The sequence below is a fragment of the Streptomyces sp. NPDC000229 genome, from assembly GCF_040300825.1.
GTDB lineage: Bacteria > Actinomycetota > Actinomycetes > Streptomycetales > Streptomycetaceae > Streptomyces.
The window spans coordinates 1-53,380 of record NZ_JBEPEL010000010.1 but is presented as its reverse complement, the minus strand read 5'-3'; the positions used below and the strand labels follow the sequence as shown (position 1 = coordinate 53,380).

At 73.1% G+C, this 53,380-nt stretch carries 57 protein-coding genes and 2 pseudogenes (1 of these 59 cut by a window edge); 26 read left to right on the top strand and 33 right to left on the bottom strand.

Annotated features, from left to right (window positions below; genetic code table 11):
* Positions 1 to 174, top strand: the end of a protein-coding gene (locus ABT360_RS08455) for an aldo/keto reductase (RefSeq protein ID WP_351812700.1). The gene continues 669 nt to the left of window position 1, outside the view; 174 of the gene's 843 nt are visible here — the last part of the coding sequence; its start codon lies beyond the left edge, outside the window; it ends in the stop codon at positions 172 to 174.
* Positions 175 to 595: 421 nt separating this feature from the next.
* On the opposite strand, the gene ABT360_RS08450 is transcribed toward ABT360_RS08455, so the two are convergent.
* Entirely contained in the window at positions 596 to 1,090 is a 495-nt protein-coding gene (locus tag ABT360_RS08450) for a hypothetical protein (protein WP_351812697.1), read from the bottom strand.
* A gap of 41 nt (positions 1,091 to 1,131) precedes the next feature.
* Positions 1,132 to 1,689, bottom strand: a complete 558-nt coding sequence (locus ABT360_RS08445) for a hypothetical protein (protein ID WP_351812695.1) — start codon at positions 1,687 to 1,689, stop codon at positions 1,132 to 1,134.
* Between the two features lie 154 nt (positions 1,690 to 1,843).
* Here ABT360_RS08445 and ABT360_RS08440 point away from each other — a divergent pair, with 154 nt between their 5' ends.
* Together ABT360_RS08440 and ABT360_RS08435 are read left to right on the top strand one after the other, a co-directional pair.
* Entirely contained in the window at positions 1,844 to 2,830 is a 987-nt protein-coding gene (locus tag ABT360_RS08440) for a permease (protein ID WP_351812692.1), read from the top strand.
* Complete coding sequence (locus tag ABT360_RS08435; protein ID WP_351812689.1) at positions 2,827 to 3,582, top strand: TIGR03943 family putative permease subunit; 756 nt, start codon at positions 2,827 to 2,829, stop codon at positions 3,580 to 3,582. Before ABT360_RS08440 ends, ABT360_RS08435 begins: the two co-directional genes overlap by 4 nt.
* A 12-nt stretch (positions 3,583 to 3,594) precedes the next feature.
* Here ABT360_RS08435 and ABT360_RS08430 read toward each other — a convergent pair whose 3' ends face one another.
* Positions 3,595 to 4,470: a class I SAM-dependent methyltransferase gene (locus ABT360_RS08430; RefSeq protein ID WP_351812686.1), complete on the bottom strand. Its 876-nt coding sequence runs from the start codon at positions 4,468 to 4,470 to the stop codon at positions 3,595 to 3,597.
* Positions 4,471 to 4,497: 27 nt separating this feature from the next.
* Positions 4,498 to 5,304, bottom strand: a pseudogene (locus ABT360_RS08425) (cupin domain-containing protein); the annotation flags it as partial.
* On the opposite strand from ABT360_RS08425, the gene ABT360_RS35360 reads away from it, so the two are divergent.
* Positions 5,211 to 5,621, top strand: coding sequence for a hypothetical protein (locus ABT360_RS35360; protein WP_444852196.1), 411 nt, complete (start codon positions 5,211 to 5,213; stop codon positions 5,619 to 5,621). The pseudogene ABT360_RS08425 and the gene ABT360_RS35360 sit on opposite strands and share 94 nt — an antisense overlap.
* Positions 5,622 to 5,645: 24 nt before the next feature.
* On the opposite strand, the gene ABT360_RS08415 is transcribed toward ABT360_RS35360, so the two are convergent.
* Complete coding sequence (locus tag ABT360_RS08415) at positions 5,646 to 5,951, bottom strand: 4a-hydroxytetrahydrobiopterin dehydratase (RefSeq protein ID WP_351812684.1); 306 nt, start codon at positions 5,949 to 5,951, stop codon at positions 5,646 to 5,648.
* 105 nt (positions 5,952 to 6,056) lie between these two features.
* Here ABT360_RS08415 and ABT360_RS08410 point away from each other — a divergent pair, with 105 nt between their 5' ends.
* On the top strand, positions 6,057 to 6,863 hold the full coding sequence (locus ABT360_RS08410; RefSeq protein WP_351812681.1) for a helix-turn-helix domain-containing protein: 807 nt from the start codon (positions 6,057 to 6,059) through the stop codon (positions 6,861 to 6,863).
* Positions 6,864 to 7,058: 195 nt separating this feature from the next.
* On the opposite strand, the gene ABT360_RS08405 is transcribed toward ABT360_RS08410, so the two are convergent.
* Positions 7,059 to 8,798, bottom strand: coding sequence for a hypothetical protein (locus ABT360_RS08405; RefSeq protein ID WP_351812678.1), 1,740 nt, complete (start codon positions 8,796 to 8,798; stop codon positions 7,059 to 7,061).
* A 347-nt stretch (positions 8,799 to 9,145) separates the two neighbouring features.
* Here ABT360_RS08405 and ABT360_RS08400 point away from each other — a divergent pair, with 347 nt between their 5' ends.
* Positions 9,146 to 9,601, top strand: coding sequence for a hypothetical protein (locus ABT360_RS08400; protein WP_351812675.1), 456 nt, complete (start codon positions 9,146 to 9,148; stop codon positions 9,599 to 9,601).
* Between the two features lie 73 nt (positions 9,602 to 9,674).
* A complete protein-coding gene (locus ABT360_RS08395) occupies positions 9,675 to 10,136 on the top strand; it encodes a hypothetical protein (RefSeq protein ID WP_351812672.1) in 462 nt (153 codons plus the stop codon).
* Here the strand turns inward: ABT360_RS08395 and ABT360_RS08390 are convergent, their stop codons facing one another.
* Positions 10,137 to 11,054 carry an aminoglycoside phosphotransferase family protein gene (locus ABT360_RS08390; RefSeq protein ID WP_351812669.1) on the bottom strand — a complete coding sequence of 306 codons (918 nt, stop codon included), beginning with the start codon at positions 11,052 to 11,054 and terminating at the stop codon, positions 10,137 to 10,139.
* Between the two features lie 166 nt (positions 11,055 to 11,220).
* On the opposite strand from ABT360_RS08390, the gene ABT360_RS08385 reads away from it, so the two are divergent.
* Complete coding sequence (locus ABT360_RS08385; protein WP_351812666.1) at positions 11,221 to 12,435, top strand: glycosyltransferase; 1,215 nt, start codon at positions 11,221 to 11,223, stop codon at positions 12,433 to 12,435.
* Positions 12,436 to 12,838: 403 nt separating this feature from the next.
* Positions 12,839 to 14,014 carry an amidase gene (locus ABT360_RS08380; protein ID WP_351812663.1) on the top strand — a complete coding sequence of 392 codons (1,176 nt, stop codon included), beginning with the start codon at positions 12,839 to 12,841 and terminating at the stop codon, positions 14,012 to 14,014.
* Positions 14,015 to 14,530: 516 nt separating this feature from the next.
* Here ABT360_RS08380 and ABT360_RS08375 read toward each other — a convergent pair.
* The gene (locus tag ABT360_RS08375) at positions 14,531 to 14,947 is read right to left on the bottom strand and encodes a hypothetical protein (RefSeq protein WP_351812660.1); all 417 of its coding nucleotides are present in this window, start codon (positions 14,945 to 14,947) and stop codon (positions 14,531 to 14,533) included.
* Between the two features lie 142 nt (positions 14,948 to 15,089).
* Positions 15,090 to 15,713 carry a histone deacetylase gene (locus ABT360_RS08370; RefSeq protein ID WP_351812657.1) on the bottom strand — a complete coding sequence of 208 codons (624 nt, stop codon included), beginning with the start codon at positions 15,711 to 15,713 and terminating at the stop codon, positions 15,090 to 15,092.
* A 142-nt stretch (positions 15,714 to 15,855) separates the two neighbouring features.
* Between ABT360_RS08370 and tdh the strand changes: the two genes are divergently transcribed.
* From tdh to ABT360_RS08355, 3 genes are read left to right on the top strand one after another with little or no spacing between them, the layout of a single operon-like run.
* The gene (gene tdh, locus ABT360_RS08365) at positions 15,856 to 16,884 is read left to right on the top strand and encodes an L-threonine 3-dehydrogenase (protein ID WP_351812654.1); all 1,029 of its coding nucleotides are present in this window, start codon (positions 15,856 to 15,858) and stop codon (positions 16,882 to 16,884) included.
* Between the two features lie 26 nt (positions 16,885 to 16,910).
* Positions 16,911 to 18,092, top strand: coding sequence for a glycine C-acetyltransferase (locus ABT360_RS08360; RefSeq protein ID WP_351812651.1), 1,182 nt, complete (start codon positions 16,911 to 16,913; stop codon positions 18,090 to 18,092).
* Positions 18,093 to 18,113: 21 nt separating this feature from the next.
* Entirely contained in the window at positions 18,114 to 19,034 is a 921-nt protein-coding gene (locus ABT360_RS08355; protein ID WP_351812647.1) for a LysR family transcriptional regulator, read from the top strand.
* Positions 19,035 to 19,218: 184 nt separating this feature from the next.
* Here ABT360_RS08355 and ABT360_RS08350 read toward each other — a convergent pair whose 3' ends face one another.
* The 7 genes from ABT360_RS08350 to ABT360_RS08320 all read right to left on the bottom strand — a co-directional run bounded on the left by ABT360_RS08350 (position 19,219) and on the right by ABT360_RS08320 (position 27,128).
* Complete coding sequence (locus ABT360_RS08350; protein ID WP_351812644.1) at positions 19,219 to 19,380, bottom strand: hypothetical protein; 162 nt, start codon at positions 19,378 to 19,380, stop codon at positions 19,219 to 19,221.
* A gap of 56 nt (positions 19,381 to 19,436) precedes the next feature.
* Positions 19,437 to 19,766: a hypothetical protein gene (locus ABT360_RS08345; RefSeq protein ID WP_351812641.1), complete on the bottom strand. Its 330-nt coding sequence runs from the start codon at positions 19,764 to 19,766 to the stop codon at positions 19,437 to 19,439.
* A gap of 59 nt (positions 19,767 to 19,825) precedes the next feature.
* Positions 19,826 to 21,625: a vWA domain-containing protein gene (locus tag ABT360_RS08340; protein ID WP_351812638.1), complete on the bottom strand. Its 1,800-nt coding sequence runs from the start codon at positions 21,623 to 21,625 to the stop codon at positions 19,826 to 19,828.
* Positions 21,622 to 22,683, bottom strand: coding sequence for an ATP-binding protein (locus tag ABT360_RS08335; RefSeq protein WP_351812852.1), 1,062 nt, complete (start codon positions 22,681 to 22,683; stop codon positions 21,622 to 21,624). The genes ABT360_RS08340 and ABT360_RS08335 overlap by 4 nt, the downstream gene beginning before the upstream one ends.
* Before the next feature lie 495 nt (positions 22,684 to 23,178).
* Positions 23,179 to 24,534 (bottom strand): amino acid permease, encoded by a 1,356-nt coding sequence (locus tag ABT360_RS08330; RefSeq protein ID WP_351812635.1) that lies wholly within the window; start codon positions 24,532 to 24,534, stop codon positions 23,179 to 23,181.
* A 66-nt stretch (positions 24,535 to 24,600) separates the two neighbouring features.
* Positions 24,601 to 26,703 (bottom strand): phage holin family protein, encoded by a 2,103-nt coding sequence (locus tag ABT360_RS08325; RefSeq protein WP_351812632.1) that lies wholly within the window; start codon positions 26,701 to 26,703, stop codon positions 24,601 to 24,603.
* A 20-nt stretch (positions 26,704 to 26,723) separates the two neighbouring features.
* Positions 26,724 to 27,128 (bottom strand): hypothetical protein, encoded by a 405-nt coding sequence (locus ABT360_RS08320; RefSeq protein WP_351812628.1) that lies wholly within the window; start codon positions 27,126 to 27,128, stop codon positions 26,724 to 26,726.
* Positions 27,129 to 27,224: 96 nt separating this feature from the next.
* Between ABT360_RS08320 and ABT360_RS08315 the strand changes: the two genes are divergently transcribed.
* Both ABT360_RS08315 and ABT360_RS08310 read left to right on the top strand, forming a co-directional pair.
* Positions 27,225 to 28,007, top strand: a complete 783-nt coding sequence (locus ABT360_RS08315; RefSeq protein WP_351812625.1) for an MBL fold metallo-hydrolase — start codon at positions 27,225 to 27,227, stop codon at positions 28,005 to 28,007.
* 8 nt (positions 28,008 to 28,015) lie between these two features.
* Positions 28,016 to 28,612, top strand: a complete 597-nt coding sequence (locus ABT360_RS08310; RefSeq protein ID WP_351812623.1) for a DedA family protein — start codon at positions 28,016 to 28,018, stop codon at positions 28,610 to 28,612.
* A gap of 49 nt (positions 28,613 to 28,661) precedes the next feature.
* Here ABT360_RS08310 and ABT360_RS08305 read toward each other — a convergent pair whose 3' ends face one another.
* The 3 genes from ABT360_RS08305 to ABT360_RS08295 all read right to left on the bottom strand — a co-directional run bounded on the left by ABT360_RS08305 (position 28,662) and on the right by ABT360_RS08295 (position 31,895).
* The gene (locus tag ABT360_RS08305; RefSeq protein WP_351812620.1) at positions 28,662 to 29,759 is read right to left on the bottom strand and encodes an MBL fold metallo-hydrolase; all 1,098 of its coding nucleotides are present in this window, start codon (positions 29,757 to 29,759) and stop codon (positions 28,662 to 28,664) included.
* A 13-nt stretch (positions 29,760 to 29,772) separates the two neighbouring features.
* Positions 29,773 to 31,053, bottom strand: a complete 1,281-nt coding sequence (locus ABT360_RS08300; RefSeq protein ID WP_351812617.1) for an aminotransferase class I/II-fold pyridoxal phosphate-dependent enzyme — start codon at positions 31,051 to 31,053, stop codon at positions 29,773 to 29,775.
* A 119-nt stretch (positions 31,054 to 31,172) separates the two neighbouring features.
* Positions 31,173 to 31,895, bottom strand: coding sequence for an ANTAR domain-containing response regulator (locus tag ABT360_RS08295; RefSeq protein WP_351812614.1), 723 nt, complete (start codon positions 31,893 to 31,895; stop codon positions 31,173 to 31,175).
* 92 nt (positions 31,896 to 31,987) lie between these two features.
* Between ABT360_RS08295 and ABT360_RS08290 the strand changes: the two genes are divergently transcribed.
* Positions 31,988 to 33,133, top strand: a complete 1,146-nt coding sequence (locus ABT360_RS08290; protein WP_351812611.1) for a PAS domain-containing protein — start codon at positions 31,988 to 31,990, stop codon at positions 33,131 to 33,133.
* Here ABT360_RS08290 and ABT360_RS08285 read toward each other — a convergent pair.
* A complete protein-coding gene (locus ABT360_RS08285; protein ID WP_351812607.1) occupies positions 33,111 to 33,905 on the bottom strand; it encodes an RNA polymerase sigma factor SigF in 795 nt (264 codons plus the stop codon). The two genes, ABT360_RS08290 and ABT360_RS08285, sit on opposite strands and share 23 nt — an antisense overlap.
* A 293-nt stretch (positions 33,906 to 34,198) precedes the next feature.
* Between ABT360_RS08285 and ABT360_RS08280 the strand changes: the two genes are divergently transcribed.
* The 4 genes from ABT360_RS08280 (at position 34,199) to ABT360_RS08265 (ending at position 37,863) form a co-directional block, all read left to right on the top strand.
* Positions 34,199 to 35,989 carry a thiamine pyrophosphate-requiring protein gene (locus tag ABT360_RS08280; RefSeq protein ID WP_351812604.1) on the top strand — a complete coding sequence of 597 codons (1,791 nt, stop codon included), beginning with the start codon at positions 34,199 to 34,201 and terminating at the stop codon, positions 35,987 to 35,989.
* A gap of 413 nt (positions 35,990 to 36,402) precedes the next feature.
* A complete protein-coding gene (locus ABT360_RS08275; protein WP_351812601.1) occupies positions 36,403 to 36,777 on the top strand; it encodes a DUF2795 domain-containing protein in 375 nt (124 codons plus the stop codon).
* Positions 36,778 to 36,866: 89 nt separating this feature from the next.
* Positions 36,867 to 37,301, top strand: coding sequence for a CBS domain-containing protein (locus ABT360_RS08270; RefSeq protein WP_351812598.1), 435 nt, complete (start codon positions 36,867 to 36,869; stop codon positions 37,299 to 37,301).
* Positions 37,302 to 37,320: 19 nt separating this feature from the next.
* Positions 37,321 to 37,863 carry a type 1 glutamine amidotransferase domain-containing protein gene (locus ABT360_RS08265; RefSeq protein WP_351812595.1) on the top strand — a complete coding sequence of 181 codons (543 nt, stop codon included), beginning with the start codon at positions 37,321 to 37,323 and terminating at the stop codon, positions 37,861 to 37,863.
* A gap of 121 nt (positions 37,864 to 37,984) precedes the next feature.
* On the opposite strand, the gene ABT360_RS08260 is transcribed toward ABT360_RS08265, so the two are convergent.
* Complete coding sequence (locus ABT360_RS08260) at positions 37,985 to 38,572, bottom strand: TIGR03086 family metal-binding protein (RefSeq protein ID WP_351812592.1); 588 nt, start codon at positions 38,570 to 38,572, stop codon at positions 37,985 to 37,987.
* 144 nt (positions 38,573 to 38,716) lie between these two features.
* On the opposite strand from ABT360_RS08260, the gene ABT360_RS08255 reads away from it, so the two are divergent.
* Positions 38,717 to 39,877 carry a baeRF2 domain-containing protein gene (locus ABT360_RS08255; protein ID WP_351812589.1) on the top strand — a complete coding sequence of 387 codons (1,161 nt, stop codon included), beginning with the start codon at positions 38,717 to 38,719 and terminating at the stop codon, positions 39,875 to 39,877.
* A 144-nt stretch (positions 39,878 to 40,021) separates the two neighbouring features.
* Positions 40,022 to 41,530: a bifunctional phosphatase PAP2/diacylglycerol kinase family protein gene (locus tag ABT360_RS08250; protein WP_351812586.1), complete on the top strand. Its 1,509-nt coding sequence runs from the start codon at positions 40,022 to 40,024 to the stop codon at positions 41,528 to 41,530.
* A 10-nt stretch (positions 41,531 to 41,540) separates the two neighbouring features.
* Here ABT360_RS08250 and ABT360_RS08245 read toward each other — a convergent pair whose 3' ends face one another.
* From ABT360_RS08245 to ligD, 10 genes are all read right to left on the bottom strand, one after another.
* Positions 41,541 to 42,299, bottom strand: coding sequence for a hypothetical protein (locus tag ABT360_RS08245; RefSeq protein ID WP_351812583.1), 759 nt, complete (start codon positions 42,297 to 42,299; stop codon positions 41,541 to 41,543).
* A 143-nt stretch (positions 42,300 to 42,442) separates the two neighbouring features.
* Positions 42,443 to 42,718: a gas vesicle protein K gene (locus ABT360_RS08240; RefSeq protein WP_344365240.1), complete on the bottom strand. Its 276-nt coding sequence runs from the start codon at positions 42,716 to 42,718 to the stop codon at positions 42,443 to 42,445.
* Positions 42,715 to 42,942 (bottom strand): gas vesicle protein, encoded by a 228-nt coding sequence (locus ABT360_RS08235; protein ID WP_351812580.1) that lies wholly within the window; start codon positions 42,940 to 42,942, stop codon positions 42,715 to 42,717. The genes ABT360_RS08240 and ABT360_RS08235 overlap by 4 nt, the downstream gene beginning before the upstream one ends.
* Entirely contained in the window at positions 42,939 to 43,736 is a 798-nt protein-coding gene (locus tag ABT360_RS08230; RefSeq protein ID WP_351812577.1) for a GvpL/GvpF family gas vesicle protein, read from the bottom strand. Before ABT360_RS08230 ends, ABT360_RS08235 begins: the two co-directional genes overlap by 4 nt.
* Entirely contained in the window at positions 43,733 to 44,053 is a 321-nt protein-coding gene (locus ABT360_RS08225; protein WP_344365233.1) for a gas vesicle protein, read from the bottom strand. Before ABT360_RS08225 ends, ABT360_RS08230 begins: the two co-directional genes overlap by 4 nt.
* On the bottom strand, positions 44,050 to 44,286 hold the full coding sequence (locus tag ABT360_RS08220) for a gas vesicle protein GvpG (RefSeq protein ID WP_344365230.1): 237 nt from the start codon (positions 44,284 to 44,286) through the stop codon (positions 44,050 to 44,052). Before ABT360_RS08220 ends, ABT360_RS08225 begins: the two co-directional genes overlap by 4 nt.
* Before the next feature lie 16 nt (positions 44,287 to 44,302).
* Complete coding sequence (locus ABT360_RS08215; RefSeq protein ID WP_351812574.1) at positions 44,303 to 45,019, bottom strand: GvpL/GvpF family gas vesicle protein; 717 nt, start codon at positions 45,017 to 45,019, stop codon at positions 44,303 to 44,305.
* Positions 45,016 to 45,432 carry a gas vesicle structural protein GvpA gene (locus ABT360_RS08210; protein WP_351812571.1) on the bottom strand — a complete coding sequence of 139 codons (417 nt, stop codon included), beginning with the start codon at positions 45,430 to 45,432 and terminating at the stop codon, positions 45,016 to 45,018. The genes ABT360_RS08215 and ABT360_RS08210 overlap by 4 nt, the downstream gene beginning before the upstream one ends.
* Positions 45,433 to 45,450: 18 nt before the next feature.
* Positions 45,451 to 45,792: a gas vesicle protein GvpO gene (locus ABT360_RS08205; RefSeq protein WP_351812568.1), complete on the bottom strand. Its 342-nt coding sequence runs from the start codon at positions 45,790 to 45,792 to the stop codon at positions 45,451 to 45,453.
* A 67-nt stretch (positions 45,793 to 45,859) separates the two neighbouring features.
* Positions 45,860 to 46,771: a non-homologous end-joining DNA ligase gene (gene ligD, locus ABT360_RS08200; protein ID WP_351812566.1), complete on the bottom strand. Its 912-nt coding sequence runs from the start codon at positions 46,769 to 46,771 to the stop codon at positions 45,860 to 45,862.
* A gap of 86 nt (positions 46,772 to 46,857) precedes the next feature.
* Between ligD and ABT360_RS08195 the strand changes: the two genes are divergently transcribed.
* The gene (locus ABT360_RS08195) at positions 46,858 to 47,409 is read left to right on the top strand and encodes a GNAT family N-acetyltransferase (RefSeq protein WP_351812563.1); all 552 of its coding nucleotides are present in this window, start codon (positions 46,858 to 46,860) and stop codon (positions 47,407 to 47,409) included.
* Between the two features lie 81 nt (positions 47,410 to 47,490).
* Positions 47,491 to 47,640: pseudogene (locus tag ABT360_RS35355) on the top strand (ATP-binding protein); the annotation flags it as partial.
* Positions 47,641 to 47,891: 251 nt separating this feature from the next.
* Here ABT360_RS35355 and ABT360_RS08185 read toward each other — a convergent pair.
* Both ABT360_RS08185 and ABT360_RS08180 read right to left on the bottom strand, forming a co-directional pair.
* Positions 47,892 to 49,769 carry a transketolase gene (locus tag ABT360_RS08185; RefSeq protein ID WP_351812557.1) on the bottom strand — a complete coding sequence of 626 codons (1,878 nt, stop codon included), beginning with the start codon at positions 49,767 to 49,769 and terminating at the stop codon, positions 47,892 to 47,894.
* Between the two features lies 1 nt (position 49,770).
* Positions 49,771 to 51,093, bottom strand: coding sequence for an NAD(P)/FAD-dependent oxidoreductase (locus tag ABT360_RS08180; protein ID WP_351812850.1), 1,323 nt, complete (start codon positions 51,091 to 51,093; stop codon positions 49,771 to 49,773).
* Positions 51,094 to 51,441: 348 nt separating this feature from the next.
* On the opposite strand from ABT360_RS08180, the gene ABT360_RS08175 reads away from it, so the two are divergent.
* The 3 genes from ABT360_RS08175 (at position 51,442) to ABT360_RS08165 (ending at position 53,276) form a co-directional block, all read left to right on the top strand.
* Positions 51,442 to 52,248, top strand: a complete 807-nt coding sequence (locus tag ABT360_RS08175) for a methyltransferase domain-containing protein (protein ID WP_351812554.1) — start codon at positions 51,442 to 51,444, stop codon at positions 52,246 to 52,248.
* Between the two features lie 100 nt (positions 52,249 to 52,348).
* On the top strand, positions 52,349 to 52,696 hold the full coding sequence (locus tag ABT360_RS08170; RefSeq protein WP_351812551.1) for a VOC family protein: 348 nt from the start codon (positions 52,349 to 52,351) through the stop codon (positions 52,694 to 52,696).
* Positions 52,697 to 53,102: 406 nt separating this feature from the next.
* Positions 53,103 to 53,276 (top strand): CsbD family protein, encoded by a 174-nt coding sequence (locus ABT360_RS08165; protein ID WP_351812548.1) that lies wholly within the window; start codon positions 53,103 to 53,105, stop codon positions 53,274 to 53,276.
* Positions 53,277 to 53,380: the final 104 nt, after the last annotated feature.

Sequence of the window (53,380 nt, the reverse complement as noted above, 5' to 3'; positions counted from 1 at the left end):
TGGCACCTCCAGCTCGGCAACGTGGTGATTCCCAAGTCCGTGACCCCGTCGCGGATCCGGGAGAACATCGACGTCTTCGACTTCGAGCTGGACGCCGACGACATGGCCGCCTTCGCGGCCCTCGACGAGAGCGAGCGCCTGGGTCCGGACCCGGCGACCTTCGACGACAACTGACTTCCGGCGTCAGCCGCGAGGACGGCGCGGCCGCGCGCGTGCGGCTGCGCCGTTCGGCGTGGAAACGGCCCGTCCGTGTGAACCGTGATCATGTTTGCGGCGTCACGGTTCGTGAGCGCCCGGGTGCGCCTCCACCGTGAGTGCGACCGCCGCCGAAGGCCTCTCCTCATGCCCGGATCCGCGCCCGGATCCGCTGCCGGGCGACCTTCGTGATCGCTGCCGGCGCCCACGGGAAGTCCGGCTCGCCCCGCTCGGAGCTGCGCCCCTCCCGACGCGCTGACCCGCTCGGCCCACCACGTGCTCCTCCGGCGCCACCCGGCACCCCGCACCCGCACGGCCTGCGTCCCCCAGTCCCCGGCCGCCGTCACGCGCCGGCAGCGGTACGAGCCGTCCGGCCCGTACCGCTGCCGGCGATCCGGGGTCAGGTGGTGAGCAGGCGGTTGAAGAAGGACCGGTACTGGCGGAGCGCCTTGCGGAGGTCCTCGGTGTCCACCTCCTCACCACGGTTCCACTGACCCTCCAGGTCCTTCTTGTGGTCGGCGAACGTCGAGGCCAGCTGCCGCATGACGTCCGCGACGAGGGCGTCGGCCTTGTGCACGGCCTCGCGGGGGTCGTCGACGAACTGGTTCTGGATGTCCTGCCAGCGGTTCCGGAAGCCTTCCTCGTCCTCTTCGGCCAGAAGCCGGGGTGTCTCGTCCTCGGCCGGGACGGCCACTTCCGGGCTCGGTTCAGGAGCCGGTTCGGCCGGTGCCGACTCCGGCGTGCTTTCGACCGTGCCGTCGAATGTGCTCTCGACGGGGAAGACGGGGGCGTCGGGCCGCCGCTCGTCGGTCACTCCGCCCGCGCTGCCCGGCTGGGCGATGTCCTCGGTGGACAGACCGCTCTCGCCGGGTCCTGGTATGTCCTCGCGTTGCATGTCTCCTCCTCCACCGTGGTCCGGGGACCGGGCTGTACGGGTCAGGCCGGGGCGCGGTGGGACTGTCCGCCGTCGGACAGCAGCTCGTCGAAGAGGGCGCGGTAGTGCACCATCGCTCCCCGCAGCTGCTCGGTCGTGGCCTGGTGCTTCATGCTCAGCCTGTTGACCTCGTGGGCGGCGCGGTAGTGCTCGATGGTGCGGCCGTGCTCGACCGAGAGGTCCTTCAGCCGCTGGTCGAGATCCTCGGTCGGGTAGCCGCGCTCCCGCATCAGGGAGGTCACCAGGAGGTCCGCGTCCTGGACGGCGTCCTCCGGGCGGTCCACGAACTCTCCCTGCACATCGGTCCAGTCCCGGGTGTAGCGGTCCCGGACGTCGCCCGGCAGCGGCCTGATGTCCAGCTCGTCGTGGCGTTTCTCGCGGGCGCTCAGATCGCGCTCGGCCTCGCGCCGGCTCCCGCTCTCCTCGACCGTCCTGTCGTACTCCGGTCCGAACCGCTCACGCAGGCGCCGGCTGCGGAGGCCCAGGAAGGCGACCACGGCCAGGATTGCCAGGATCACCGCGACAGGGATGACGATCGCCAGGAGGGTTCCCGTCGACATGGGACCCGACCCCCTCACTTGTGTCCGATATGCCCCATTCAGGGTATCGCTCGCCCCCTGCCCTGGGAACGGCGGGAGGCGGCCCTGGGAGCGGCGGGAGGCGACGCCAGGCTGAAATGATTGTCATTCGCCGCTGCGGCTAAGGTGTGGCTCCATGAACCGAGCCGCACCCGCGCGGGAGCGTCCCCCCGGGGCGATACCGCCGTCCGTCGCCGTCACCGGAGCGGTATCGCTGCTGCTGATCACCGTGCTCGCGCTGCCGCTGCTGAACCACCCCGGATTCCGGGCGTGGCAGACCGTCTGCGTGGCGCTCACCGTGCAGGCACTGCCCTTCCTGCTCTTCGGAACCGTCGTGTCCGGCGCGGTCAACGCCTTCGTACCGGCACGGGTGTTCAGCAAGGCGCTCCCGCGCAATCCCGCGCTCGCCGTGCCCGTCGCCGGTGCCGCCGGCGTGGTGCTGCCCGGCTGCGAGTGCGCCTCCGTGCCGGTCGCGGGCAGCCTGATCCGGCGCGGGGTCACCCCGGCAGCGGCGTTCGCGTTCCTGCTCTCCGCGCCGGCGGTCAACCCCGTCGTGCTGGTCTCGACCGCCGTGGCCTTCCCCGGGCAGCCCGGCATGGTCGCCGCCCGGCTCGTCGCCTCGCTCGCCACGGCGGCCACCATGGGCTGGCTGTGGCTGAAGTGGGGGCGGGCGGAATGGCTGAAGATGCCCGCACGGCACACCGGCCACCGGGCGGGGCACAACCGCTGGGAGGAGTTCCGGGTCGGCTTCCAGCACGACTTCCTGCACGCGGGCGGCTTCCTCGTCGTCGGCGCGATGGCGGCGGCCACCTTCAACGTGCTCGTCCCGCGCTCCGTACTGGACCTCTTCGCCAACTCCCCCTGGCTGTCCGTGCTGTTCCTCGCCACGCTCGCCGTCGTGCTCGCCGTCTGCTCCGAGGCCGACGCCTTCGTCGCCGCGTCGCTCACCGGCTTCTCCCCCACCGCGCGACTGACGTTCATGGTGGTGGGACCGATGGTCGACGTGAAGCTGATCGCCCTTCAGGCCGGGACCTTCGGGCGGGCGTTCGCGGTGCGCTTCTCGGCGGCGACCGCGGTGGTGGCCGTGACGTGCGCCTGCCTGACCGGATGGTGGCTGCTGTGAGACGACACATCCAGGCGGCTCTGCTGCTGCTCACCGGCTCCGCCGTCCTGTACATCTCCCTGCTGAGCCAGGTCTATCTGCGGTACGTGAAGGAGGGATTGCGGCCCTTCCTCGTCGCGTCCGCCGTGCTGCTGCTGGTGCTGGGTGTCGTCGGCGCGGTGCGGGACGGCCTGCCGTTCGCGCCCCGCCGCGACGCCGGCGAGGAGGTGGACGACGCGCACGGACACGGGCACGAGGGCGGCCCGCGCGTCGCCTGGGTGCTGTTCCTGCCCGTCCTGGCCCTGCTGCTGTACGCCCCTCCCGCGCTCGGCTCGTACACCGCGGCGCGCGAGACCGACAACGCGGTCGCCCAGGTGTCGGAGTTCGACCGGCTGCCGGACGCCGACCCGGCCCCGTTGGCCCTGTCCGGATTCATCGCACGGGTCCAGCAGGACCGCGACCGGAGCCTCGCCGGACGCACCGTCCTGATGACCGGGTTCGTCACGCCCGCGAAGGACCGCCCCGGCACCTGGTACCTCACCCGGCTCGTCGTCAGCTGCTGCGCGGCCGACTCCAGGTCGCTGCGCGTCCGTGTGTACGGCGAGCCCGCGCCCCCGGCCGACACCTGGGTGACCGTGACGGGCACCTGGCGCCCCGGCGGCGGCGGCGCGCTGGGGACGGCGACGGCCGCGGTGGCGCTCGACGCCCGGACGGTGGAGCGGGTGCCCGAGCCGGTCGACCCGTACCAGGACACCACGCCCCTGTTGCCCTGAGGGCCCGGCGGCTCAGCCTCGGCGGGCCGTGTACACCGTACGGGCGGTCAGCATGAACAGGTCGGGCCGGTGGTGCAGGCCCTGCGGCTCGGCCGGGTCCAGCAGCCGGTCCAGGGTGGCGCGGTCCTCGGCGGCGAGGCGGTCGCCGAGTGCCTCACGGTGCCGGGCGAACCCGGCCACGATCTGGTCGCGCACGGCATCGGTGACGGGCGCGGGCACGTCGTGGAGGAACGAGCGGGTCCCGCTCGGCACCAGGCCGGCATCGGCCAGCAGGGCCCGCCAGTCGTCGGTGTCCTCCTTGGCACCGGGCAGCCCCGCCCGCATCTCGGCGAACCACTCGGCGTGCACGGTGTCCATCCGGGCCTCCAGCCCCGGGCGCCCGATGCCGAAGTTCTGGGGCAGGCGCCGCGTCGGCAGCCCGCCCTCCACCACGGCCAGCAGGCCACCCGGGCGCAGCAGGCGCGCCAGGCCTGCGACGGCCGCACGCTGATCGCCCAGGTGATGGAGGAAGTCGGCCGCCCAGATGAGGTCGGCGCCGCCGAGTGCGGCGATGCCGTCCGGGAGTTCCGCGTGACGCGTGGTGACCCGGTCGCCGAGGTGCGCGGCACGGGCGCGCTCGCGGGTGCGTTCCAGCAGCTCGGGCGTGGCGTCGACGGCGACGACCTCCGCGTACGGGAAGGCCTCGGCGAGCAGGCACGACAGCACGCCCGGTCCGCTGCCGACGTCGAGGATCCGGCGCACTCCGGCCGTCGGCACCAGCTCGCCGAGCCAGGCCGCGGCCTGCCGGTACAGCGGGCTCTGGAGCTCCGCGCCGTGCTCCAGCAGCGGCAGCATCTCGGTCCAGTCCATGCGGGTGTGGTCGTGGTGACCGTGGTGGTGTTGGCTCATGCCGACAGAGTGGCGGCGGAGGTGCGGTCATGGCGAACTTTGTTGCTGCTGCGGCAAAGTCCGCGGTTCCCGCTCCCGCGCGCGGTGCTCCCGGGGCCTGATGCCCCGTACCCGCTTGAAGGCGGCGCTCAGGGCGAACGAGCCGCTGTAGCCCACCTGCCGGGCCACCGACTCGACCGTGGCGTCCGTTCCGCGCAGCAGGTCGGCGGCGAGCGCGAGCCGCCAGCCCGTCAGGTACGTCATCGGCGGCTCCCCCACCAGTTCGGTGAAGCGGCGCGCCGGCCCGGCCCGGGACACCCCCGCCCCGGTGGCGAGCGAGGCGACCGTCCAGGGGCGGGCCGGGTCGTCCTGCATCAGCCGCAGCGCGGCGCCGACCACCGGGTCGCCCATCGCCCGGTACCAGCCCGGTGCGGCCGCCTCGGGGCGGGAGAACCAGGACCGCAGGACGGAGATCAGCAGCAGGTCGAGGATCCGGTCGAGGACGACGCTCCGGCCCGGCTCGTCCCGGCCGATCTCCTCCTCCATCACCGGCATGACGGGGCAGCTCCACTGGTCGGCGGTCAGGTGCAGCAGTGGCGGCAGGGCGTCCAGGAGGCGGCGGCTGACCTCGCCGTCCATCCGGTACGTACCGATCAGCAGGGTGTGGCGGCCGTCGGGCGCGTTGCCCCAGGTCCGTACACCCAGGCGCATGGCCGGGTGGCACGGCGGAGCCGTTCGTCGACGCCGACGACCTCGCGGACGTGATCGTCGCGACGCTGACGGAGGAGGGGCACACCGGGCTGGTGCACGAGGTGACGGGACCCGCGCCGCTGACCTTCGCGGAGGTCGCGGCCGAGATCTCGCGGGCGGCGGGGCGCGAGGTGCGCCACGTGCCGGTGACGGCGGAGGAGTACGCGGGGATGCTGCGGGAGTACGGGCTGCCGGCGCCGGCGGGTGGGAGGAGTTCGCCGGCCACCCCTCGGGCCGCGTCGAACCGCCCGTACGCGGCCGCTTCGGGGCGGACGGTACGGGACGGTTCCCCGTACTACGGCCATGACGCCGGGCGGGCCGTCCGGGTCCGGTCGTGTGGTCGGGCACCACGGCGACCACCGCTCGGCGGGAACGGTCCCTCCCGGCGGACGGAAGGAAGGCGTGGGTGCAGAACCGGGTGATGGACTTCAGGCGCGCATGGCCCGTCAGTCCGCGCCGTGGGAGGGCGCGATCTCCTCGACACGGGCGGCGAGGGAGAAGTCCTTCTCCGTGATCGCGCCGCCCGCGTCGTGGGTGTTCACGGTGAGGTTGACCGTGTTGTAGCCGAGGGTGAGATCGGAATGGTGGTTCAGCTCCTCCTGGATCCGGGCGACGTGGACGACCATCGCGGTCGCGGCGAAGTGCGTGTCGAGGCGGTAGGTGCGGGCGATGCGGTCGCCCTCCTGGGACCAGCCGGGCAGTTCGCGCAGCCGGTCCTCGATCTCCTTCTGCGACAGCGGCTCAGTGGGCATGTCCCGGGCTCCGTTTCGGGTCGGTGCGGACGATGACGGCGTGACCGTGACGATACGGTCCGACGACACCGGCCCGTGGTCAACACGTGGGTTACCGTCTGCGGTATGACAACTGTCGGGTCCGGTACCGGAGTAGGGCCGCTGCTGCGCGGCTGGCGTGAGCGGCGGCGGCTGAGCCAGCTGGAGCTGGCACTGCGCGCCGACTCGTCGGCCCGTCACATCTCGTTCATCGAGACGGGCCGGTCCCGCCCGAGCGAGGAGATGATCCTGCGCCTGGCCGAGCACCTGGAGGTGCCGGTACGGGAGCGCAACGCCCTGCTGCTCGCGGCGGGTTACGCCCCGCGGTACTCCGAGACGTCCCTGGACGACCCTTCGCTGGACACGCTGCGGGCGGGCATCGAGCAGTTGCTGACCGGGTACGACCCGTATCCGGCGATCGTCGTCGACGGCTCGTACACGGTGGTGGCCGCGAACCGGGGCATCAGGACGCTGCTGGACGGGCTGCCCGAGCACCTGCTGACGCCGCCGCTGAACGTCATGCGGATCACCCTGCACCCGGAGGGCCTCGCACCGAGGATCCGCAACCTGCGGGAGTGGCGGGGCCACCTGCTGGCCCAGATGGAGCGCCAGATCGCACTGGCGCGCTCGGAGCCGCTGCGGCGGTTGTACGAGGAGGTCGCGGCGTACCCGCTGCCGGAGCCGGCGGACACCCACCCTGAGGAGGCCGGGGAGTCCGGTCCGTACGCGTACTTCGCGTTGCCGCTGCGGATCGAGCACGACGGACACGTGCTGTCCTTCGTGTCGTCGATCTCGACGTTCAACACGCCGATGGACGTGACGGTCGCCGAGCTGGCCATCGAGACGCTGCTCCCGGCCGACCCGGCGACGGTCAAGTACCTCCAGTCCCTCTAGGAACGGGCCCCGGAAGACAACGACAACGGCCGGCCCATGCTCGTCGAGGCGGCCCTCGGCACTCTCACCCTGCACACCGGCCCCGACCCGATGTGCTCCGCGTCTCGCGCGGTCAGTCCCCTCGGACGACCGGGCCCGTGACCGGCACAGGCCGGTGGCGGCCGGCACTCGGTCGTCGACGGTCCGGGTCCGCCGTCACAGACCCAGCGGCGGCAGTTTGCGGGAGGATTCCGAAGGGTCGTCGCGCACCGACTCGCGCAAAGCGGCGCGCAGGGAGCGTTTGGCCACGACCCGGGCCTTCGGCATGTCGGTCAGGATCTCGTACCCCTCGCCGTACGCCCCGGGAAGCGCAGGCAGTCGCAGTGCCGCGAGGGCGGCGTCGAGGGGGGCGCGGTCCGTGCCGGGGTCGCGCAGTGCGGCAGTGACGAGACGCTCGTCAGCCTTGGGGAAGGCCGACGTGAGCGCGGCGGCGGTCTCGGCGGCCTCCTGCTGTGCCGGGATTCCGTCGGGTCCCTCCCAGAAGTGCATCGCCAAGACCTTGCGGTCGCGCACCAGGCTCAGTCCGTACCGGTCGGCGAACCGGGACACGACGAGTACGGGCCAGGGCTCGCCGGTGGTGAACGACCGGGCGAGCCGTACGAGGTCGCCCTCACCGAGGAGGGCGCGCCGCAGGCCGCGCCGCCCGCCGCGCCCGCCGGTGTCGGGTTCCTGCGAGGGGGCGGTTTCGACGAGGGTGATGCCGTTGCCGAGCGGTGCCGTGCGGTAGGCAACGCCGGTGAGCAGCACGGCCTTGGCGACCTGGGTGGCCGTCGCAGGAACCACGGCGAGTTCCCGGCGGGCGCCGCCGGCGTCCGGGGCGGCCGTCGCCGTCTCGGGCGAGGGCACCGCGACGCCGCCGAAGAACGGGGTGTCCTTGGCCACTTGGGCGCGCACTCCGTCACGGAACTGCAGGAACGCCGGCAGCCCGCCGAGGTAGGCCCACGGGAAGACGGTGACGTGCCGCCCGATGACCCGGAAGACGTCAAGGATCTCGGTGGCCGGCCGGCCGTCACGGATCATGGCCCAGGCCAGGTGGTTGCGGATGCCGGTCAGGTGCGGATCGCCGACGGGGCGGGCCGCCGAGAGGGCGCGAGCGGCGGCGATCGCGGCGTCCACGCGGTCCTGGCCGATCGGCCCGTACTTGGTCGCCGCGTCGCCGTCCAGCCGTTCGTCCAGGACGAGTTCGGACAGTGCCACGACCGGCAGCCCGCGCAGCTGGTGGCCGTCCGGGCTCGCGGCCGCGACGCGCTCGGCATACGCGAACATCTCCTCGTGGGAGCCGTGCCACTTGGCGGCCAGGAACTGCACGGCACGCGCGTGGGCGGCCCAGTTGTGGGGGTCGATCGCCAGGGCGTTGGCGAGGTGGTCCTCGAAGTCCTCCCGGGAGGCAGCGGCGCCGGTGTCGTGTGCGAGGACGGTGACCCACGGCGTGGGGTCCCCCTGGTTCAGAGCGACCGCCTCCTCCAGCACCGGCACGCCGTCGGCGAGGAGCGCGTGGAAGCCGGCGAACTGCTCGGCCGAAACCTCGGAGGCCCGCGCACCGGTCCGTACCGACCAGGCCCGGGCGACGGCCGCCTCGGCGCGGACGAAAGCCAGGTCGCGGTCGCCGGGTTTCCGTGCGCACCATTCTTCCAGTTGGCCCGGGGTGTCGAGCAGGACCTCCGCGAGCGCCCTGGCGGCCTCGGCCCGAGTGGCCCAGTCGGTCTCCGCGCGGGTGACCGCGAGCAGTTCCTCCGCGGTGGCGTACCGCCCCTGCCGCACGGCATCGCAGGCCGCTCGCACACGCGGGTCGGGGGCGTCGAACGCCACCTCGTCGTCGGCCGGAAGACCAACCGCGGTGGCACCGTAGTGCCGCAGCAGCCGAGGGATTCCCAGCAGACCGGGCAGACGTCCCATGGCGGCTCCTCACAAGATCGGGCACGACGATCCGGCCAGGGTACGGGGCCTCCGACGCAGTACACAGGGCGCCCCGGCCGGGTGACGCCCGGCGGTCGGCTCCCGCCCGATGCCGCTGGCCACGGGTTTCCGGTGGGGCCACGAGTCCTCGGCCTGCCGGTGTGCATCAGGTCGCCGCGCACGATGGACGACCACGCCGAGCCGCGGGTGCGGACGCCCCGGCCTTCTCCCGGCAGCCGTCGGCGGCTCCGACATCGAGCAGGGTGGTCGAGTCGGCCTCAGTTCGGTTCGCTCGCCGTGACCAGGGGCGTCGGGGCCGGGCAAAACTGTCTCGCTAGTCTCCGGCCATGACCGATCCGCATTCCGCCGTCTACGAGGCGCACTTCACGCGCACCCCCTTCCAGTTCCTGTCCGGATCGGGCTGGAAGCGTCTGGTTGCCTTCCGTGTTGACAGCACGGGCGTGCTCCTCGGAGGTGCACCGGCCCGCCATGCGGCACAGACGGCGTTCGTGCCGTGGGAGGACATCACCTCCATGGTGCTGTGGCAGCAGCACACGGCCGGGCAATCAATCAACTGCATCGGCGTCCACCGGCGGGAGGGAGCCCCAGAGCTGCCAGGCCCCAACCGCGACATGACTCCCGCACAGGCACAGCGCACTGCGCCCCACATCGAGTACGAGCTCCTCCGGGCGAGCCGGCCCATCAGCCTCTGGCGTCTCGACCCCGAGCGTCTGCAGACCGCAGTGGACGCCTTTGCGCCCAATGTGTCGATCTTGGTGTACGACCCATCACATCTTCGTTGAGGCCCGAGGTCGATGCTCGTTGGCGACCACTTTCGCGGTGTAGTTGCGGGAAGCACTACGCCATACTCGCTCTATGGAGTGGTACGAACAGGCCCGGGCAGCGGAACGGGTCCGGGATTGGGATACAGCCATCGCGCTGGTCAGCGCTCGTGCCGAGTGCTACTCCGCCGATTCCCACGCGCACGACAGTCATCTGTGGCACATGCGTTTGCTCGTCAGCGCGGAGCGGTTCACGCAACTCACGGAACTCGCACTTACGGATGTCCACGCACGTCGGAGACTCAACAGGTCGCTTCACGAGCGGGGGATGGACGCGGCTCTGCGCCATCGTGCCGAGGGCGGCGACAGTGGCGCCCTGTATCACCTGGTGAACTTGCTGTGCGAGACGGGTCGGCTCCAGGAGGCACGTGCAGCGGTTCAAGACCTCGGTCCGGAGAATGATTACGCGCAGCAGCTCGTGGCCGACTTCCGTACCCCCACGCGCGGTGCGCGGCAGCCCTTGGCTTGCTTTTCAGCCTCCCGCCGGGATGCTTGATCACTGGTGGATCGTTGCGGTGAGGCGTCGCAGTGCGGCGTGGGCCGGCGGTCCCCAGGTGGGCTTGCCTCCGGGGCGACCGTGGACGCCGGCGTCTCCGATGTGGATTCCGGCGAGGGCGCGCAGCACCGCCCAGCCGCGGGCGCGGCGCAGGGTCGCGGCGTCCGGGCTCGGCTGATAGGTCTCGTGGAAGAGGTCGGCGGCGCCGTCGGGCAGCAGGATCCAGGCGGCGGCGAGGTCGCAGGCCGGGTCGCCGGCGAAGAGGTCGCCGAAATCGATCACGCCGGAGAAAATACCGTTCGTGGTCAGGATGTTGGCCGGATGCAGGTCGCCGTGGAGCCAGAGACGTGGGCCTGGCCAGTCGGGCGCGGCGGCGGCGTCTTCCCAGACCGCGCGGACGGCGTCCGGGTCGCGAATCAGCCCCAGTGCGGTTGCCGAGGCGAGCCCTTGGGTGAAGTGTTCGGCGGTGTCGGCCAGCGGGCCACCGCGGTCCCGGCCTGTTGGTGCCCCGTCGGGGGCGGGGCGGTGGAGGGCGGTCAGGAAGTCGGCCAGGGTGACGGCCGCCTCCGCGGGGCGCGTCGCGGGGGCGCGATCGGCGGGCTCGCCCGGGACCCAGGTGGTGACGAGCCAGGGCCGCGGGAACCGTTGGGAGGGCTCGCCGAGGCGTTGTGGGACGGGAATCTGGAGAGGAAGGTGCGGGGCGAGGAGGGGCAGCCAGGCGTGTTCCTTGCGCAGAAGCGCGTCCGCGGACTGCGTCGCCCAGGGCAGCCGGACGGCGAGGTCGTCGCCGAGCCGCCACACTTGATTGTCCCAGCCGAGCGCTCCGAGCTTCAGGGGGCGGTCCGCCAGGTCGGGGTGCTGCTCGCGCAGCAGATCTCGGATCAAGTCCTCGGTGATGTCCGTCTGGGTGGCCGTCATGTGAGGCAACAGTAGTGGGGTAGCACCTGCCTGCTCCGGACGAATCCGTGTCAGGTCCACGCGTCGAACACACTGTGCACGTCTCGCTTCCAGTCGGAGCCGTTTCGCAGGGCCGGCGTCGTGAAGGACTTCGAGAACGGCGGCATTCGCCGAGGAGAATCGCCTCATGCGCATTCTGATCATCACCGCAGGTTCCCGAGGAGATGTCGCGCCCTTCACCGGGCTGGGGCGGCGCCTGCTGGACGCGGGCCATCAGGTGGCCGTGGCCGCTCACCCGTCCTTCGCGGCACTCGTCGGCGGGTGCGGGCTCGACTACCGGCCTGTGCCGGGAGACCCGCAGGGGCTGATTCGGGATTGGGCCCGGGCGGCGTCGCGGGAGGAAGCCCGGGCGCTGACAAGGGCGTACGCTGACGGGCTCGCCGAAGGGGTGGCGGAGGCCGTGGCGGGCGGAGCCGACCTGCTGCTCACCGCCTTCGGCCCGGCACCGCTCAGCCGGACGGCCGGTGAAGCGTTCGGCGTCCCCGTCATCGGCACCTACCTCGCACCGGCGTTCGCCACCGGGCGGTTCCCGCTGCCCAGCGCACGGAACTCCGACGGTCTGGGGCCGGAGGGCAACCTCGCCGCGGGCCAGGAAGTGCTGAGGCGCGCGAACGGTGTGTTCGAGGGCGCCGTGACCCGGCTGCGCGCCCGTCTCGGGCTGCCCGCCGACGCGCCCTCGGCACCGGGGGACATCCGGCCGGTCTTCCACGGCTTCAGCCCGCTGGTGGTGCCGCGCCCCGAGGACTGGCCGTCCGGGGTCGAAGTGGCGGGCTACTGGTGGCCCGCGCGGCCGGACGGCTGGCAGCCTCCGGCCGAACTGGTCGACTTCCTCCAGGCCGGTCCGCCCCCGGTTTTCCTCGGGTTCGGCAGCATGGCGGCGGGGCAGGGCGAACGGCTCAGTGCCCTGGTGGCCGCGGCGGTGGAGCGGGCAGGCGTGCGCGCGGTGGTGCAGGCGGGGTGGGCTGGTCTGAGCGGCTGCGGCGACGATCTCCTCACCGTCGGCGACGTCCCGCACGACTGGCTGTTCCCTCGTACCGCCGCCGTCGTCCACCACGCCGGGGCCGGTACCACCGCAGCCGGACTGAGGGCCGGAGTACCCGCCCTGCCGGTTCCCGTCATGGCCGACCAGCCGTTCTGGGCGTCTCGGCTGTACCGGCTGGGAGTTGCCCCCCGGCCTCTGCCGTTCCAGGACCTCACCGCCGAAGCCCTCGGCGACGCGATCACGGCCTGCCTGTCCGAGCCGGCCCACCGCCGCCGCGCGGCCGGACTCGCCCGCGGGATCGCCGCCGAGGACGGCGCCGCTTCCTTGCTCACCCACATCGGCTCACAGGACGCCGGGTGAACCGGGGAAGGTTCACCGCCGTGCTGCTGTGCCAGGCTTACCGAGGCGCTCTGCGGCATCCCGCGCTGCCGAAACACGTGGACGATTCGTACGCCGCCGCGCCCGGCGCCTCCCGAAATCCCAGATGCTCCGGCCGGGAGCCCCGAGGGCTGGGCATCGGTCGACCCCGACCGGCGGCCGGCCCCGGCTCATGCACCTGGCGGCGAGCTCGTGCCGCCGGTGCAGGCCGCGGTCGCCCCCTCATTGACCCCGGTCGAGCTGGGCCACCCCGACCCGTTCGGCGTCACCGTCGTCTTGAGGGAACAGGATGGCCACAGCGTGCACCTCGGAGGAGGAGCGCGTGCCCCCGCAGCGTTGACGACGACGCGTCCAGCCGTATGAGCGAGCGCGAAGGAGGACGCTTGTGATCACCACCCGCGAGTATGCGGACCTCTCCGCCCTGGACATCGCCCGGCTGGTGAGGTGTGGCGCCCTGACGGCCGTCGAGGCCGTCACCGCGGCGCTGGCCTGTATCGGTGAGCGCGACACGGAACTACGCGCGTTCACCGAGGTCTGGGCCGAGTCGGCCCTGGCCCGAGCCGCACAGGTGGACACCCTGATCTCCGACGGTGTGCGGCTGCCCCTCGCGGGTGTGCCGCTCGGCGTCAAGGCCGGCGAGGGCCCCGGCTCCTACCAGAACACCCGCTTGGTGGCGGCCGGCTGCGTGCCGGTCGGCGCCACGTCGGTGCCACGCACGGGCAAGGGCTGGCAGACGTACGGGCACACCGACCGGGGTCCCACCGTGAACCCGCTCAACCCGGCGTGGTCACCCGGAGGGTCGTCCGCGGGTTCGGCGGCTGCGGTTGCCGCCGGCCTTGTCCCCCTCGCCACTGGTTCCGACGGCGCAGGATCGGTACGCATCCCCGCCGCATGGTGCGGCATCGTCGGCTTCAAGCCCGCCAACGGCCTCCTGCCCGCCCGTGACCGGGCGGGCCTGAACTCGCCCGGCGTCCTCGCGCGCACCCCTGGAGACGCCCTGGCCTACCTCGACGCGGTAGGTGATAAGACGCCCACCACGGTCGTCCCGCGCTCTGCATCTCCGCTCACCGCGACCTGGTCGGCCACTTTGGGCTATGCGGACACCGACCCAGCAGTCGCTGCCGTTGCCCGGCGCGCCGTCGGCAGACTGGCCGACGCCAGGCTGATCACCCTGGACGAAGACGTCGACCTCACACTCATCGACCCCGCTCCGGCATGGACAGCCCTCCGCATGGGTTCACCGTCACCTGATGACGTCGGAATCGTCACCACCAACGAAGAACGGCTGACCAACTGCTTCGAGCGAGCCGACCTCGTTCTCACGCCCACCACACCGCACCCACCGCACGGCCATGACGGCCCTGGGTTCCGGATGAGTGTGGCGCTGACGTGGGCTTTCAACGTGAGCGGGCACCCGGCCATCAGCCTGCCGGCCGGAACCACCCCTCAGGGGCAGCCCGTCGGCCTCCAGCTCGTGGGCCGGCCGCACAAGGAACGACAACTCCTTGACCTCGCCGGCCGCGCCACCCGGGCAGGAGCCATTCTGCTGACGACGGCCTGAGCAACCCGCAGCATGACCGCCCTGGGACGATGGCGCCGACGCAACCCGGCTGTTGCAGAAGACGCCGTCCTGGCACCACCGGACCGGCATCAACGCACCGTCCTCGGGGCCCCGGCCCACCTGTCCGCCAGGACCACTCGGTCACCCCTCGCTGAACGCGCTGGATCCCCGGCGCGACACCGCAGTCGACCAGCCGGGGCCGGTCCTGTCGCAAGCGCCGTACGGGCAAGGGCACTTCAGCCAGACTGATCACGGCGGGACTTCACCGGCCAAGGGCCTCGCCCGCACACCACCGGGACATGGCATGCCGTACGACGCCGTCGTTCGTGCCGCCGGACACGTCCTTCTCCCCCTCGGGGAGCGATTCCGGGCAGCCGCCGCACCTGCGCGGTTGCGGCCCCGAGCGCGGCCCGGGCCGGGGCCGACCACCTGACCGGTCCGGCCGCGCTCGTACCGGGCCGTGAACCAGGGCATGACGGCGGCCCGTGCGTGCTGTGCGAAGGGGGGACACACGCTCTAGCGGCCCACCCCCCGGAGGGCGGACCACTGGAGGGCGGCGAAGCCGGCGACGGTCGCGGCCTGCATCGGGATCCATACGGTTCCGGCGGTGCTGGGCGACAGCCAGGCGGCGAGCGCGACGACGCTGAGCACCGCCCACACGACGTTGGCGTCGACGACCAGCTTGACGGCCGTGGTCGGCGGCTGCGCCCGGGAGGCGAGGTAGCCCACACCGGCGGCGAACGCCGTGAGGAGCAGGCCCAGTTCGAGCAGGAGGGTCGCGTCGACCCCCAGGAGCCGCCCGAGGGGTGCGGAGGCGAGGGCGTACGCCAGTCCGTTGGCCCCGGTGACGACGGCGTCGAGGGCGAGGAAGCGGCGCAGCATGGTCTGCGGCTCGGTGGTGCGGGAGATACCGGCGAGCAGGGCCTGGGACATGGCGGATCAGCCTCCATCGAGGTCCTTGGTGGTGGGGCCCGGAGCCCGGCCGGAGTGCGAGACCGCCCGGGTTCCGGTGACCGCAACGATGCCGCGCGCCGCACGGGAGGTCGATTACCGCTCAGGTAACGGGGCAGGCAGGTCAGGGTCCGATGAGGGCGCGGATCCGCTGCTCGGTCCAGTGGCCCGCCGCGCCCGGGCAGGAGGCGAGGTACGCGGCGATGGTGGCGGCGTCCCAGGCACCTGCGGCGAGGAGGCCGGCGGCGAGGTGGCGGAGGTAGTCGGCGGAGGGGGTGTTCCACTCGATGTCGTGCATGCCCCAGGGGGCCGTGAAGGTGAGCATGGGCAGGCCGTCGAGCGTGCCGGGGCGGACGAGGGTTTCGTAGCGGCCGTCGCCCAGCACCGCCCTGCCGTCGCGGAGGACCTCGGTCAGGTCCAGGTCGGTGTCCGGGCCGGGTTCGCGGTACATCTCCTGGGCGGCGATGTCGGAGAACTGCTCGGCGGTGATCCGATGTGCCCGGGCCAGGACGCGGCCCTCGGCGTGCGGGTCGTAGAACGCCCGGCCGCCGGTCCACACCGGGGACTCGGTGGCGAAGTACAGGGCCCCCTTCAGCTCCACGGGGACGGACGCGGTGGGCAGGCGTCGGTTGCGGCAGCCGGGGTAGGTGCGGGCCCCGCCCGGGGGCGTACCGCCGACGATGTAGTGGGCCAGGCGGTCGACGTGCGTGTTGGAGCCGTAGGACGTGTACCAGACCTCCGTCGTCATGCGTCGAACGTAACGGGCGTGGCGCGTGAAGCTGCGCTGTTGACCCGCTTAAGAAAACCTCGATGGACGCGGCGGGCGCGGGTCGGCAGATTGGTGCGCGTTCACGATCTCCGTCCGAACCTTCCCGCCTGGAGCCGCACCCATGAAGGCACTCGTCAAGCACAAGGCCGAGCCCGGTCTCTGGCTCATGGACGTGCCGGAGCCCGAGACCGGGCCCGGTGACGTGCTGATCCGGGTGCTGCGCACCGGTATCTGCGGTACGGATCTGCACATCCGCTCGTGGGACGGCTGGGCGCGGCAGACGGTGTCGACGCCGCTGGTGCTGGGGCACGAGTTCGTCGGCGAGGTGGCGCACGTCGGCGCCGACGTCACGGACATCGCGGTCGGCGATCTGGTCAGCGGCGAGGGCCACCTGGTGTGCGGCAAGTGCCGCAACTGCCTGGCGGGGCGCAGGCACCTGTGCCGGGCCACGGTCGGCCTGGGCGTCGGGCGGGACGGGGCGTTCGCCGAGTACGTCGCGCTGCCCGCGTCCAATGTGTGGGTGCACCGCACGAAGGTGGACCTGGACGTCGCCGCGATCTTCGACCCGTTCGGGAACGCCGTCCACACCGCGCTGTCCTTCCCGCTCGTGGGCGAGGACGTCCTGATCACGGGAGCCGGCCCGATCGGGATCATGGCCGCGGCGGTCGCCCGGCACGCGGGTGCCCGCAACGTGGTGATCACCGATGTCAGTGAGTCGCGGCTGGAGCTGGCCCGCAAGGTGGGCGCGACGCTCGCCGTGAACGTCGCGGAGAGCAGCATCGGCGAGGCGCAGCGGCAGCTGGGGCTGCGCGAGGGCTTCGACATCGGTCTGGAGATGTCCGGCCGGCCGGAGGCCATGCGGGACATGGTCGCCAATATGACGCACGGCGGCCGTATCGCGATGCTGGGCCTGCCCGCCGAGGAGTTCGCCGTCGACTGGTCGAAGATCGTCACCTCGATGATCACGGTCAAGGGCATCTACGGCCGCGAGATGTTCGAGACGTGGTACGCGATGACCGTGCTGCTGGAGGGCGGTCTCGACCTCAGCCCCGTGATCACCGGCAGCTACGGCTACCAGGACTTCGACGCCGCGTTCGACGAGGCGGCCGCCGGCCGCAGCGGCAAGATCATCCTCGACTGGACCGCCTGATCCCCTCCCGCTAGGAGCTTCCCCTTATGTACGCGTCCGTCCGCGACGAACTGCGCGCCACCCTCGACGAGATCCGCGCCGCCGGTCTCCACAAGCCGGAGCGGGTCATCGGCACCCCGCAGAACGCCAAGGTGTCCGTCCCCTCCGGTGAGGTGCTCAACTTCTGCGCCAACAACTACCTGGGCCTCGCCGACCACCCCGAGGTGATCGCCGCCGCGAAGGAGGCGCTGGACCGCTGGGGCTACGGCATGGCGTCCGTACGCTTCATCTGCGGTACGCAGGACGTCCACAAGGAGCTGGAGCAGCGGCTGTCGGCGTTCCTCGGGCAGGAGGACACGATCCTGTACTCCTCCTGCTTCGACGCCAACGGCGGCGTCTTCGAGACGCTGCTCGGCCCGGAGGACGCGGTGATCTCCGACGCCCTCAACCACGCGTCCATCATCGACGGCATCCGGCTGTCCAAGGCACGCCGCCACCGGTACGCCAACCGCGACATGGCGGACCTGGAGAAGCAGCTCAAGGAGACGCAGGACGCCCGGCGCCGCCTCATCGTCACCGACGGCGTGTTCTCGATGGACGGGTACGTGGCGCCGCTGCCGGAGATCTGCGACCTCGCCGACCGGTACGACGCGATGGTCATGGTCGACGACTCCCACGCGGTCGGCTTCGTCGGCCCCGGTGGGCGCGGCACGCCTGAGCTGCACGGCGTGATGGACCGGGTCGACATCATCACCGGCACCCTCGGCAAGGCGCTCGGCGGCGCGTCCGGCGGTTATGTGGCGGCGCGCGCCGAGATCGTCGCGCTGCTGCGCCAGCGGTCGCGCCCGTACCTCTTCTCCAACTCCCTCGCCCCGGTGATCGCCGCCGCGTCGCTGAAGGTCCTGGACCTGCTGGAATCGGCAGGCGACCTGCGGGAGAAGCTGGAGACCAACACCAAGCTGTTCCGTACGAGGATGACGGAGGCCGGCTTCGAGATCCTGCCCGGCGACCACGCGATCGCGCCCGTGATGATCGGCGACGCGGCCGAGGCGGCCCGGATGGCGGAGCTGCTGCTGGAGCGGGGCGTGTACGTGATCGGCTTCTCGTACCCGGTGGTGCCGATGGGGCAGGCCCGCATCCGGGTGCAGCTGTCGGCGGCGCACTCGACGCGGGACGTGGAGCAGGCGGTGGCGGCGTTCGTCGACGCGCGGTCCGCGATGGCCGGCTGACGGCTGGGGGACAATGGCTGGGTGATCGACCCCCGGCGACTGCGCGTCCTGCGGGCCGCGGCGGACCACCGTACGGTGACCGCCGCGGCCGCGGCGCTGTACCTGACCCCGTCCGCCGTCTCGCAGCAGCTCGCCGCGCTGGAACAGGAGACGGGGCACGTGCTGCTGACCCGCAGCGGCAAGGGCGTACGGCTCACGGCGGCCGGCGAGATCCTGCTGGAGCACGCCAACGAGGTGCTGGCGCAGCTGGAGCGGGCGGAGGCGGAGCTCGCGGCGTACGCGGGCGGAAGAGCGGGCGAGGTGACGGTCGCCGCGTTCGCGACCGGCATCGCTGAGGTGCTGGCGCCCGCGATCGGGCGGCTGGCCGAGGCGCACCCCGGGATCCGGGTGCGGGTGCGGGACGCGGAGGGCGACGAGTCGCTGCCGCTGGTCCTGGACGGCGAGGCGGACGTGGCGGTGGCGGTCGAGTACCGGGGCGCGCCGCGCGAGGGCGACCGGCGCCTCGCGCGCGTGCCGCTGTACGCGGAGCCGTTCGACGCGGTGCTGCACGCGGGGCATCCGCTGGGGCAGGAACCGGAGGTGGCGCTGGCGTCGCTGGCGGACGCCGACTGGATCGCACCGTACCCCGGCAACCCGTGCCACGACATGGTGCTCCTCGCCTGTGAGCTGGCCGGCTTCGATCCCCGGCTGGTCCACTCCTCCGACGACTTCCGCGCGGTGGTCGCCCTGGCGGGCGCGGGCGCGGGTGTGGCGCTGGTGCCGCGCTCGGCGCTCCGGGGCATCGAGCTGAAGGACGTGGTGGTCCGCCCGGTCGCGGGCCCGGCGGCGTTCCGGCGCGTGTTCGCGGCGGTGCGGCGCGGGGCGGAGGACCACCCGCTGATCCGGCCGGTGCTGGACGCGCTGGCGGGCGCGGCGCGGGGGCTGCCGGCCCGGGGTGAGTGACCGGGGCCCCTGGCGCCCTGCTTCCCCCGGAACCGGGGCCCCGCTCCGCCCCGGACCAGGGGGAGGCACGTGGGGCTGACGCCCCCGCGCCCCGGCGGGCGCGGCAGCTTCGCGCCGTGCAGGGGCCCGCCCACCGGGCGGGCATGGCCGGGCACGCGCGCATGGGCGCGCACCGGCGGGGGTGCTACCGCTCGCCGGCTGTGTCGTCGGCCGCGGTGCGGCGCGCGGGATGGTGCGGGTCCGCCGCGGTGTCCGGGGCCTGGGCGTCGGTGGGGGCCGCGTCGGCGGAGCGGGTGGCTTCGGCGCGGATCAGGGCGTTCAGTGCCGCGAAGGGGTCGATGGGCATGGCGGGGCCTCCTGGTCGGTGACGTGGCTGGTCTGCGGGCGAGCGGGGCGTACCGCTCAGCAGCGCAGGACCACGCACCGGACGGTGCGTACCGTCAGGTGGCACAGGAGGAGGGGGCGAGCCGTGGGGGCGCAGGCGGTGGGGGGCCGGTGCGGGCGCCGGGGCGGCCTCGGGCGGACGGCACGCCGCCGGCGGTTCGCGCGGTGCGGGGCGGCCGCCTCCGCCTCGGTCAGGTCCGGGTCGGGCGCGGCCGAGGCGGCCGGGCGGGGCTCGGCGCCCGTGGCTGCTCCGCTCCCGGCCGTGGCGCCCAGCAGGGCGGCCAGTACGAGGAGGGTGACCAGCACGGCCCGGCGTACGGCGACGGCGAGCCCGGGCGTGCTGGTCATGGGCGTTCCTTTGCCCGTGACCGGGCGTGTTGTTCCCCTCCGGCGGGAGAACCGCTCGTTCAGCGGAGCCGGAACACCGGGCCCCGTGCCGTGAACGGCAGCCTCGCGCCGTCCGGTATGAGGTAGGCGTGCTCGCGGCGGACGCGGAGCGTGTCGCAGTACCCGTCGGTGATGATCAGCACGGGTGCCGTGGGCGGGAAGTCCTCGGCGCGGTGGAGGAGGTCCACCCCCGGCTGGAGGACCGTGCCTCCGCGGCCCCGGACGCGTACCCGCCCGGCGATCTCGGTGGGCGGCAGGTACCCGGCGTCGTAGGGGGCCGCGTCGCAGAACACCACGCGCGCCGCCGGTACGTCCCGCGCCTCGGCGTACGAGGCGATGGCGCCGAGCGCTTTGCCGAGCAGCCGCCGTTCCATGGAGCCGGACGTGTCGAGGACGACGCCGAACGTGCACCGCGCGATCTCCTCGGGCGGGAAGTACCGCCCGGCGCGCGGGATGTCGGGCGTGGAAGCCTGGCGCCGGGCCGGCCGGGCGTAGCTGCGCACCGGCTCGGGGCGGGGCACGAACTCGTCGAACCAGCGCGCCAGCCGGGCGTCCCACGGCACCGGCGGGTGCGCCAGTGCCCGGATCGCCTCGACGAGCCCGGCGGGCAGCAGCCCGCGCTCCCCGCTCATGTGCAGGTCGAACCCCTGGACCAGGCCGCGCCGGTAGAACTCGTCCAGGTCGACGTAGTCGCGGACGCGCCCGCCGAGCGGCTCGCCCAGGATGTCGCCCACGCCCTTGCCGCGCAGCGTGGCCAGGCGCCGCTTCCGGCGGGCGTCGGTGACGATCCGGTCGTACACCTCCTCCGCGGACAGGCCCTTGAGGTCCGGGTCGTGCAGCAGCCCCTCGGGCATGGTGCCGACGCCCATTTCCACGAGCCAGCCGTTGATGACGTAGTCGGCGGCGACGTTGAACAGGTACGGGTCGCGGGCGCCGCGCCGGTCGCCGTGGCGCAGGGCGGCGTGGAGCATCTCGTGCGCGAGGACGAACCGCCACTCCTCGTCCCCGTACCGGCGCAGCGGATTGAGGTAGATCTCGCCGAGCGTGGCGTCGACGGCGGCGATCGCGATGCCGTGGGCACGGGCGAGTTCGGCGTCGGCGACCAGGGTCATGCCGGCCGCGATGCCGCCGAGCAGCGGGTACGAGGAGATGAACCAGCTCAGCGCCCGGTCCCAGGGCTGCTTCTGCCGGATCTCGCCGGTGAGCGCGTCGCGCCGGCCGCCGGCGACGTCCATCGCGGCGGAGACGGTACGGGTCAGGGCGTGCGCGAAGGCGAGCTGCCAGTCGGGTGGGGTGTGCCAGGTGGCCCACGGCACGAGGATCTGGTCGGGGGCGTCCCCGCCGGTGCCGCAGTGCTCGTACCGGGCGGGGATGCCGTCGCGGCGCCAGCGCGCGGCGAGCTGCTCCTCGTCGCCGTCGGGGTACGAGGCGGGGAGGTGCTCGGGGGTGTTGCCGACGGGGAAGGTGAGCAGGAAGCGGTTGACGACGGCGCAGCGGGCGGCGAGGTCGAAGCGGTCGGGCTGCGGACGGGCTTCCTTGTGGGCCGGGACGTGCCCGAAGCCGAGGTGGATGAGGCAGTGGGCGAGGGCCCACGCCCAGTCGGCGGGGTCGGCGCGGCGGTCGGGGTGGACGTGGAGCTTGCCGTTGGAGTCGACGGCGGCGAGGCCGTGCCGCGGGCTGCGGTCGCAGTCGCGGCTGCGGCAGATGCCGGCCTCCAGCGCGGCGAGCGCCGGGTTGCGCTTGACGAGGGCGAGCCCGGCGAGGAAGGCCTCGGCGGCCGGGTCGTCGCGCTTGGTCTTGGCGCGCGGCGCGGCGGTCACCGCCGGGCCTCGACCAGCCGGGGCATGTCGCGGGCGGCCTCGAGCAGGAACCACGCGGGCAGCACGGGCCGGCCGTCGGCGTCGTCCGCGATGACGGTCTGGGCGACCTCGACGGAGATCTCGGCGAGCTGGACGAGCAGCGATTTCGCACGGTGGGCGGCCTGCCGGAGGGCGGGCGGGATGTGGCTCTTGTCGGCGGGGAGTTCCTTGATGAGGCGGCCGCGGAAGGCGTCGGCGAGGTAGTAGAGCAGGTCCCGGTCCTCGACGCGGTTCGGCCAGGAGGCGTCGCCCTTGATGATGGCGTCGATGCCGTACGCGTGCCGGACGATCTTGGCGTACCCGCAGAAGGAGACGGCGTGCGCGGGCGTGAGGGTGCCGTGCGCGACGATCTTCAGCGTGTCCTCGTCCAGCGTGGGCCCGAAGGAGTGCAGCGCGTCGGAGAGCATGTGCCAGGAACGGGGCGTGGAGAACGGCTCCTCGGTCTTGGGCGGCTGCGACCAGAGGTGGTCGGGCCGGTCGGTGAGGTAGTCGGTGACCCACGGGTGGATGCCGTTCTCCCCCGCCCACACCAGCCAGTCGGCGGCCGAGGCACGCAGGTGGACATGCGTGAGCCGGTTGACGAGCGCGGAGGCGATGGGGCGGGCCAGCGCGTTGTCGGTGGCGCGGTTGCCGGCACCGATGACGATGGACCCGGCGGGCAGCTCGTAGTTCCCGATGCGCCGGTCGAGGATGAGCGAGTAGAACGCCTTCTGTACGTCGGGGGTGGCGGCGTTCAGCTCGTCGAGGAAGAGGCAGTAGGGCTCGTCCCGCGCGATGGCCTCGGGCGGGCAGAACACGGACTTGCCGTCACGGATCTGCGGGACGCCGATGAGGTCCTCGGGCGCCAGCTGGGTACCGAGCAGGCTGACGCACTCCAGGCCGAGGGACTCCGCGAAGCTCCGTACGAGGGACGACTTGCCGATCCCGGGCGCGCCCCACAGGAACACGGGGCGTACGGTCGCGAGGCCGAGCAGCAGCTCGGGGATCCGGGCGGGCGTGACGGTGACGGCGGCCTGCAGGGCGAACTCCTGGTCGATGCGCGGGGTCCGGTGCGCCCGGACCGTCGATGCCCGAACGGATGTCGGGCCCGCCCAGTGTGGGCGCACGCCACCGCCCGGCGCAGCCGATTTTCCGGTGGGTCGGCACGAACGCCCACCTCGTGCCGACCCACACCCGGCGTCCGGCGGCGGGCGGGGTCGTGCAGGGTCGCCCCCGCAGAGGTCGGCGGCGTCAGAAGAGTTCGCCATCCGACGAACCCGAGGCCGCCGGCCTCGAGGAGGTGAGCCCGGAGGGGCCACGCCCCCACCCACCGGGGTGGCCGCCCGGCCCGCCGACCCGCACCCGGGGGCACCGGGAACAGGCACCGCCCCGGTCCCGTTGTGCCCACCCTCCCCCAAGCTCTCGGCTTCGCTCGAGCAGGGGGGACCCCCATCGCCCTGCGGGACGACTGCCCACAACGGGGGCGGGGGCGGCGTGCCCAGCTGAACGACTGCCCACAACGGCGTCCCGCGACGTTACGCGGCGCGCTGCTTGCGGGCCGACATCCAGGCGTAGACCAGGACGCCCGCGAAGAGGAACAGCACGCCCTGGTAGACCGCCGCGTAGCCGGAGCCGGCGACCAGCCACATGGAGAAGGCGAAGGCGACGATCGCGAGGACGGCGTCGCGGACGAGGCGCGGACGGTGGACGCGGTCGGACCGGCCGGAGGCGAGGAAGTAGATCTGCGCGGCCGTCGACAGCAGGTAGGGCACGGTGGCGGTGAAGGTGGTGACGAGGACCAGGATCTCGAAGACGCCCTCGGAGCCCGCCGTGTAGTTGTAGACGGTCAGCAGCGAGGCGAGGACGACGGTGACGAGAACGCCGTACGTGGGGACGCCGCGCCGCTTGTGGGTGAACATCTGCGGGAAGAGGCCGTCCTTGGCCGCCGCGTACGGGGTCTGGGCGCTGAGCAGCGTCCAGCCGTTGAGGGCGCCGACCATGGAGACCAGGGCCATGCAGGCGACGGCGGTGCCGCCCCAGGAGCCGCCGAACATGGTGTTGACAGCGGCGGAGAAGGGCGCGCTGGAGTCGACGAGCTTGTCGTGGGCGACCAGCCCGAAGACGGAGAGGGTGCCCAACAGATAGATGACGGCGGCGCCGAGCGTGCCGAGGATGGTGGCGCGGCCGACGTTGCGCTGCGGGTCGCGGACCTCGCCGGCGCTGACGGCGGCGGATTCCACGCCCAGGTAGCTGAAGAGCAGGATGGCGGCGGACGCGGAGACCGCGCCGATGGCGCCGGAGTCGCTCGCCTGGAAGGGCCCGAGGTTGGCGGAGTCGAAGAAGAACAGTCCGCCGACGGCCACCAGGAGGAGGGGGACGAACTTCAGCACGGTGGCGACGAGTTGGACGGCCCCGACGTACCGCGTGCCGGCCAGGTTGGCGAGGGCGGGGAGCCACTGGAGGGCCAGCGCGGCGGCGATCGTGGCGGTCGTGGACCCCTGAACGGGGATGAGGACGTCGAGGTAGCCGACGGCGGCGACGGCGAGCGCCGCGTTGGAGACCCAGGTGGTGATCCAGTACGACCAGGCGGAGAGGAAGCCGGCGAAGTCGCCGAAGGCCTCGCGGGCGTAGATGTAGGGGCCGCCGGTGAGCGGATGCCGCTGGGCGAGGCGGCCGAAGACGAGTGCGAGGGCGATGGCGCCGACGGTGAGGACGGCGAAGGCGACGAGGCTGATGGTGCCGTAGGGGGCGACGGAGGCGGGGAGGAGGAAGATCCCGCCGCCGATGATGTTCCCCATGACCAGGGCTGTCGCGATGGGCAGTCCGAAGCTGCGGGCGTGCTTGGACCGCTCGTCGGGGGTGGGGTCGGTGATCATGGGGGTGGTGCTCATGGGGGGTGGTGCGCCTTTCGCCGTACAAACCTGAACATGGTCAGGTACGGCGAACGCTGCACCAAATCACCCGTGTTTGTCCGGCACGACGCGGTCCACGGCCGGAAATGCTTCTTCTGGTTGCGGGAGGGACGGGGATTCCTGCACGGGTATCTGCGGGCCGTGGGCCTCGCGCAGCCAGCGCCGCAGCACCCGATGGACCTCTTCCGCGCCGGTGGGCGGGGTGCCGTCGGCGGCCGGTGCGGACAGGGTGACCGGCCAGAGGAGGAACGCCTCCGACTGCTCGCCGCCGAGGCCGCCGTGGGAGCCGATCTGCTCCTCGAAGGCGTGCACGGTGCCGGTCCTGGGGTCGTAGCGGGAGTTGACCATGATGTCCGCGGCGTGCGGGAAGGAGTCGGTGCGCCGGACGGCGTCGGCGGCGCCCGGGCCGTAGGGGGCGAGCGGGCCGTCGTCGGCGAGGTCGTCGACCGGGACCTCGGCCCCGCCCGGGCCGAGCACCACCGAGCCGTGCCTCTCGCTGCGCACGAGCAGGAAACCGATGCCCGGGTGGTCCGCGAGGGTGCGCAGCAGGCCGGGGTGGCGGCGCTCGATCTCCTCACGGGACATCCGGTAGGGGACGTCGGGGAAGGAGATCAGGCCCAGGTTGCCGGAGGCGAGCACGATCGGGTCGGAGGTGCGGGCCGGGCGTTCCTCGCGGCCCCCCTCGACCGGTAGGTGCACCGCGCTGCGCAGTGCGTCCCTGGCCTCGGCGCCGCTCGGGCTGTGCTGGGCGCGGCGGGGTACGGGCAGCCCGCAGCCGGCCCGGACCAGGTCGCGCAGTGTCAGCCCGTACGCCGACTCGAAGGTCTCGCCGGGGCTCTGGCCGTGGTCGGAGAGGAGCACGATCCGGTAGGGGCGCGGGGCGTGCTCGGCGACCTTGGCGATCAGGGCGATGGACCGGTCGAGGCATTCCAGGACCTTGAGCGCGTCGCGGCTGTGCGGACCGGAGTGGTGGGCCACTTCGTCGTACGCGACGAGGTCGGCGTACACGGCGGTGCGGCCGGCCAGGATGTCCCCCATGACGGCGGCGACGACCACGTCCCGCTCGACGACGGTCGCGAAGGCCCGGATGAAGGGGTACAGCCCGCCCCGGCCGACCCGTGGAGTCTCCTTCCTGAGGCGGGACCGGGTGGACTGGCCGATCTCCCGGCCCACCTCCGCCACGAAGGAGATGGCGGTGCGGACGGCGTTGGCGGGGTCGCGGAAGTAGGCGAAGTACCCGGCCCGGGAGCGGTTGCGGCGGCCCCGGCGCGCGGAGACCGACAACACCAGGGCGAGCTGGTCGGCGCCGCCGCTGAACAGGTTGCCGCGGCTGGCGCCGTCCAGGGTGAGCAGCCCGCCGTCGCCGGTGCGCTCGATGGCGCGGCGTTGCAGTTCGACGGCGCCGGCCGGCCGGTTGCTGACCATGAGCCGGCCGGTGTCCTTCTCGTACCAGCGGAAGGCGGGTACGTCGTGGTTGGAGCCGTGCAGGATGGCCAGCTGACTGGCGCCGGTCTGGCTGGACCAGTCGGTGCGCCAGGGCGTGAGGCGGTGGGTGGAGCCCAGCCAGGCGGCGACGGTCGGCATGACCCCGTCGGCGACGGCGTCCCGCAGCACCCGGTAGCCGACGCCGTCGAGCTGGAGGAACACCGTGCCGGGCGGGTTGATTGGTCCGAGCGGCGGGGGCGTGGTCCGCCGCCGTCCCATGAGCCGGTACAGGCGGCGGCGGTAGGCGTTGTCGTCGCGTACGGCGAGGGCGGTGGAGGTGGCGGACGCGACGGCCGACATCACGGCGGCCACCGCGACGGCGTTCTCCGGGTCGGCCTCGCCGCGCCCGTCGGGGATGAGCCAGAGCGCGATCAGCAGCAGCGAGCCGTTGAGGAAGAAGGCGAGGAGGCCCAGGACCAGGGCGGGCACGAGCAGCAGGGCCCGGACGGCGAGCGGCCACACCAGCGCGCTCAGCAGCCCGAACGCGCCCGCGGCCCAGGCCGCGGTGACGGCGGTGCGGGTGACGCTGTCACCGTCGTCGGACTGGAGCTGGAAGTCGGGCAGGAGACCGGCGAGCGCGAGCATCGTGAGGGTGGACACCGCCCACACCACGACGACCCGCAGCAGGGCACCGCCCGCCGTACGCCAACGCCCCTGGACCACGCCGCTCGCTCCCGCCCGGCTCAGCAGCCGTCGTAGCCCGCTGTCGGCATGGAGAGCCGGCGGTGCACATGGGCCTTCATCTCCGCGTCGTAGGCGGGTTCGTCGAGGCCTGCCGTCTCCAGTCGTACGCCGCGGCGCTCGCACTCGGCGGTGAAGTCCCGCGCGGACGTCAGCGCCCGGTCCAGGACCCGTTCGTTGGGCGCGACGAACAGGTCGACCGCCCCCGCCTCGACGTCGGCCCACAGCATCCGGTGGTCGGGCCGCATCCCGTAGAACAGCAGTTGCCGGCTGACGACATAGCCCTTGTCGGCCGCCCACTGCTCGCACATGGCGTGCTGGCTGCGGGTGTCGACCAGGAAGGGGTCGCTGTCGAGCTCCTCGAGCGGCGTCAGGCTGGCGATCGCCGCCACGCGTACGTCGTCCATACCGCCGACCCTACTCCGATCCCCTCCGGCCGAGGAGGCGCGCATTTACGCTCGTAAGAGCTCGGACGGGCACTTCGGGAGCGAGGAGGGCGGGCGGTGCCGGTGGAGGTCACGTGGTGGGGTCATGCCACTTGTACGGTCCAGGACTCGGGGGTGCGGGTGCTGACCGATCCGCTGTTCGTGCGCCGTCTCGCGCATCTGCGGCGGCGGCGCGGTGCGCTGCCGCCGGCGGCCGCCGCGCGGGCGGAGGTGGCGCTGATCTCGCACCTGCACTCCGACCATCTGCACCTGCCGTCGCTGGCCCGGCTCGCTCCCGGGACGCGGCTGATCGTGCCGCGCGGTGCGCCCCGCGCGGTGCCCGGGCTGCGGAGGCTGGGCGCGGCGTGCGGGCTGCGGATCACCGAGGTGGCCGCCGGGGACGAGGTGAAGGTGGAGGAGCTGGTCGTCCGGGCGGTGCCCGCGCGCCACGACGGGCGGCGGCTGCCGCTGGGGCCGCACCTCTCCCCCGCGCTCGGGTATGTGATCTGCGGTACGGCGCGTACGTACTTCGCCGGGGACACCGGGCTGTTCGACGGGATGGCGGCGGCCGTGGGCGAGGTGGACGTGGCACTGCTGCCGGTCGGCGGGTGGGGGCCGTTCCTGGGGCACGGGCACCTGGACGCGGCCCGGGCGGCCCGGGCGCTGGCCGCGCTGGCGCCGCGCGCGGCCGTGCCGGTGCACTACGGCACGTACTGGCCGATCGGGATGGACGGGGTGCGCCCGCACGAGTTCCACGCGCCGGGCGACGAGTTCGTGCGGCACGCGGCGCGGCTGGCGCCCGGCGTGGCCGTGTACCGGCTGGGGCACGGCGAGAGCGTGCGGCCGGAGGTGTCGGGGTGATCGGGGCGGTGGCTCAGTTGCCGCCCGAGTCCACCCAGCAGGCGGTCGGCTACCCGGCGCTGTTCCTCCTGGTGGCGCTGGGGGCGCTGGTGCCGGTGGTCCCGACGGGGGCGATCGTCAGCTCGGCCGCGGTGGTGGCGTTCCATCAGACGTCGCCGGTCGCGCTGCTGGTGGTGTTCCTGCTGGCGGCGGGGGCGGCGTTCGCGGGTGATGTGGCGCTGTACTGGCTGGGGCGGCGCGGGGTGCACTCGAAGAACGGTTCCCGCTGGCTGGAGACGCTGCGGGGGCGGGCGGCGCCGGACCGGCTGGAGCAGGCGCAGGAGAAGCTGGCCGAGCACCGGGTGTCGGTGCTGGTGCTGTCGCGGCTCGTTCCGGCGGGGCGGATCCCGGTGATGCTGGCGTGCCTGCTGGCCGGGATGCCGCTGCGCCGTTTCGTGCGCGGCAACCTCCCGGCGTGCCTGGCGTGGGCGGTGACGTACCAGCTGATCGGCATCCTGGGCGGCTCGCTGTTCGCCCGTCCCTGGCAGGGCGTGCTGGCGGCGGTCGCCCTGACGCTGCTGGTCGGCGCGGTGCCGTCGGCGTGGCGGTGGGTGCGGCGGGCCTAGGCCGTGTCTTTCGGATCTTGCTGGGCCGGGCTGATCCAAAAGACCCGCCCTAGAGGACCCGTGAGGCGCCGACCGGGAGGTCCCAGAGGTGTTCGCGGGGCAGGCCGGCCTTTTCCCAGGCGGCGCGGACGCGGGTGAGGGGCTCCATGACCGGTTCGGAGGAGAGGACGAACGTGGCCCAGTGCATGGGGGCCATGATCCGGGCGCCGAGGTCCTGGAAGGCCTGGACGGCCTCCTCCGGGTCGGTGTGGACGTCGCGCAGCCACCAGCGGGGGGCGTAGGCCCCGATGGGCAGGAGGGCGATGTCGATGCCGGGATGGCGGCGGCCGATCTCCTTGAACCAGTGTCCGTACCCGGTGTCGCCGGCGAAGTACACGCGGTGCCCGTGGGGGTCGCCGATCACCCAGCCTCCCCACAGGGAGCGGCACGTGTCGGTGAGAGTGCGCTTGGACCAGTGGTGGGAGGGGACGAAGTCGAAGCGGACGCCCGCCCGTCGCCCGCCACCACCCCCGGCCGAGGCGCCTTCGGCGCCGCCCCGTGGATGCAGTTCGGCGCTCTCCCACCAGTCGAGTTCGGTGACGCGCGTGAAGCGGCGCCGACGGAACCAGCGGCCGAGGCCGGCGGGGACGAAGACGGGGGTGTCGCGGGGCAGCCTTCTGATGGTGGGGGCGTCGAGGTGGTCGTAGTGGTTGTGGCTGATGACGACGGCGTCGACGGGCGGCAGGTCGTGCCAGGGGACGCCGACGGGGGTGATGCGGGCGGGCGTGCCGAGGATGCGGCGGGACCAGACGGGGTCGGTGAGGACGGTGAGCCCGCCGACGCGGACGATCCAACTGGCGTGGCCGGCCCAGGTGACGGCGACGGTGCCCGGCTCGACGGCGGGCATCGGCTCGGGTTCGAACGGCAGGTGAGGGATGTCCCGGAGCCCTTCGGCGGTGGGCCGTACCGCTCCCTCGCGCGCGAGCCTGGCCATGGCGCGTACGCCGGGGAGCGGGGCGGTCAGCCGGTCGGCGAAGGATCTCGGCCAGGTGCGGATCTGGCCGAGGGGACGTGGGCCGCCGGTCGGGGTGTGCTCGGGGTGCTCGGCGCGGCCGGCCGGGCCCCGGTCCACGGGGGGCTGCTCGGTGGGTGCCGTCTGTTCCGTCATCTGCCAGCTCCGTTCACCGTGGTTCGTGCTGTTCGTGCAGGTCGTTCAGTTCGTGCGGGTTCTGCCGGTCCTGCTGGTCGCGCAGTTCGTGAAAGGCGGAACCGAACCTCTCCAACGCTTGTGCCACGTGCGGCGATTCCAGCGGCCGTGCCGTCGTGAGGGACTCCGCGCGCTCCTCGGGGGTTGCTCCCAGCAGGGGCCAGGTCTCCAGGCGCACCCGCAGCGCGCCGAGCTCGTCGCCGAACCGGTGGCCTCCGGGGACGAGCACGCCCAGGCGGTCCGTCAGGTACTCCTCCAGTTCCATGGAGTCGGTCACGCCGCGCTCGGCGAGCCGGCCGCGCAACGGGCCGAGGTCGGCGTACAGGTGCCGCCCCGCCTGTGGCGGGAGGGCGAGCGCTCCGGCGGTCAGCAGGGCGTGGTGCGCTGCGGCGGCCACGCGCGCGTGCAGGGCGGCGGCGGCCGCCGCGCGGGTGGTGACCGGTTCGGGCTCGCCGAGCGCGTGGGCGGCGGCCGCGGCGACGGGGGCGGCGACGTGGGCGCCGAGCGCGGTGAGCCGGTCCAGGGTGCGGGCGCGGCGCTCGGGGCCGGGCCCGGTGTGCGGGAAGCGGGCGATGGCGGCGGGCCAGGCGGCGGGGGTGAGGGAGCCGGCGAGGTCGCACAGGACGGTGACGTCGTCGGGGCACATCTCGGCGGGGCTGACGAGCACGGTGTCGTGCGGGTCGTGCAGGGTGTCGCGCCAGGTCTCGTCGCTGATGATGTGCAGGCCCTCGGCGACGGCCGCCTCGCACGCCTCGCGCACCACCTCGGGCGGGGCGACGGTGGCGGTGGGGTCGTCGGCCACGGAGAGCAGCAGCACGGCCGGGTGGCCGCCTTCGGCGCGGACGCGCCGTACGGTCTCCAGGAGCGCGAACGGGTCGGGTACGCCGCCGCACTCGGCGGGGGTGGGCACGTGGTAGGCGGGCCGCCCCAGGAGCCTGGCCTGGGGGGTCCACCAGGCGGGGCAGGGCCGGGGCATCAGGACGTCGCCGCCGTGGGCTGCCATGAGGGCGGACAGCAGCGGCTGGGCGCCGGGGGCGGCGGCGAGGTCCTCGGGGTGGCAGCGCAGTCCGCGCCGCCAGAAGTAGCCGCAGGCCGCGTCGCGCAGCACGGCGCCGCCGCCGGGCGGTTCGGGTTCCGTGCGGTCGGCGGCGGCCGCGAGGATGGCGGCCAGCTCGGGCAGCACGGGCAGGCCGGGTGCCGGCGCGGGCGGCCCGTAGCGGACGGGGCCGCGCCCTCGCGTGTCCGGCTGCCGCATGCCCTCACCTCCGCCGCTGGAGCTCCGCCGCTGGTGGTCCGGGGACATGTGCCCAGCCCTACAGCCCTTTATACGGAGGTTCCTCGCACATCGCCGCTCAGGGATGCCCCGCTGCGGAATCACCCGTTCCGGACGCCCGGTGCCAGGCGGGCCAGCTCCTTCTCCAGGCCGCGCCCGCGGGTGCGGACGATGCCCGCCGCGACGTCCGCGAGTTTGCGGTTGGTGAGCTGCGAGAAGCGCCGCAGCACGCCGTACGCCTCGTCGGCGTCACAGCCCAGGACGTACATGACGATCCCGCCCGCCTGGTCGATCACGGGCCGTGAGCGCAGTGCCGTGGCGAGCTGGCCGACCTCCGTGAGGGCGGCGCGGTACCGCCGGTCGCGGGCCAGGCCCGCCGTGATCTCCTCGCCGAGGACGGCGACGCAACCGTGAGCGGCGTGCCCCAGGGAGCCCGGCCGGAAGCCGTACAGGTTGAGGGTGATGTCCATACCGGCCCGGTGGAACGGGAGCGTGACGCTGGCCCGTACGCCGGAGCCGAGCGCCACCGCCCGGTAGTCGGGCCAGCGTTCCTCGGTCAGCAGGTCCGCCGCGTCGACCGGTTCGCCGCTGTCGAGGGCGGTGCGGATGGGGCCGTCGCCGGAGTCGAGCTGAACCGCCACGAGGGCAGTGAGGTCGGGGTGGGTGGCGCTGGTGCGGCGTTCGGCCCCGCCGTCGCCGTCGCTGAGCGTCGCGACCGCTCCGCAGCAGGCGGGTACGGAGCGCACGCACTGTTCGGCCAGTTGCTGGAGTCTGCGTACGGTGGATGCCGGTTCCGGGCCTTCGTACTCCGCTTCGGGAAACATGGCGCGCTCTCCTCTCTCGCTGCGGCTGCCCCGCGCCGGGGGCGGGAAACGGCCCGTACCCGTCGGCTCCACGGTCCGGTTACGGTGCTTCCATGACGCAGACGGACGAGTTCGGCGAGGATCTCGGGGATTTCGTACGGCGGGTCGCCGAACTGCGGTCCGCCCGCGCTCTTCCGCCGGGCGAGCAGCAGGGCGTGCTGGACGCGGCGCTCTTCGAACTCCAGCATGCGGCAGAGTCGCTCTGGCCGCGCTACGAGCGGCTCGCGGCCCGCGCCCCGGACGGCACGTCGGCCGACCGGCAGGAGCGGCAGTTGCTGAGGACGCTGTTCCAGCGGCTGCCGCTGCCGGTCGCGCTGGTCGACCGCGACACGGTGGTGCGCCGGATGAACTTCGCCGCGACGGGCCTGACCGGTGTGCGGGCCGGTTACGCGACGGGCCGCCCGCTGGCCGGGCTGCTGGCCCCGGGCGACCGGGGGCCGCTGCGGACGCAGGCGGCGGCCACGGCACGCGGCGAGGGCGCCCGCAGCCTGACCGTACGGCTCCAGCAGCGGCCGCACGAGCCGGTGCGGGCCTCGCTGGTGGCCCTGCCGCTGCCGGGCGAGCCGCAGCCCACCGTGCTCGTGGTGCTTCAGCCGGGCGTGTCGGGTACGGCGGTGGCCGCCGCCGGGGCGGATGGGCGCCGGCTGCTGCCGCCGGACCTGGCGGAGGCCACGCAGCGCGCCGGGACGATGGATCTGGTGGACGCGATGGCGTGCGCGTTGCTGACGTGCCCGCCGGGGGCCCCGGACGCGGTGCTCCGGGCGGCCGCGGACGTCCTGCACGGCCGGTTCGCGGACTGGGTGGTGGCCGACATGGCCGGGGCACGGCCGCCGCGCCGGGCGGTGGTGCTGGGGCCTGTCGGCGAGGCGTACGCGCCGCTGGTGAAGGCGGTGGCGGAGCAGGACCCGGAGGCCTGCCCGCTGGTGGTGGAGGTCGCCCGGGGCGGGTCGGCCTCCTTGCAGGCGCGGCCCGAGGACGGCCTCGCGCTCGGCGAGGACGCCTCGGGCGCGTCGATCCTGGTGCGGGCCGGGGCCAGCTCGCTGCTCTGCGTGCCGCTGGTCCGGGAGGACGGTGGCGTGCTCGGCGTGCTGACGCTGCTGCGGACGGGCGCGAGGCGGGCGTTCTCGATGGCGGAGGGGCAGGCCGCCGATGTGATGTCCCGCCACATCGCGCTCGCTATGCGGCGACGTCCCGCATGATGTCCTCCCGCATCTGGCTGCAGCAGCGGCTGATCAGCCGGGACACGTGCATCTGGGAGATGCCGAGGTCCTCGGCGATCCGGCTCTGGGTCATGTCGCGGAAGAACCGCATGTAGAGGATCTTCTGTTCGCGTTCGGGCAGGTTGCGCAGCCGCGGCTTGACCGATTCGCGGTCGATGACCACGTCGAGGGCCGGGTCGGGGCCGCCGAGCGCGTCGACGAGCGTGTACCCGTCCTCGGTGCCGGGCAGCTCCGCGTCCAGGGAGAGGGCGGTGAAGCTGTCCAGGGCCTCCAGCCCGGCCATCGCCTCCTCCTCGGTCATGCCGGCCTTCTTGGCGATCTCGGACACGGTGGGAGCGCGGCCTCCGACCGTGTGCGAGAGCTCCTGGTAGGCGGCGCGGACGCGGCCTCGCAGGTCCTGGACGCGGCGCGGGACGTGGAGCGTCCACATGTGATCGCGGAAGTGGCGCTTGATCTCGCCGGTGATGGTGGGGACGGCGAAACTCTCGAAGGCCGCGCCGCGTTCGGGGTCGTACCGGTCCACGGCTTTGACCAGGCCGAGCGCGGCGACCTGCTTGAGGTCCTCCAGGGACTCGCCACGGTTCCTGAACCGGCCGGCGAGCCGGTCCGCCATAGGGAGCCAGGCACGGACGATGTCCTGCCGGACGGCTTCCCGCTCCTCGCCGTCGGGCAGGGAGGCCAGGCGCTGGAACGCCTCGGCGGTGTCGGGGGCGTCGTCGTGCGGGTGCTTGGTGTGAGCGAGGGTACGCATTGCTTTTCAGCTCCCTGAACGGTGCTGACGGTTGGCTGTGCTGTCACCCCGAGGAGAGCTCCTTTCTCCGGGCAGGGGACACGCCCGGAACGGATCGCCGCTCCAACGGACGTGCCTCCGGTCCGAAGCACGAGATGCGCATGCCCGGGGCCGACCCCGGCAAACTCCTCATTCCATGCTGGCCGCCTTCCGGCGTTTTCGCCTTTCGGGGGCGCGGTACCCGGGCCTCTGCTGCCGGAACGCAGCAGAGCTACCGATGGGTAAGAACCGGTGCGAAGCCAGGAGGACAGCAGATGAGCAAGGATGTGGCCGACCAGATTCTCGCGCGGCTGCGCGAGTGGGACGTCGAGTGCGTGTTCGGCTATCCGGGTGACGGGATCAACGGACTGATCGCCGCCTGGGGCCGTGCCGAGAACCAGCCCCGCTTCATCCAGGCCCGGCACGAGGAGATGGCCGCGTTCCAGGCGGTCGGGTACGCCAAGTTCGGGCACCGGCTCGGGGTGTGCGTGGCGACCTCGGGGCCGGGCGCGATCCATCTGCTGAACGGCCTGTACGACGCGAAGCTCGACCACGTGCCGGTGGTGGCGATCGTGGGCCAGACCGCCCGAAGCGCCATGGGCGGCTCGTACCAGCAGGAGGTCGACCTCCACTCACTGTTCAAGGACGTCGCCTCCGACTTCATCGCCACGGTGAACGTCCCCGAGCAGCTGCCGAACGTCCTGGACCGGGCGATCCGCACGGCGTACGCGCGCCGCTGCCCCACCGTGGTGATCGTGCCGGGCGATGTGCAGGAGCTCGAATACAGCCCACCCACCCATGAGTTCAAGATGGTGCCCTCCAGCCTGGACCGCAGCGCCTGGACGGCCGTGCCCGCCGACGACGCCCTGGAGCGGGCCGCCGAGGTGCTGAACTCCGGGGAGAAGCCCGCCGTCCTGATCGGCCAGGGTGCGTCGGCGGCACGCGCGGAGGTCCAGGAGATCGCCGAGCTGCTGGGCGCGGGTGTCGCCAAGGCGCTGCTCGGCAAGGACGCCCTGTCCGACGAACTGCCCTACGTCACCGGGTCGATCGGACTGCTGGGCACCCGGCCCTCCTGGGAACTGATGCAGGGCTGCGACACACTGCTGACGATCGGCTCCAGCTTCCCCTACAGCCAGTTCCTGCCGGAGTACGGGCAGGCGCGGGCGGTCCAGATCGACCTCGACCCCCACATGGCCGGGATGCGCTACCCGTACGAGGTGAACCTCATCGGCGACGCACGCGCCACCCTGCGCCGCCTGATCCCTCTCCTGCGGCCGAACAGGAAGCGCGGCTGGCGGGAGAAGATCGAGAAGTCGGTGCGCCGCTGGGAGGAGGTCATGGACCGGCGGGCGGCGGTGAGCACCGATCGTGTGAACCCCGAGCACGTGGCACGGGCGCTGTCACCGCTGCTGCCGGAGCGGACGCTGGTGACGTGCGACTCCGGGTCGGTCGCGAACTGGTACGCGCGGCACATCACGATGCGCGGCGACATGCGCGGCTCCCTGTCCGGCACGCTGGCCACGATGGGGTCCGCGGTGCCCTACGCGATCGGCGCGAAGTTCGCGCACCCGGACCGGCCGGTGGTGGCGCTGGTGGGGGACGGGGCGATGCAGATGAACGGGCTGGCCGAGCTGATCACCGCCGCCAAGTACCGGCACCAGTGGGACGATCCGCGGCTGGTGATCGGTGTGTGGAACAACCGGGACCTCAACCAGGTGACCTGGGAGCTGCGCGCCATGGGCAACGCCCCGTCGTTCCTGCCGTCCCAGGAGCTGCCGGACGTTCCGTACGCGCTGTTCGCCGAATCGATCGGGCTGACCGGTCTGCGGGTGGAGAAGCCGGACGAGGTGGAGAGCGCCTGGCGGATGGCGCTGGCGGCGGACGGCCCGGCGGTCGTCGAGTTCGTCACCGACCCGTCCGTACCGCCGATCCCGCCGCATGCGACCTGGCAGCAGCTCGAGTCGACCGTCGCGGCGCTCGTGAAGGGCGACGCCGAGCGTGGCGCGGTCGTGAAGCAGGGGCTGAAGGCGAAGATGCAGGAATTCCTGCCGGGCGGGAAGTCGTGACGGTGCCGGCCTCCTCCCTCGGGACCTCGGGCCCGGGCTCCGGCCCCGGCAGCATGAGTTCCTCGTAACGCCCCATCGCCACGAGGACGCCCAGCATCGCGGGCGGCAGCAGCAGGGGAACCAGTACGGATAGCAGTCCCATCGACCCGGTCCTTCCGTCAGGGGCCGGGTCTCCCCCGTGACGGAAGACAAACCCACGGTCATGGAACGGCCGGCCCGGGGCGATCAGGCGTTCACGGAAAAGCCTTCGGGCGCGGACCGCCGTCCGCGCCCGAGACCTCTTCTTCCCTGTCACCATTGGCCGCTCAGCCGCAGCGGCGAGTCCCCCCGCTCCCCCGCCCCAAACCCGGGTTTGCCTCGGCCCCGCCGGGTACCCGCCCGGCGACCGCACACGGAAGATCGTGGAGGGCGCCATGCAGCGAGGCAGCGACCGGCTCAGCCGCCGCCAGGACGATGAGATGAAGCACCAGCTCAAGGGGCTGCTCAGGTCCGGGCACCCGACGAGGACCGAGGAGTGGCACGACCCGGAGCCGGTTGCCGAGGACGACCCGGAACTGGCACCGCCCCGGGTCCACACCGACCCGTTCGAGGCTCTGCGCCTGGAACTGGGCCGGCATCTGGCCCGTACGCCGTTCCCGGCGCACCGCGGGGACCTGCTGCGGATCCTGCGGGAGCGGCACGCGCCCGATCCGCTCATGGAGAGGGTGGCGGAGCTGCCCGGTGACCGCACCTACCGCAGCGTGCAGGACGTGGCCGTGGCACTCGTACGGCCACCACACCCCGCGTAACCGGGCATGAGGGGCCCGGTTACGGGTACCCCGGGCGGCGTCCTACGAAGGCGTCGCCGGAAGGGAAGAGGCAGGAAAGGCGGCCGGTCATGGCACAGCTCGTGAGGGACGTCATGACGCCCGGCGTGGTGGCGGTTAGCCCCGACGCGTCACTCGTCGAGGCGGCGCAGCTGATGCGCGCCCAGGACGTCGGAGGCCTCGTGGTGGCCGACGGCGACCGGCTCGTGGGCGTGGTCACCGACCGCGACATCGCGCTCCGCGCGGTCGCCGACGGCGCCGACCCCCTCACCGTGGACGCCGCGGCGGTGTGCACGCCGGACCCGGTGTGCGTCGCCCCCGACGACGAGGTCACCGCCGCCGTCGACCTCATGCGGCGCCACGCCGTCCGCCGTCTGCCCGTCGTGGAGGACGGCCGCCCGCTCGGCATGGTCGGCATCGGGGACCTGACCGTGTCGCGGGACCCGCGCTCCGGGCTCGCCGACATCGGCCGGGCCGAGCCGCACACCGGCACCCGGCCCGGATGAGAGCAAGGAAGGAAGCACTGTGCAGATCGCGTTTCTCGTGGCGCCCGAGGGCGTCGAACAGGTAGAGCTCACCGACCCCTGGCAGGCGGTGAAGGACGCCGGTGACACGCCTGTGCTCGTCTCCACCGAGCCGGGCGAGATCCAGGCGTTCAACCACCTCGACAAGGCGGACACGTTCCCCGTCGACCGGGCCGTCGCCGACACCTCGGTGGAGGACTACGGCGGTCTGGTGCTGCCCGGTGGTGTGGCCAATCCGGACTTCCTCCGGATGGACGAGAAGGCCGTGTCGTTCGTCCGGGGCTTCTTCGAGGCGGGCAAGCCGGTCGCGGCGATCTGTCACGGGCCGTGGACGCTGGTGGAGGCGGATGCGGTGCGCGGGCGTACGCTCACGTCCTGGCCGAGCCTCCGGACCGACATCCGCAACGCCGGAGGCGAGTGGGTGGACGAGCAGGTGAAGGTGTGCACGGCGCGGCCGAGCACCCTGATCACCAGCCGCAAGCCGGACGACCTGAAGGCGTTCTGCGAGGCGTTCACGGCGGAGTTCGCCAAGACCTCGGGCTGAGTCGCACGCCTGGACCGGCTCCTCGTCCCGCGCGGCGGACGAGGAGCCTCGTCGTGTTCCGGTCCGTCGCGTCCCGGGTCATGACCCGCCCCGGGCCGCGCCCCGCGTCAGGCCCCGCTCGTCACGCCTCGCGTCCGACCATCGCCAGCAGCTTCGTCTGCTCGTCGGCGTCCGGCGGCGGCCTCAGCCGTGGGGCGAACAGGCCGCTCCCGGCGAGGCTGTCCGCGTACGGGGACACCTCCTGTGCGGCGAAGTCGACCAGGTCCCTCGGCAGGCGCTCGTCCGCGCCGATCGCCCGCGACAGGTCCCAGGCGTGGATCACCAGGTCCGCGACCATCTGCGAGCAGTACGCGGTGGCCGGCGTCGGCCCGTACGAGAGGCGGACCGTACGGTCGAGCGCGCCCTTCTCCAGGAACGCCTCGCGGGATTCGGCCGCCGCCCGGTCCCAGACGGCGACCGGGTCGTCCCCCAGGACGTCGCCGTCGAAGGCGTCACCGATCTGCTCGACGGTCCGCCGCTCCCGTACCAGCGGCGCCACCCACAGCTGCTCGGCGGTGAGGTGGTTGACCAGGTCGCGCACCGACCAGTCGGTGCAGGGCGTCGGGGCGTCCCACTGGTCGGGGCGGACGGCGTGCACCCGCTCGCCGAACAGGTCGAGCGCCTCGCCGTGCCGGGCGAGGAGCGTGCTGGGCACGTGGGGGTTGGGCACCGGGGGTCACCTCCGTGGATCCGCTGCTGTCACCGGGCCCACTCTTCCCGGCTACGGCGGCGGGCGCCACGTGAGTGACCTGTGTGGCCGATGGTCCGCCGGGTACTCGGCGGGGACGCACATTCCGGCCACCGGGAGGGAGCTATGCAACTCGCCTTTCTGACCAGTCTCTTCGACCGCCCCGGGCCGTGGGCCAGCGTCTATCTGGATACGTCCCGGATCGACGAGTCCACCCGTGAGCGACGGGAACTGCAGGCCAGGGACGCCTGCCGTTCGCTGGTCGCCCAGGGCTGTGACCCGGCCACCGAGCGGGCCGTGTACGAGGCGCTGACCGACTGGCCGCGGCCGGCCGGTGAGGCCGGGCGCGCGGTGTTCGCGACGCACGGCGAGGTCGTGCTCGACCCTCCGCTGACGCGCCGCCCCCCGGCGCCCGCCGACGTGACGTGGGCCGCGCTGCCCCGGCTGTCCCCGCTGCTGGACCTGGCGGCCCAGGAGCCGGTCTGCCTGGTCGCCTACATCGACCGCACCGGCGCCGACCTGGAGCTGCGCAGCCCCCTGGGCGGCAGTCCGGCCGGGCATGTCGAGGGGCGTGACTGGCCCGTGCACCGCACGGGTTCGGCCGACTGGTCCGAGCGTCATTTCCAGCTGAGCGTGGAGAACACCTGGGACGAGAACGCGGAACGGATCGCCGAGGCCCTCGCCGAGTGCGAGGAGGAGACCGGCGCGGATCTGATCGTGCTCGCCGGTGACGTCCGCGAGCGGCACTCCGTGCACGAGCGGCTGCCCGCCGAGGTCCGCCCGCTGGCCGTGGAGAGTGAACACGGCGGCCGCGCCCCGGGCTCGGGCGTGAAGCTGCTCGACGAGGACGTCGAAGCGGCCCGGCAGGAGCACCTGCGGCGGCTGGCCGAGCAGGAACTGGACCGGTTCCGGGCCGCCCGCTCCACCGGCGGGGGCGCGCCGTCCGCCGCCGAGGGTGTGCCCGCGCTGGTCGAGGCGGCCCGGGAGCACCGCATCGCCGAGCTGCTCATCCGGCCGGAGGGGCCCGACGCGCACCGCGAGGTGTGGGTGGGCGCCGACCCCGACCAGATCGCGCTGCGCCGCAGCGACACCCACTACCTGGGCGAACGGGAGCCCCTGCCCGCCCGCGCCGACGACGCACTGCTCCGTTCGGCGATCATGACGGGTGCCGAGGTGGTGCGCGTGCGCCCCGAGACCGAGGACGACGTCCCGGTCGGCGGCCTCGGCGCCCTGCTGCGCTGGCCGTACGCGGAGAAGGAACGCGAGAGGGAGGCGGCGCCCGCCTGAGCCACCCGCACGACGCGACACGCCCCGAGCGACACGCCGCCCCCACCCGCGTGGCACGACCCCCGCGCCGGGCGACCCGTCGACGCGTGCGGGCCGCCCGGTCGGGGACGCGTGGGGCGAGGGCTGAGGGGGTACGTGCGGGGCATGTCCGATTCTTACGGCATGCAGCCGGCCGATACCGTCCGTGACCGGGTGAGCGCCCGGTTGAGCGCCTGGGACCGGGAGGTCTTCCATCGGGTCGCCACCCGGCACTGGCCGGGGGGCGACCAGGTGCTTCCCCGGCTGAGCCATGCCGCCAACCACGGCGTGCTGTGGTTCGGCGCGGCGGCCGGGATGGCCGTCCTCGGGCGCGGCGCCCGGTCGCGGCGAGCCGCCGTGCGCGGCGTGGCGTCCCTGGCGCTGGCCTCCGCGGCCATCAACACGATCGGCAAGCGGTCCGTGCGCCGCGCCCGGCCGGTGCGGGACGCCGTACCGATGGTGCGGCAGCTGAAGAGGCAGCCGTTCACCACGTCGTTCCCCTCCGGCCACTCCGCCTCCGCCGCGGCCTTCGCGACGGGGGTCCTGCTGGAGTCCAGGGGCTGGGGCGCGGCCGTGGTGCCGGCCGCCGCCGCCGTGGCGCTGTCCCGCGTCTACACGGGCGTGCACTACCCGAGCGACGTGCTCGTCGGCGCGGCGCTCGGGGTGGGCGCGGCCTTCGCGCTGCGGGGGGTCGTGCCGACCCGGTCGCAGTTGCCCGCCCCGGGCCGCCCGCACGCCGACGCACCCGCCCTGCCCGGCGGCGAGGACCTGGTGGTCGTCGCCAACCGGGGCTCCGGCTCCGGTGACATGACCGCCCTCGTACGGGACGCGCTGCCGCGCGCCGAGGTGCTGGAGTGCGAACCGGACGAGATACCGCACGTGCTGGAGAAGGCCGCGGCGTCCGCGCGGTGCCGCGCGCTGGGCGTCCTGGGCGGCGACGGCACCGTCAACGGGGCGGCGGCGGTGGCCGCGCGGCACCGTCTGCCCCTCGCGGTCTTCCCGGGCGGCACCCTCAATCACTTCGCGTACGACCTCGGCATCGAGTCGGTGCACGACACATGCCGCGCGCTGGCCTCGGGCGACGCCGTCCGCGTCGACCTGGGGCGGTTCGCCCCGGGCCCGGACGGCGCGCCGTACGGCTACTTCCTCAACACCTTCAGCCTGGGCGTGTACCCCGAGCTGGTACGGCTCCGGGAGCGCTGGTCGCCCCGGATCGGCGGCTGGCCCGCCGGCGTCCTGGCGGCGGTGAGGGTGCTGCGCGGCGAGCATCCGCTGGAGGCGGAGGTGGACGGCCGGCGGCGCCCCCTGTGGCTGCTGTTCGCCGGGAACTGCGTCTACCGGCGCATGGGGCCCACGCCGGGCCGCCGCTACGACCTCGCGGACGGCCTGCTGGACGTCCGGGTGGTGCACGCCGGCCGGCTGCCGGGCCTGCGGCTGCTGGCGGCCGCGCTCGCGGGACCGCTCAGCCGGTCGCCGGTGCACGCGGCCGAGCAGCTGCGGCGGATCCGGGTCTCGGACCTGGCGCCGGGGACGCCGCTGGCGTACGACGGTGAAGTGACCGAGGCTCCGCGGGAGTTGTTCGTGGACAAGGACGACGAGGCGCTGACGGTCTACCGCCCCACGCCCGCTCCCTGACCCGGCCGGGTCACCGGCCGAGCGTTCCCGCGTCCCCCATCACGATCACCGGGTTCTTCGCCGGGTCCAGGGCGAGGAGCAGCTGCCGCATGTCGTCCCGCTGGAGGGAGATGCAGGCGCGGGTGGGCCCGCCGTGGTCGACGTGGATCCATACGCCCCCGCCCTTGGCGAGCCCCAGCGGGCGGACCTTGTTCAGGGGCGACGTGCCGGGGACGCGGTTGTAGTCGATGGCCACGACGTGGTCGAAGGAGCCCTCCAGCGGTTCACCCAGGAAGCCCGTGCCGGACAGGTTGAACTCCACGCTCTGGTCGTAGGGCAGCCGGGTGCCCGGGTCGGGCAGGGCTCCTCCGGCGTCCCCCAGGGCGAACACCCCGATGGGCGAACGGAGGTCTCCGGCGCGGTGGTGGGCCGTCCAGCCGCGCAGCGCGTTGTGCGCGGGCCACGGCTGGCTGACCGCCTTCCACCCGGTCGTCCGGTCGCGCTCGTACAGGACGGCGGTCGACTGGTGGGAGTGCGGTCCGTCGCCCTTGACGACGAGCGCCTGGCTGCTGGTGGCGGGGATGTGCGAACGGGTGGCGGGCCCGAGGCCGGGGATCTCGGCGGGTGGGGCCGGCGCGGGCGCCCCGGGCGCCGGGGACGCGGTCGCCGCCGTCTTCTTCGCCTCGCCTGCCGGCTGGGCCGCCCGGGGTCCGGCGCACCCCGCGAGGAGGAGTCCGGCGCACACCGCGCCGGTGAGCAGGCGGCGTCCTGCGGTGTTGACGACGGGCATGTCGGAGCCTTTCCCTTCATCGCCGGCGGCCGGGCGGCGTGGACTTCGACCACATGGCCGATGATCTGCTGATCCGGCCGCCCTGGCGCGGCGGTGAAGGGCGACGCGCGCGAAGTTCCCCCGGTCCACCTAGCGGCGGCGGGTCACAGCAGGGGCCCCAGCGGCCCGAGGTCCAGGTTCAGGTCCTCCGGTTCGAGTCCGAACCGCGTCCGCAGGAGTTCCATACGGTCCTCCAGCAGCATCAGCGTGAGCCCGATCCGCTCCTCCTGCTCTTCGGTGAGGTCGCCGCCCTCCACCCGCCGGAGCGCCTGACGCTCCATGAGCTGCCGCAGCAGCTCCACGACCGTGAGGACGAGCCGGGCCAGGTCGCGTTCCACGGTGTCGGGGTCGAGTTCCACCTTGCGGCGCGACGCGGTCACGGGCGCACCTCGCGGATCGGTTCCCAGGGCGAGGGGACGTCCTCGCTCACCGAGCTGATGAGGGCCTTGAGGTCGACGCGTACGAGGTCGACGTCGGCGATGCTGAGGGTGAGGTCGCCGGAGAGCACCACGCCGCCGGCCAGGAGCCGGTCCAGCAGGTCGACGAGCGCGATGCGGCGCTCGGCGAGGGGCTCCGGAGCCGCACGTGCCACGGGGGCGGTCATCGGCCCGCCTCCTGTGGTGCGGGGACCTCGTCCTCCGCGATACCGGCGAAGGAGTACGGGGCCCACGGCCCGGTGAGCTCGACGCGTACGCCGGGCTCGGACGCGGCGTCGACCAGCTCGACGAACTCCTCACTGCGGGCGCGGTCCACCAGGTAGGCGGCGTTGAGGACGTTGACTCCCGCGGCGCCGGAGAGCCTGGCGTCCTGGGGGCGGTGGACGGTGGCGGCCTCCGCGTACCGGGACAGTTCGCCGTGCAGCCGGCGGCACGCGGCGTCGGCGCGCTGCCAGTCGCCCTCGCGGCTGCGGCGGGCGTTCAGCCGGCGGCGCAGGTAGTCCCTGCCGCTGGCCCCGGCCGCGGGTGTCGCCGGTTCCGGCTCCTCGGCCGTCTGGGGCTCCGCGTACACCTTGACGCCCCACTCGACCCGGCCGTCCAGCCGCTGAAGGGCCCGTACGAAGCGGTCGTGGCCGTCCTCCAGGAGGCGCCGTACGCCGCTGTCGTCCCGGCAGACGGTCGCGAGCCTCAGCGGGATCGGGCAGGTCACGGTGGACAGGGCGGCGACGACGGCGTCGTGGGCGCGCGCGGTGTCGGCCAGCCAGTCGAGGTCCTCCAGCCGGGCGCGCAGCGGCGCCTCGTCGAATTCCTCGGTCGGGACGGCACCGGTGACGGCGACCAGGTCGCCGTGGCGCAGCAGCCGGGGCGGTTCGCCGCCGATGCCGTGGGCTCCTTCGGGCAGGACGCCGTCGAACGGTCGCGTGACGGCGTACACGTAACGCAGCCGGTCGGTGGTGCTCATGCGGTGCGTCCCTCCAGTTCGGCGATGCGGCGCTGCAGGTCGGCGTTCTCGCGGGCGAGTTCACTGCCACGGGCGCGGGAGGAGAGCGCCGGGTCGCTCTCCCACCAGTCGATCCCCATCTCCTTGGCGCGGTCGACGGACGCGACGACGAGCCGCAGCTTGATGGTCAGCAGCTCGATGTCCAGCAGGTTGATCTTGATGTCGCCGGCGATGACGACACCCTTGTCGAGGACGCGTTCCAGGATGTCGGCGAGGTTCGCGCTGCTGCCTTCGGAGGCGTACGGGCTGGGCAGGCCGCTGGGGCGTGGGGTGCTCATGTCTGTCTCGGGCCCTTCTCCAGGCGGTCGAGGAGCTCGTCCTCCCGGCGGTCGAATTCCTCTTCGTCGATCTCTCCCGCCTCGAGCAGCTGGTTGAGGCGGGAGAGTTCGCGTTGTACGGCGGCGGGGTCGTAGTACTGCCGCTCGGCCTCCGCCACCACCTGGCGCAGCACCCAGGCGGTGCCGCGCAGGGGCGCCGCCGGCAGGAGCAGCAGTTCTCCCAGCAGGCCCATGCTCGGTCCCTTCCTCTCACTCCACGAAGCTGTAGGGCGGCAACGGGCCGTTGACCTGCAGCACGAGGTGGTGGTGCGTCTGCTGGAACTTGTCGATCGCGGCGACGAAGCCGTCGGCGCGGTCCCGCTCCACCAGGAACGAGATGTTCGCCAGCCAGCCGCCGCTCTCCGGGCCGGGGCGGATGTCTGCGGCCTCGGTCTCCAGCGCCTGCTGGATGAGTACCGCGTCGCTCGCCTCGCGCTGCTGGACGGCGGCGGCGACGCGTTCGCCGAGGGCCAGCTTCTGTTCGTAGGTGCCGCCGCCCGACGCGCGGTTGGCCTCGCTGAGCTTGCGCAGCTCGGGGTTGTCGGCGAGCACCCGGTGCAGGACGGCTTCCTCGTCGTGGCTGGCCTTCACGTTGTACTCGACCTTGTCGTCGAGGGCCCGCAGCCGCTCCAGGTAGTGCTCCTCGCGCTCGCCGAGGACGGCGACGACCGCGTCGTCGTCGGGCGAGACGCCGCCGAACCGCATGGGCAGGACCGCGCCGGCAGCCCCTGCCTCGGCGAGCACGTTCTGGTGTGCCATGAGGTCGCGCCGCTTGGGCCTGAGGTCCTCGGGCGCGTCGCTGACGAGCGCGGCGAGCGCGCCGTGCTTGAGCACCCGGACGGGCTGCGGCGGGTCGCCGATGCCGCCCATCTTCTCGGGGAGTCCGGGATGTGAGCTCCGCGCGATTCCGTAGACGTACGTGCTCACTCCTGCTCCTCCTTCTTACGGGACGACGAGCGGCTGGACGAACCGCCGGACGACCCACTGGACGTGCCCTTCAGGGCGTCGGAAATGGTTTCGGCCGCGCCGGAGAGTGCTCCCCTGGACTTGCCGCGGGCGCCGGACTCGGTCATCTCACCGACCAGGTCGGGCAGTCCGGGGTCCTTGCGGGGACCCGCCTCCAGGTCGAGGCGGTTGCAGGCCTCGGCGAAGCGGAGATAGGTGTCGACGCTGGCGACGACGACCCGGACGTCTATCTTCAGGATCTCGATGCCGACCAGGGACACGCGGACGAACGCGTCGATGACGAGTCCGCGGTCCAGGACGAGTTCGAGGACGTCGTACAGGCCGCTGGTACCGCCGGCGCCGCCTCCGCCTTGCTGTGCCGGAACAACGGTCATGGTGGTGTGCCTCCCTCCCTAGGAACGGTCCGACCGGCCGCGCTCATAGCGTCGGACGCGCCGGTAGCCGCTGAGTTCGCCGTTCGCGTCGAGTTCCACCTCGTACGAGGCGAGCAGGCTCATCGTGTCGGGGACACGGGCCAGTTCGAGCACTTCGACGTTCAGACTCCAGCCGTCCTCGGTGCGTTCGAACGACGACACCGACTCGGTTTCCATGCCGGTGAGTTCGGCGAGCTGGGCGCATGCGCCGCGCAACACCTGCATGGGGCTCGGCGACTGTTCCTGGGGCTGTTGTTGTGCCCGGGCGCTTGTCGCCCGGGCGTCGCTGTCGTTCTGGGTGTTCTCGGATGTGTTCGCCATGAATGCCTCGCTCTTCGGGTTGCCGTGACGTGGATCCGCAAACCCTTGGCCTGGGCTCGGTGCGGGTTCAGCGCAGTGCGTCGAGGCGCCGACGGGCCGGCCCGAGGGCGCGGGGGCGGGCCGCGGAGCCGTCCCAGGGCGCGCTTTGGGCCTGTTGGAGTACGGTGGCGACGGTCCAGCGGCGGGCGTGCGTGGCCGGGTCGTCGAGCTGGTCCCACCGCAGGGGGGTGGCGACGGGGGCGCCCGGCCTGGCGCGTACGGAGTACGGCGCGACGGCGGTCTGGGCGTAGCCGTTGCGCTGGACGTCCAGGTAGAGGCGGTCGCCGCGGGCCTGTTTGCGCGGGGCGGTGGTGAGTTCCTCCGGGTGGGCGGCGGCGAGGGTCTCGGCGACGTCGTGCGCGAAGGCGCGTACGTCGTCGAACTCGCTGTGCCCGTCGAGCGGGACGATGACGTGGAGGCCTTTGGAGCCGGTCGTCATGAGGGTGGAGGGCAGCTGGAGCGCGTCGAGGAGTTCACCGAGGAGGTGGGCGGCGCGGCGTACGGCGCCGAAGTCGTCCTCGGGAGGGTCGAGGTCGAACACCATGCGGTCGGGTTTTTCCAGGCGGCCGGTCCTCGACTGCCAGCGGTGCAGCGTGACGCATGCCTGGTCGGCGAGGTGGACGAGCGTGGCGGTGTCGTCGCACACGGTGTGGGCGACGGTGCCGCCCTCCTTGTCGACCTCGACGCGGCGGACCCAGTCGGGGTAGCCGGCGGGCGTGTCCTTCTGCATGAAGCGGGGGCCGTCGATGCCGTCGGGCAGACGTTCGAGCATCAGGGGCCTGCCGCGCAGGTGCGGCAGCATGAAGGGCGCGACGGAGCGGTAGTAGTCGGCGAGGTCGGCCTTCGTGATCCCGTCGTCGGGGAACAGGACCTTGTCGGGGCGGTGGATGTCGACGGTCCGGCGGCCGGCTCGTACGGCCCGGGTGCTGCTCGTACTCATCGTGTGCGCGTACCCGGGCGGCCTCCGGCCACACCCCCGGAAATCCCGTTGCGGGGCGGCTGTGGGCGCGCACAGGATCCGGTGCCATGAGTGTCTTCCTGGAAACGCCCCGGCTGGTGCTGCGTGCGGTCACGGAGCACGACCTCGACGAGGTGGTGGCGCTGGACAACGACCCCGAGGTGATGCGGTACATCAACGGCGGCCGGCCCGTGTCGCGCGACGAGGTGCGGGAAGGGGCGCTGCGGCGGCTGATGGGGCCGGGTTTCCTGGCCGCCGAGGCGCGCGGCACGGGTGAGTGGCTGGGCTGGTTCTGCCTGGAGCCGCTGGAAGGGGAGGGTGTGGTGGAGCTGGGTTACCGGCTGCGCCGGTCGGCGTGGGGCCGGGGATACGCGACCGAGGGCTCCCGGGCGCTGATCGGCAAGGGGTTCCGGGAGTTGGGCGTGCGGCGGGTGACGGCGCGGACGATGACGGTCAACACGGGGTCGCGGCGGGTGATGGAGAAGTGTGGGCTTCGTTACGTCCGGACGTTCTTCGAGGAGTGGCCGGACGTGATCGACGGGTCCGAGCAGGGGGATGTGGAGTACGCCCTGACCCGGGACGCGTGGCTGAGGGGACGTGCCGTGCACTCGGGTGAGTGACTTCGGTGCCATCGCCGCGTGTCGTGCCCGGCCCGGGGTCATCACAGCGGTGTCGGGCGGGTCTGCCGGGAGGGATGCGTCATCGAACCTGCGCTCATCGGACGGGACACGTGCCTCGGTGTGCTGCGGGCCGGACTGCGAAGAGCGCACGCGAGTCACGGCGGTCTGGTCCTGGTCACCGGCGAGGCGGGCATCGGCAAGACGTCACTGGTGCGCCACGCGGCGCAGGAGGACGCGGCGTGGCGCCTGTGACCGAGTGGCCTGTGAGTCCCGGGTCCCGGACGCACAGGCCCCTCGGTCAGTCGGCCCCCCGAGTCGGTCAGTCGGTCAGTCGGTCAGTGCCGATCGTGCCGGGCCACCCCAGGCGTTCCGGGGCAGCGAGCAGCCGCGCAGCCGGTCCAGCTCCTGCGTCGGCCGGCGCGCCGGCGGCAAACGCCGCTCGAACCGGTTCCGCTTCCGCCGACTGCCGTCCTTGCCGTTGTTCACGGTGCCACGACCCGCTCCACCAGCAGTTGCACGGCCGCCACGATCGCCTCGGCGTCGATGCCCGCCTTGTGCAGCTGTTCCTCGGGGGCCGCCGACGCAGGCATGTCCCGTACCGCGAGGCGTGCCATGCGTGGCGCGGGCCGGCCGTCGGAGAAGGCCTCCGCGACCGCGTCACCCAGGCCGCCCTCCGGGTGGTGGTCCTCCACGGTGAGGAGGCAACCGGTGGCGCCGGCCGCTTCATCGAGCGTGTCGGTGTCCACCGGCTTGATCGAGTACAGGTCGATCACCCGTACCGGGATGCCGTAGTCGTCCAGCAGGTCGGCGGCCTTCAGCGCCTCGTGGACCGTGACCCCGGCGGCGACGATCGTGGCCTTGTCGTCGTCGCCGTGGCTGCGCAGCACCTTGCTGCCGCCCACCGGGAACGTCTCCTCCGGCCCGTACAGGACGGGCATGTCGCCGCGCGAGGTGCGCAGGTAGCGCACGCCCCTGAGGTCGGCCATGGTCGCCACCAGCTTGGCGGTCTGGTTGGCGTCGCAGGGGTACAGCACGGTGCTGCCCTGCACCGCGCGGAACATCGCCAGGTCCTCCAGGCCCATCTGTGAGGGCCCGTCCTGGCCGATGGCGACACCCGCGTGGGAGCCGATGAGGTTGATCCCGGCGCGGCTGACGGCCGCCATGCGGACGAAGTCGTACGCCCGTGTGAGGAAGGCCGCGAAGGTCGACGCGTAGGGGACGTAACCGCGGGTCTGGAGGCCGACGGCGGCGGCGACGAGCTGCTGTTCGGCGATGTAGCACTCGAAGTACCGGTCGGGGTGGGCCTTGGCGAAGAATTCGGTACGGGTGGAGTCGCTGACCTCCGCGTCCAGCGCGACGACGTCGGCGCGTGCCGAGCCGAGCGCCTCCAGGGCGTGCCCGTAGGCGGTGCGGGTGGCGACGGTGTCGCCGATGTCGAAGCGCGGCAGCTCGGGCTCGGGCGGCTCGCCGTCGCCGTCGCCGTCCACACCGTTCACGACGGTCTTGCGCCCACTCGCCTCCGGCGGCTTCTGGACGTCCACGTGGAGGGAGCGCGGGCCGCCCAGCTCCGCGACGGCGGACTCGGCGTCCTTGATGGGCTTGCCGTGGAAGCCCTCCAGGTCCTCGACGGCGGTGACGCCCCGCCCCTTGCGGGTGGCGGCGAGAATCGCGGTCGGCTGCCGGATGGTGGAGCGGGCCTCTGCGAACGCACGGTCGACGGCCTCCACGTCGTGGCCGTCGACCTCGATGGTGTGCCAGCCGAAGGCGTGCAGCCGCCGCTCGTACGCGGCCAGGTTGTGCGCGTGCCGGGTCGGGCCGCGCTGCCCGAGCCGGTTGACGTCGACGATGAGGGTGAGGTTGTCGAGGTGGTTGTACGCGGCGTGCTCGACGGCCTCCCAGACCGAGCCCTCCGCCATCTCGCTGTCGCCGGACAGGACGTACACGCGGTACGGGGCCTCGTCGAGGCGCTTGCCGGCCAGCGCGACTCCGACGCCGACGGGCAGGCCCTGGCCGAGGGACCCGGTGGCGACGTCCACCCACGGCAGCCGGGGCGTGGGGTGCCCTTCGAGGCGGCTGCCCAGCTTGCGGAAGGTCAGCAGTTCGTCGTCGTCGATCGCCCCGGCTGCCTTGTACATGGCGTACAGCAGCGGGGACGCGTGCCCCTTGGAGAGCACGAACCGGTCGTTGCCCGGGTGTTCGGGGTGGTCGAAGTCGAACCTCAGGTGGTGGGCGAGGAGAACGGCCGCGATGTCGGCCGCCGACATGGACGAGGTGGGGTGCCCGGAGCCGGCGGCGTCGGCGGCGCGTACCGCGTCGACGCGCAACTGCTGCCCGAGCGCTGCCAGTTGTTCGTGGTGCATGTCACTCCTTGCCGTTTGCTTCTCCGCGTGCGGGTCCGGCCGGGATGCGGGCCAGTTCGGGCGAAGCGGTGTCGAGGGGCACCTGCCAGGAGCGGAGCAGGCCGAGCTGGACGGCCTGTCGGGGCAGGGCTGCGTCCAGCAGCCAGTCGGCGGCGACCCGTACCCGGTTCCCGGGCATCGCGGCCAGGTGGTAGCCGCGGGTGACGGCACCGGCGACCGGGCCGGACAGCTTCACGCCCATCGGGTTGGCGGCCGCCTTGACCCCGCCGAGGTCCACGGCGAAGCCCAGGTCGTTGTGCTTGTACGGGACGGCCTCGCCGTACCCGAGGGAGGCGGCGACGTTGCGGGCGGCGACCTTGCCCTGCCGGGACGCGTGCTGCGCCGTCATGGGCGTGAACTCGCCGGGCCGGGTCAGGTCGGGTACAGCGGCGGCGTCGCCGCACGCGAAGACGTCGGGGCGGCCGGGGACGCCGAGCTGCGGGGTCACGACGAGACGGCCGCGCTCGACGGGCAGGCCGAGTTCGGAGACGAGCGGGTCGGGGCGTACGCCGACGCACCAGATCAGCGACCGGGTCTCCACGAACTCGCCGTCGTCCAGCAGCACTCCGTCGGGCTTCGACTCCTTGACCGACGTCTTGGTGCGCACGTCGACGCCCCGGCTGCGGAGCACTTCGTCCGCGGTGCGGGAGAGCGACTCGTCGAGGCCGGGCAGGACGCGGTCGGCGACGTCGAGGAGCATCCAGCGGGGCTTCACCCCGGAGGGCCAGGCGGGCTGCTTGCGGACGAGCGCGTCGGTGAACATCTTGCCGTGCGCGGCCAGTTCCGTACCGGTGTAGCCCGCGCCGACGACCACGAAGGTGCAGCGGGAGGTGCATTCGGCGGGGTTCCCGGCGGCCGAGGCGAGCTCGATCTGGCGGGTGATGTGGTCGCGCAGGTAGAGCGCCTCGGGCAGGCCGCGGAAGCCGGTGGCGTTCTCGGCGACACCCGGGATGGGCAGCAGCTTGCTGACGCTGCCGACGGCGAGGACGAGCCGGTCGTAGGTGAGGGTGCCCTCGGTGCCTTCCGGGTCGGTGTAGTGGACCGCGCGCCCGTCGAGGTCCACGTGGTCGGCCTGGCCGAGTACCAGCCGTACGTGGCGCAGGGTGCCGGGCAGGGACACGGTGATCCGGCGTGGTTCCAGGACACCGGCGGTGACCTGGGGCAGCAGCGGGAGGTAGAGGAAGTAGTCGGTCGGGTTCAGCAGCACGATCTCGGCGCGCCCGCGCAGGCTGCGGGAGAGGTTGCGGGCGGTCTGGTATCCGGCGAAGCCGGCTCCGACGATCACGACGCGCGGCAGGGCGCGGGAGCCGTCGGGGCGGCCGGAGCGGCCGGAGGGGCCGGGGAACGGGCCGGACGGGCCGGACGGGCTGACGGACGGGGTCACAGGGCCTCCAGCGTCATGTCTGCGTGCACAGCCGCATGAAGCGGACGGACCTTCCCGGTGCCCCGGAGCCTGCCCCCCAAACGCGGCATTGCGGTCATGCGGGGGTGCCACCCCGCCGCCCTGCCCGCCGGGGCGGCGGGGCCGTGCCAGTCCGCACGTGTATCACTATGCGAGAACGCCGTATCAGAATGCGACACAGTGGCCTACGGTGTCCCCACCAACCACCCGGCAGGCAAAGGGAGTACGGCGATGGCCGACGCTGTCTACACACATGGGCACCACGAGTCGGTGCTGCGCTCGCACCGCTGGCGGACGGCCGCCAACTCCGCGGCGTACCTGATCGGCGAGTTGCGGCCGGGACTGGACGTACTGGACGTGGGCTGCGGCCCCGGCACCATCACGGCGGACCTGGCCGCGCTCGTCACCCCGGGCGGTCGCGTGACGGCGGTCGACGCGGCCGGTGACGTGCTGGAGCAGGCCCGTGCCACGGCCCGCGACCGAGGCCTGGACAACGTCCACTTCTCGGTCGCCGACGTCCACGCCCTGGACTTCCCGGACGACTCCTTCGACGTCGTCCACGCCCACCAGCTCCTCCAGCACGTGGGCGACCCGGTGCGGGCACTGCGCGAGATGCGGCGGGTGTGCCGTACCGGTGGCGTGGTGGCCGCACGCGACAGCGACTACGCGGCGTTCACCTGGTTCCCGGAGGTTCCGGCGCTGGACGAGTGGCAGGCGCTGTACCAGCGGGTGGCACGCGCCAACGGCGGCGAACCGAACGCGGGCCGCCGGCTGCTGTCCTGGGCCAGGCAGGCCGGATTCACCGACATCACCGCCACCGCCGGCACCTGGTGCTTCGCCATCCCCGAGGAGCGGGACTGGTGGAGTGGGCTGTGGGCGGACCGTACGACCGCCTCGACGTACGCGAGGCGCGCGGTCGACGGCGGTCACGCGACCGAGCCGCAGCTGGCGGCGATCGCCGAGGGCTGGCGGGAGTGGGGACGGCAGGACGACGGCTGGTTCCTGGTGCCGCACGGCGAGGTGTTGTGCCGGGTGTGACACCCGGACCGACCGGCTGTCGGATCGGGCCGTCGCCCCCGTGCGGCCACTGCGGCCGAATGGATCTCGATCCCCCGCACCGTCAACTACCCTCGCCGGTATGGAGATCCTCGGCACCACGCTGCGCGTCTGCGTCGACGACCTGGAGACCTCGGTGGTCTTCTACGAACGGCTCACCGGCAGCCGCGCGCTCCGCTTCGAGCGCGGCGGCGTGTCGGTGGCGGCCATCGGCTGCTTCCTGCTGATGAGCGGCCCCGAGTCCGAGCTGGAGATCCTGCGCAAGGTGGCGGCGACGATCGCGGTCGAGGACGTGGACGCCGCCCACACGACCCTCACCGAGGCGGGCGCGAAGGTGCTGGCGGGCCCCGTCCCGACACCCGCGGGCCGCAATCTGATCGCGGTCCACCCCGACGGGTCGGTCTTCGAGTACGTCGACCAGCGCCGCTGACCCCGCGGCCAGGGGACGACCGGACGCCACAGGGCGACAGGACTCCGCGGGGTCGCCGACGCGGCCGCCCGGGTGAGCCGCCTCGCTCCGGCCGCGCCCGGCCGGAGCACCCGGCACGGTGGATCGGCGCCGGCCCCGGCGCGCGAGCGGGACGCAAGGGAGCTGGAGCCGACCCTCGTCGACCTCCTCCGTCGGCTCATGGAGCGGCACCCCCCGCACCTCGGCCCGCCGGGACCGCTCCCCCCGCCCACCCAGCCCCCTTAGTCGTACACACCTCGTCGTACATACCTCCAAGATGGGCTTTATGTCCGCTTGGCCTGTTGCTCCCGGGGTAGAGGGCCGTCATGGGGCGTGTCCCACAGCGGCGCCCCGGCCGTTGTGGGCGACCGCCCGGGAGGTGACGCACATGGCCACGGGCAAGAAGGCCAAGAACGTGGCACGGTCCGCCAAGGGCAAGGCCAAGGAGGCCACCGGAAGGGCGGTCGGCAACGAGAGCCTCGAAGCGAAGGGGCGTACCGAACAGGTCAAGAGCGACGCCAAGCAGACGGTGGAGAAGGCCAAGGACACGTTCAAGCACTGACCACCGGTTCGGCTATCCCCGCAACGACATCCACTACCGCGCCACCGCCGCCGACGTCCGCACCGCCCGCGCCTAGCTCGGCATCGAACCCGGCCGCCGCGCCC

Bases quoted from the DNA above. Each gene is read 5' to 3' on its own strand.
- ABT360_RS08450 (WP_351812697.1), bottom strand. From the start codon at position 1,090: ATGCAACGCGAGGACATACCAGGACCCGGCGAGAGCGGTCTGTCCACC.
- ABT360_RS08445 (WP_351812695.1), bottom strand. From the start codon at position 1,689: ATGTCGACGGGAACCCTCCTGGCGATCGTCATCCCTGTCGCGGTGATC.
- ABT360_RS08440 (WP_351812692.1), top strand. From the start codon at position 1,844: ATGAACCGAGCCGCACCCGCGCGGGAGCGTCCCCCCGGGGCGATACCG.
- ABT360_RS08430 (WP_351812686.1), bottom strand. From the start codon at position 4,470: ATGAGCCAACACCACCACGGTCACCACGACCACACCCGCATGGACTGG.
- ABT360_RS08415 (WP_351812684.1), bottom strand. From the start codon at position 5,951: ATGCCCACTGAGCCGCTGTCGCAGAAGGAGATCGAGGACCGGCTGCGC.
- ABT360_RS08410 (WP_351812681.1), top strand. From the start codon at position 6,057: ATGACAACTGTCGGGTCCGGTACCGGAGTAGGGCCGCTGCTGCGCGGC.
- ABT360_RS08405 (WP_351812678.1), bottom strand. From the start codon at position 8,798: ATGGGACGTCTGCCCGGTCTGCTGGGAATCCCTCGGCTGCTGCGGCAC.
- ABT360_RS08400 (WP_351812675.1), top strand. From the start codon at position 9,146: ATGACCGATCCGCATTCCGCCGTCTACGAGGCGCACTTCACGCGCACC.
- ABT360_RS08395 (WP_351812672.1), top strand. From the start codon at position 9,675: ATGGAGTGGTACGAACAGGCCCGGGCAGCGGAACGGGTCCGGGATTGG.
- ABT360_RS08390 (WP_351812669.1), bottom strand. From the start codon at position 11,054: ATGACGGCCACCCAGACGGACATCACCGAGGACTTGATCCGAGATCTG.
- ABT360_RS08385 (WP_351812666.1), top strand. From the start codon at position 11,221: ATGCGCATTCTGATCATCACCGCAGGTTCCCGAGGAGATGTCGCGCCC.
- ABT360_RS08375 (WP_351812660.1), bottom strand. From the start codon at position 14,947: ATGTCCCAGGCCCTGCTCGCCGGTATCTCCCGCACCACCGAGCCGCAG.
- ABT360_RS08370 (WP_351812657.1), bottom strand. From the start codon at position 15,713: ATGACGACGGAGGTCTGGTACACGTCCTACGGCTCCAACACGCACGTC.
- tdh (WP_351812654.1), top strand. From the start codon at position 15,856: ATGAAGGCACTCGTCAAGCACAAGGCCGAGCCCGGTCTCTGGCTCATG.
- ABT360_RS08360 (WP_351812651.1), top strand. From the start codon at position 16,911: ATGTACGCGTCCGTCCGCGACGAACTGCGCGCCACCCTCGACGAGATC.
- ABT360_RS08350 (WP_351812644.1), bottom strand. From the start codon at position 19,380: ATGCCCATCGACCCCTTCGCGGCACTGAACGCCCTGATCCGCGCCGAA.
- ABT360_RS08345 (WP_351812641.1), bottom strand. From the start codon at position 19,766: ATGACCAGCACGCCCGGGCTCGCCGTCGCCGTACGCCGGGCCGTGCTG.
- ABT360_RS08330 (WP_351812635.1), bottom strand. From the start codon at position 24,534: ATGAGCACCACCCCCATGATCACCGACCCCACCCCCGACGAGCGGTCC.
- ABT360_RS08320 (WP_351812628.1), bottom strand. From the start codon at position 27,128: ATGGACGACGTACGCGTGGCGGCGATCGCCAGCCTGACGCCGCTCGAG.
- ABT360_RS08305 (WP_351812620.1), bottom strand. From the start codon at position 29,759: ATGACGGAACAGACGGCACCCACCGAGCAGCCCCCCGTGGACCGGGGC.
- ABT360_RS08300 (WP_351812617.1), bottom strand. From the start codon at position 31,053: ATGCGGCAGCCGGACACGCGAGGGCGCGGCCCCGTCCGCTACGGGCCG.
- ABT360_RS08295 (WP_351812614.1), bottom strand. From the start codon at position 31,895: ATGTTTCCCGAAGCGGAGTACGAAGGCCCGGAACCGGCATCCACCGTA.
- ABT360_RS08290 (WP_351812611.1), top strand. From the start codon at position 31,988: ATGACGCAGACGGACGAGTTCGGCGAGGATCTCGGGGATTTCGTACGG.
- ABT360_RS08285 (WP_351812607.1), bottom strand. From the start codon at position 33,905: ATGCGTACCCTCGCTCACACCAAGCACCCGCACGACGACGCCCCCGAC.
- ABT360_RS08280 (WP_351812604.1), top strand. From the start codon at position 34,199: ATGAGCAAGGATGTGGCCGACCAGATTCTCGCGCGGCTGCGCGAGTGG.
- ABT360_RS08275 (WP_351812601.1), top strand. From the start codon at position 36,403: ATGCAGCGAGGCAGCGACCGGCTCAGCCGCCGCCAGGACGATGAGATG.
- ABT360_RS08270 (WP_351812598.1), top strand. From the start codon at position 36,867: ATGGCACAGCTCGTGAGGGACGTCATGACGCCCGGCGTGGTGGCGGTT.
- ABT360_RS08255 (WP_351812589.1), top strand. From the start codon at position 38,717: ATGCAACTCGCCTTTCTGACCAGTCTCTTCGACCGCCCCGGGCCGTGG.
- ABT360_RS08250 (WP_351812586.1), top strand. From the start codon at position 40,022: ATGTCCGATTCTTACGGCATGCAGCCGGCCGATACCGTCCGTGACCGG.
- ABT360_RS08245 (WP_351812583.1), bottom strand. From the start codon at position 42,299: ATGCCCGTCGTCAACACCGCAGGACGCCGCCTGCTCACCGGCGCGGTG.
- ABT360_RS08235 (WP_351812580.1), bottom strand. From the start codon at position 42,942: ATGACCGCCCCCGTGGCACGTGCGGCTCCGGAGCCCCTCGCCGAGCGC.
- ABT360_RS08230 (WP_351812577.1), bottom strand. From the start codon at position 43,736: ATGAGCACCACCGACCGGCTGCGTTACGTGTACGCCGTCACGCGACCG.
- ABT360_RS08225 (WP_344365233.1), bottom strand. From the start codon at position 44,053: ATGAGCACCCCACGCCCCAGCGGCCTGCCCAGCCCGTACGCCTCCGAA.
- ABT360_RS08220 (WP_344365230.1), bottom strand. From the start codon at position 44,286: ATGGGCCTGCTGGGAGAACTGCTGCTCCTGCCGGCGGCGCCCCTGCGC.
- ABT360_RS08210 (WP_351812571.1), bottom strand. From the start codon at position 45,432: ATGACCGTTGTTCCGGCACAGCAAGGCGGAGGCGGCGCCGGCGGTACC.
- ABT360_RS08205 (WP_351812568.1), bottom strand. From the start codon at position 45,792: ATGGCGAACACATCCGAGAACACCCAGAACGACAGCGACGCCCGGGCG.
- ligD (WP_351812566.1), bottom strand. From the start codon at position 46,771: ATGAGTACGAGCAGCACCCGGGCCGTACGAGCCGGCCGCCGGACCGTC.
- ABT360_RS08195 (WP_351812563.1), top strand. From the start codon at position 46,858: ATGAGTGTCTTCCTGGAAACGCCCCGGCTGGTGCTGCGTGCGGTCACG.
- ABT360_RS08185 (WP_351812557.1), bottom strand. From the start codon at position 49,769: ATGCACCACGAACAACTGGCAGCGCTCGGGCAGCAGTTGCGCGTCGAC.
- ABT360_RS08175 (WP_351812554.1), top strand. From the start codon at position 51,442: ATGGCCGACGCTGTCTACACACATGGGCACCACGAGTCGGTGCTGCGC.
- ABT360_RS08170 (WP_351812551.1), top strand. From the start codon at position 52,349: ATGGAGATCCTCGGCACCACGCTGCGCGTCTGCGTCGACGACCTGGAG.
- ABT360_RS08165 (WP_351812548.1), top strand. From the start codon at position 53,103: ATGGCCACGGGCAAGAAGGCCAAGAACGTGGCACGGTCCGCCAAGGGC.